The organism is Streptomyces sp. NPDC051020, assembly GCF_040683105.1.
Taxonomy (GTDB): Bacteria; Actinomycetota; Actinomycetes; order Streptomycetales; family Streptomycetaceae; genus Streptomyces.
Genome location: NZ_JBFBCG010000012.1, coordinates 1 through 55,471, shown reverse-complemented (window position 1 = coordinate 55,471; position 55,471 = coordinate 1). Strand labels below are relative to the sequence as shown.

54 protein-coding genes, 3 pseudogenes and 1 riboswitch (1 of these 58 cut by a window edge) are annotated in these 55,471 nt (G+C 70.3%); of the genes and pseudogenes, 23 read left to right on the top strand and 34 right to left on the bottom strand.

The genetic code is table 11. From position 1 onward, the window contains the following. The 3 genes from AB0N06_RS09315 to AB0N06_RS09305 form a co-directional block, all read right to left on the bottom strand. A protein-coding gene (locus AB0N06_RS09315; RefSeq protein WP_366134078.1) for an alpha/beta hydrolase crosses the window boundary here: on the bottom strand, positions 1-805 show its 5' portion. 59 nt of this gene lie to the left of the window's left edge; only the first 805 of its 864 coding nucleotides appear in the window; it begins with the start codon at positions 803-805; its stop codon lies off the left edge, out of view. A 108-nt stretch (positions 806-913) separates the two neighbouring features. After that, on the bottom strand, positions 914-1,738 hold the full coding sequence (locus AB0N06_RS09310; RefSeq protein ID WP_366134149.1) for an AAC(3) family N-acetyltransferase: 825 nt from the start codon (positions 1,736-1,738) through the stop codon (positions 914-916). Positions 1,739-1,817: 79 nt separating this feature from the next. Beyond that, positions 1,818-2,240 carry a CoA-binding protein gene (locus AB0N06_RS09305; RefSeq protein WP_366134077.1) on the bottom strand — a complete coding sequence of 141 codons (423 nt, stop codon included), beginning with the start codon at positions 2,238-2,240 and terminating at the stop codon, positions 1,818-1,820. A gap of 59 nt (positions 2,241-2,299) precedes the next feature. Between AB0N06_RS09305 and AB0N06_RS09300 the strand changes: the two genes are divergently transcribed. From AB0N06_RS09300 to AB0N06_RS09290, 3 genes are all read left to right on the top strand, one after another. Further along, complete coding sequence (locus tag AB0N06_RS09300; protein WP_366134076.1) at positions 2,300-2,926, top strand: YigZ family protein; 627 nt, start codon at positions 2,300-2,302, stop codon at positions 2,924-2,926. 256 nt (positions 2,927-3,182) lie between these two features. After that, a complete protein-coding gene (locus AB0N06_RS09295) occupies positions 3,183-4,349 on the top strand; it encodes an exonuclease SbcCD subunit D (protein WP_366134075.1) in 1,167 nt (388 codons plus the stop codon). Then, entirely contained in the window at positions 4,346-7,432 is a 3,087-nt protein-coding gene (locus AB0N06_RS09290; RefSeq protein WP_366134074.1) for an SMC family ATPase, read from the top strand. Before AB0N06_RS09295 ends, AB0N06_RS09290 begins: the two co-directional genes overlap by 4 nt. Here AB0N06_RS09290 and AB0N06_RS09285 read toward each other — a convergent pair. After that, positions 7,422-7,868 (bottom strand): Lrp/AsnC family transcriptional regulator, encoded by a 447-nt coding sequence (locus AB0N06_RS09285; protein ID WP_366134073.1) that lies wholly within the window; start codon positions 7,866-7,868, stop codon positions 7,422-7,424. The genes AB0N06_RS09290 and AB0N06_RS09285 overlap by 11 nt on opposite strands. A 94-nt stretch (positions 7,869-7,962) precedes the next feature. On the opposite strand from AB0N06_RS09285, the gene AB0N06_RS09280 reads away from it, so the two are divergent. Continuing rightward, a complete protein-coding gene (locus tag AB0N06_RS09280) occupies positions 7,963-8,451 on the top strand; it encodes a rhodanese-like domain-containing protein (RefSeq protein WP_366134072.1) in 489 nt (162 codons plus the stop codon). A 490-nt stretch (positions 8,452-8,941) separates the two neighbouring features. Here AB0N06_RS09280 and AB0N06_RS09275 read toward each other — a convergent pair whose 3' ends face one another. Both AB0N06_RS09275 and AB0N06_RS09270 read right to left on the bottom strand, forming a co-directional pair. Continuing rightward, complete coding sequence (locus tag AB0N06_RS09275) at positions 8,942-10,627, bottom strand: DUF885 domain-containing protein (RefSeq protein WP_366134071.1); 1,686 nt, start codon at positions 10,625-10,627, stop codon at positions 8,942-8,944. A gap of 120 nt (positions 10,628-10,747) precedes the next feature. Further along, positions 10,748-11,254, bottom strand: coding sequence for an Lrp/AsnC family transcriptional regulator (locus tag AB0N06_RS09270; RefSeq protein ID WP_366134070.1), 507 nt, complete (start codon positions 11,252-11,254; stop codon positions 10,748-10,750). A 59-nt stretch (positions 11,255-11,313) separates the two neighbouring features. On the opposite strand from AB0N06_RS09270, the gene AB0N06_RS09265 reads away from it, so the two are divergent. Then, the gene (locus tag AB0N06_RS09265; protein ID WP_366134069.1) at positions 11,314-12,525 is read left to right on the top strand and encodes a PLP-dependent transferase; all 1,212 of its coding nucleotides are present in this window, start codon (positions 11,314-11,316) and stop codon (positions 12,523-12,525) included. On the opposite strand, the gene AB0N06_RS09260 is transcribed toward AB0N06_RS09265, so the two are convergent. The 3 genes and pseudogenes from AB0N06_RS09260 to AB0N06_RS09250 all read right to left on the bottom strand — a co-directional run bounded on the left by AB0N06_RS09260 (position 12,461) and on the right by AB0N06_RS09250 (position 17,634). Next, the gene (locus AB0N06_RS09260; RefSeq protein WP_366134148.1) at positions 12,461-13,894 is read right to left on the bottom strand and encodes a GNAT family N-acetyltransferase; all 1,434 of its coding nucleotides are present in this window, start codon (positions 13,892-13,894) and stop codon (positions 12,461-12,463) included. The two genes, AB0N06_RS09265 and AB0N06_RS09260, sit on opposite strands and share 65 nt — an antisense overlap. Positions 13,895-14,470: 576 nt before the next feature. Then, positions 14,471-16,051 (bottom strand): alkaline phosphatase D family protein, encoded by a 1,581-nt coding sequence (locus AB0N06_RS09255; protein WP_366134068.1) that lies wholly within the window; start codon positions 16,049-16,051, stop codon positions 14,471-14,473. A gap of 90 nt (positions 16,052-16,141) precedes the next feature. Next, positions 16,142-17,634 (bottom strand): annotated as a pseudogene (locus AB0N06_RS09250) (PLP-dependent aminotransferase family protein). Positions 17,635-17,681: 47 nt separating this feature from the next. On the opposite strand from AB0N06_RS09250, the pseudogene AB0N06_RS09245 reads away from it, so the two are divergent. After that, positions 17,682-18,527 (top strand): annotated as a pseudogene (locus AB0N06_RS09245) (DMT family transporter); the annotation flags it as partial. Positions 18,528-18,602: 75 nt separating this feature from the next. Here the strand turns inward: AB0N06_RS09245 and AB0N06_RS09240 are convergent. Then, positions 18,603-19,433 carry an alpha/beta fold hydrolase gene (locus tag AB0N06_RS09240; protein WP_366134067.1) on the bottom strand — a complete coding sequence of 277 codons (831 nt, stop codon included), beginning with the start codon at positions 19,431-19,433 and terminating at the stop codon, positions 18,603-18,605. 167 nt (positions 19,434-19,600) lie between these two features. Between AB0N06_RS09240 and AB0N06_RS09235 the strand changes: the two genes are divergently transcribed. Together AB0N06_RS09235 and AB0N06_RS09230 are read left to right on the top strand one after the other, a co-directional pair. Then, on the top strand, positions 19,601-20,485 hold the full coding sequence (locus tag AB0N06_RS09235) for an RNA polymerase sigma-70 factor (RefSeq protein WP_366134066.1): 885 nt from the start codon (positions 19,601-19,603) through the stop codon (positions 20,483-20,485). A gap of 250 nt (positions 20,486-20,735) precedes the next feature. Next, positions 20,736-21,500 (top strand): GntR family transcriptional regulator, encoded by a 765-nt coding sequence (locus tag AB0N06_RS09230; protein ID WP_366134065.1) that lies wholly within the window; start codon positions 20,736-20,738, stop codon positions 21,498-21,500. 48 nt (positions 21,501-21,548) lie between these two features. Here the strand turns inward: AB0N06_RS09230 and AB0N06_RS09225 are convergent, their stop codons facing one another. The 3 genes from AB0N06_RS09225 to AB0N06_RS09215 all read right to left on the bottom strand — a co-directional run bounded on the left by AB0N06_RS09225 (position 21,549) and on the right by AB0N06_RS09215 (position 24,633). After that, entirely contained in the window at positions 21,549-22,706 is a 1,158-nt protein-coding gene (locus AB0N06_RS09225) for an ROK family transcriptional regulator (RefSeq protein ID WP_366134064.1), read from the bottom strand. A 99-nt stretch (positions 22,707-22,805) separates the two neighbouring features. Then, positions 22,806-23,456 carry a response regulator transcription factor gene (locus AB0N06_RS09220; RefSeq protein ID WP_366134063.1) on the bottom strand — a complete coding sequence of 217 codons (651 nt, stop codon included), beginning with the start codon at positions 23,454-23,456 and terminating at the stop codon, positions 22,806-22,808. A gap of 4 nt (positions 23,457-23,460) precedes the next feature. After that, the gene (locus AB0N06_RS09215; RefSeq protein ID WP_366134062.1) at positions 23,461-24,633 is read right to left on the bottom strand and encodes a histidine kinase; all 1,173 of its coding nucleotides are present in this window, start codon (positions 24,631-24,633) and stop codon (positions 23,461-23,463) included. Positions 24,634-24,741: 108 nt separating this feature from the next. Between AB0N06_RS09215 and AB0N06_RS09210 the strand changes: the two genes are divergently transcribed. Both AB0N06_RS09210 and AB0N06_RS09205 read left to right on the top strand, forming a co-directional pair. Further along, positions 24,742-25,680, top strand: a complete 939-nt coding sequence (locus AB0N06_RS09210) for an ATP-binding cassette domain-containing protein (protein WP_366134061.1) — start codon at positions 24,742-24,744, stop codon at positions 25,678-25,680. Positions 25,681-25,682: 2 nt separating this feature from the next. Further along, positions 25,683-26,417, top strand: a complete 735-nt coding sequence (locus AB0N06_RS09205) for an ABC transporter permease (protein WP_366134060.1) — start codon at positions 25,683-25,685, stop codon at positions 26,415-26,417. A gap of 297 nt (positions 26,418-26,714) precedes the next feature. On the opposite strand, the gene mug is transcribed toward AB0N06_RS09205, so the two are convergent. The 4 genes from mug to AB0N06_RS09185 all read right to left on the bottom strand — a co-directional run bounded on the left by mug (position 26,715) and on the right by AB0N06_RS09185 (position 30,660). Further along, positions 26,715-27,272 (bottom strand): G/U mismatch-specific DNA glycosylase, encoded by a 558-nt coding sequence (gene mug, locus AB0N06_RS09200; RefSeq protein ID WP_366134059.1) that lies wholly within the window; start codon positions 27,270-27,272, stop codon positions 26,715-26,717. Positions 27,273-27,291: 19 nt separating this feature from the next. Beyond that, entirely contained in the window at positions 27,292-28,734 is a 1,443-nt protein-coding gene (gene purB, locus AB0N06_RS09195) for an adenylosuccinate lyase (RefSeq protein ID WP_366134057.1), read from the bottom strand. 132 nt (positions 28,735-28,866) lie between these two features. After that, on the bottom strand, positions 28,867-30,126 hold the full coding sequence (locus tag AB0N06_RS09190) for an APC family permease (protein WP_366134147.1): 1,260 nt from the start codon (positions 30,124-30,126) through the stop codon (positions 28,867-28,869). A gap of 309 nt (positions 30,127-30,435) precedes the next feature. Further along, positions 30,436-30,660 carry a hypothetical protein gene (locus tag AB0N06_RS09185; protein WP_366134056.1) on the bottom strand — a complete coding sequence of 75 codons (225 nt, stop codon included), beginning with the start codon at positions 30,658-30,660 and terminating at the stop codon, positions 30,436-30,438. Between the two features lie 286 nt (positions 30,661-30,946). Between AB0N06_RS09185 and AB0N06_RS09180 the strand changes: the two genes are divergently transcribed. The 3 genes from AB0N06_RS09180 to AB0N06_RS09170 all read left to right on the top strand — a co-directional run bounded on the left by AB0N06_RS09180 (position 30,947) and on the right by AB0N06_RS09170 (position 32,892). Continuing rightward, complete coding sequence (locus tag AB0N06_RS09180) at positions 30,947-31,381, top strand: hypothetical protein (RefSeq protein WP_366134055.1); 435 nt, start codon at positions 30,947-30,949, stop codon at positions 31,379-31,381. 171 nt (positions 31,382-31,552) lie between these two features. Continuing rightward, positions 31,553-32,179: an RNA polymerase sigma factor gene (locus tag AB0N06_RS09175; protein WP_366134054.1), complete on the top strand. Its 627-nt coding sequence runs from the start codon at positions 31,553-31,555 to the stop codon at positions 32,177-32,179. Next, positions 32,176-32,892, top strand: coding sequence for a hypothetical protein (locus AB0N06_RS09170; RefSeq protein ID WP_366134053.1), 717 nt, complete (start codon positions 32,176-32,178; stop codon positions 32,890-32,892). The genes AB0N06_RS09175 and AB0N06_RS09170 overlap by 4 nt, the downstream gene beginning before the upstream one ends. Positions 32,893-33,260: 368 nt before the next feature. Here AB0N06_RS09170 and AB0N06_RS09165 read toward each other — a convergent pair whose 3' ends face one another. The 5 genes from AB0N06_RS09165 to AB0N06_RS09145 all read right to left on the bottom strand — a co-directional run bounded on the left by AB0N06_RS09165 (position 33,261) and on the right by AB0N06_RS09145 (position 38,384). Continuing rightward, positions 33,261-34,103, bottom strand: a complete 843-nt coding sequence (locus tag AB0N06_RS09165) for an SGNH/GDSL hydrolase family protein (protein ID WP_366134052.1) — start codon at positions 34,101-34,103, stop codon at positions 33,261-33,263. A gap of 371 nt (positions 34,104-34,474) precedes the next feature. Further along, positions 34,475-35,494, bottom strand: a complete 1,020-nt coding sequence (locus AB0N06_RS09160; RefSeq protein ID WP_366134051.1) for a hemolysin family protein — start codon at positions 35,492-35,494, stop codon at positions 34,475-34,477. After that, on the bottom strand, positions 35,491-36,828 hold the full coding sequence (locus AB0N06_RS09155; protein WP_366134050.1) for a hemolysin family protein: 1,338 nt from the start codon (positions 36,826-36,828) through the stop codon (positions 35,491-35,493). The genes AB0N06_RS09160 and AB0N06_RS09155 overlap by 4 nt, the downstream gene beginning before the upstream one ends. A 195-nt stretch (positions 36,829-37,023) precedes the next feature. Further along, positions 37,024-37,449 (bottom strand): GNAT family N-acetyltransferase, encoded by a 426-nt coding sequence (locus tag AB0N06_RS09150; protein ID WP_366134049.1) that lies wholly within the window; start codon positions 37,447-37,449, stop codon positions 37,024-37,026. Between the two features lie 53 nt (positions 37,450-37,502). After that, positions 37,503-38,384, bottom strand: coding sequence for an LLM class F420-dependent oxidoreductase (locus AB0N06_RS09145; RefSeq protein ID WP_366134048.1), 882 nt, complete (start codon positions 38,382-38,384; stop codon positions 37,503-37,505). Positions 38,385-38,505: 121 nt separating this feature from the next. Here AB0N06_RS09145 and AB0N06_RS09140 point away from each other — a divergent pair, with 121 nt between their 5' ends. The 3 genes from AB0N06_RS09140 to AB0N06_RS09130 all read left to right on the top strand — a co-directional run bounded on the left by AB0N06_RS09140 (position 38,506) and on the right by AB0N06_RS09130 (position 39,612). After that, entirely contained in the window at positions 38,506-38,733 is a 228-nt protein-coding gene (locus tag AB0N06_RS09140; RefSeq protein ID WP_024493431.1) for a hypothetical protein, read from the top strand. Continuing rightward, on the top strand, positions 38,730-39,101 hold the full coding sequence (locus AB0N06_RS09135) for a fic family toxin-antitoxin system, toxin component (protein ID WP_366134047.1): 372 nt from the start codon (positions 38,730-38,732) through the stop codon (positions 39,099-39,101). The genes AB0N06_RS09140 and AB0N06_RS09135 overlap by 4 nt, the downstream gene beginning before the upstream one ends. Positions 39,102-39,165: 64 nt before the next feature. Next, entirely contained in the window at positions 39,166-39,612 is a 447-nt protein-coding gene (locus tag AB0N06_RS09130) for a hypothetical protein (protein ID WP_366134046.1), read from the top strand. 329 nt (positions 39,613-39,941) lie between these two features. Here the strand turns inward: AB0N06_RS09130 and AB0N06_RS09125 are convergent, their stop codons facing one another. From AB0N06_RS09125 to bioB, 4 genes are all read right to left on the bottom strand, one after another. Continuing rightward, positions 39,942-40,625: a methyltransferase domain-containing protein gene (locus AB0N06_RS09125; RefSeq protein WP_366134045.1), complete on the bottom strand. Its 684-nt coding sequence runs from the start codon at positions 40,623-40,625 to the stop codon at positions 39,942-39,944. Positions 40,626-40,763: 138 nt separating this feature from the next. Continuing rightward, complete coding sequence (bioD, locus tag AB0N06_RS09120) at positions 40,764-41,459, bottom strand: dethiobiotin synthase (protein WP_366134044.1); 696 nt, start codon at positions 41,457-41,459, stop codon at positions 40,764-40,766. A 1-nt stretch (position 41,460) separates the two neighbouring features. Then, positions 41,461-42,765 carry an adenosylmethionine--8-amino-7-oxononanoate transaminase gene (locus AB0N06_RS09115; RefSeq protein WP_366134043.1) on the bottom strand — a complete coding sequence of 435 codons (1,305 nt, stop codon included), beginning with the start codon at positions 42,763-42,765 and terminating at the stop codon, positions 41,461-41,463. After that, on the bottom strand, positions 42,758-43,942 hold the full coding sequence (gene bioB, locus AB0N06_RS09110; RefSeq protein ID WP_366134042.1) for a biotin synthase BioB: 1,185 nt from the start codon (positions 43,940-43,942) through the stop codon (positions 42,758-42,760). The genes AB0N06_RS09115 and bioB overlap by 8 nt, the downstream gene beginning before the upstream one ends. A 144-nt stretch (positions 43,943-44,086) precedes the next feature. Between bioB and AB0N06_RS09105 the strand changes: the two genes are divergently transcribed. Continuing rightward, positions 44,087-45,229 carry an 8-amino-7-oxononanoate synthase gene (locus AB0N06_RS09105; protein ID WP_366134041.1) on the top strand — a complete coding sequence of 381 codons (1,143 nt, stop codon included), beginning with the start codon at positions 44,087-44,089 and terminating at the stop codon, positions 45,227-45,229. Positions 45,230-45,366: 137 nt separating this feature from the next. Continuing rightward, positions 45,367-45,522: pseudogene (locus tag AB0N06_RS09100) on the top strand (LysE family translocator); the annotation flags it as partial. Positions 45,523-45,560: 38 nt separating this feature from the next. Here AB0N06_RS09100 and AB0N06_RS09095 read toward each other — a convergent pair. From AB0N06_RS09095 to AB0N06_RS09080, 4 genes are all read right to left on the bottom strand, one after another. Then, positions 45,561-46,034 carry a C40 family peptidase gene (locus AB0N06_RS09095; protein ID WP_366134040.1) on the bottom strand — a complete coding sequence of 158 codons (474 nt, stop codon included), beginning with the start codon at positions 46,032-46,034 and terminating at the stop codon, positions 45,561-45,563. A gap of 3 nt (positions 46,035-46,037) precedes the next feature. Further along, a riboswitch (cyclic di-AMP (ydaO/yuaA leader) is annotated at positions 46,038-46,224 on the bottom strand. Positions 46,225-46,539: 315 nt separating this feature from the next. Continuing rightward, a complete protein-coding gene (locus AB0N06_RS09090) occupies positions 46,540-46,848 on the bottom strand; it encodes a hypothetical protein (protein ID WP_366134039.1) in 309 nt (102 codons plus the stop codon). A gap of 7 nt (positions 46,849-46,855) precedes the next feature. Then, positions 46,856-47,491 carry an ATP-dependent Clp protease proteolytic subunit gene (locus AB0N06_RS09085; RefSeq protein WP_366134038.1) on the bottom strand — a complete coding sequence of 212 codons (636 nt, stop codon included), beginning with the start codon at positions 47,489-47,491 and terminating at the stop codon, positions 46,856-46,858. A 187-nt stretch (positions 47,492-47,678) separates the two neighbouring features. Beyond that, complete coding sequence (locus AB0N06_RS09080) at positions 47,679-48,038, bottom strand: tyrosine-type recombinase/integrase (protein WP_366134037.1); 360 nt, start codon at positions 48,036-48,038, stop codon at positions 47,679-47,681. A gap of 9 nt (positions 48,039-48,047) precedes the next feature. On the opposite strand from AB0N06_RS09080, the gene AB0N06_RS09075 reads away from it, so the two are divergent. Together AB0N06_RS09075 and AB0N06_RS09070 are read left to right on the top strand one after the other, a co-directional pair. Continuing rightward, positions 48,048-48,740 carry a carotenoid oxygenase family protein gene (locus tag AB0N06_RS09075; RefSeq protein ID WP_366134036.1) on the top strand — a complete coding sequence of 231 codons (693 nt, stop codon included), beginning with the start codon at positions 48,048-48,050 and terminating at the stop codon, positions 48,738-48,740. After that, entirely contained in the window at positions 48,673-49,152 is a 480-nt protein-coding gene (locus AB0N06_RS09070) for an alpha/beta fold hydrolase (protein ID WP_366134146.1), read from the top strand. The genes AB0N06_RS09075 and AB0N06_RS09070 overlap by 68 nt, the downstream gene beginning before the upstream one ends. Positions 49,153-49,547: 395 nt before the next feature. Here AB0N06_RS09070 and AB0N06_RS09065 read toward each other — a convergent pair whose 3' ends face one another. The 4 genes from AB0N06_RS09065 to AB0N06_RS09050 all read right to left on the bottom strand — a co-directional run bounded on the left by AB0N06_RS09065 (position 49,548) and on the right by AB0N06_RS09050 (position 52,736). Next, on the bottom strand, positions 49,548-50,525 hold the full coding sequence (locus AB0N06_RS09065) for a D-cysteine desulfhydrase family protein (RefSeq protein WP_366134035.1): 978 nt from the start codon (positions 50,523-50,525) through the stop codon (positions 49,548-49,550). Positions 50,526-50,922: 397 nt separating this feature from the next. Then, positions 50,923-51,084 (bottom strand): hypothetical protein, encoded by a 162-nt coding sequence (locus AB0N06_RS09060; protein ID WP_366134034.1) that lies wholly within the window; start codon positions 51,082-51,084, stop codon positions 50,923-50,925. Between the two features lie 74 nt (positions 51,085-51,158). Further along, positions 51,159-52,241: a YbfB/YjiJ family MFS transporter gene (locus AB0N06_RS09055; RefSeq protein WP_366134033.1), complete on the bottom strand. Its 1,083-nt coding sequence runs from the start codon at positions 52,239-52,241 to the stop codon at positions 51,159-51,161. Between the two features lie 192 nt (positions 52,242-52,433). Next, positions 52,434-52,736, bottom strand: coding sequence for a muconolactone Delta-isomerase family protein (locus tag AB0N06_RS09050; protein WP_366134032.1), 303 nt, complete (start codon positions 52,734-52,736; stop codon positions 52,434-52,436). A gap of 260 nt (positions 52,737-52,996) precedes the next feature. Here AB0N06_RS09050 and AB0N06_RS09045 point away from each other — a divergent pair, with 260 nt between their 5' ends. Genes AB0N06_RS09045 through AB0N06_RS09035 form a run of 3 tightly spaced genes read left to right on the top strand, consistent with a single transcriptional unit; the run spans position 52,997 to position 55,264 of the window. Continuing rightward, entirely contained in the window at positions 52,997-53,710 is a 714-nt protein-coding gene (locus AB0N06_RS09045) for an SDR family oxidoreductase (RefSeq protein ID WP_366134031.1), read from the top strand. A 35-nt stretch (positions 53,711-53,745) separates the two neighbouring features. Next, positions 53,746-54,585 carry an oxidoreductase gene (locus tag AB0N06_RS09040; RefSeq protein ID WP_366134030.1) on the top strand — a complete coding sequence of 280 codons (840 nt, stop codon included), beginning with the start codon at positions 53,746-53,748 and terminating at the stop codon, positions 54,583-54,585. A 19-nt stretch (positions 54,586-54,604) separates the two neighbouring features. Beyond that, positions 54,605-55,264: a DsbA family protein gene (locus AB0N06_RS09035; RefSeq protein ID WP_366134029.1), complete on the top strand. Its 660-nt coding sequence runs from the start codon at positions 54,605-54,607 to the stop codon at positions 55,262-55,264. Positions 55,265-55,471: the final 207 nt, after the last annotated feature.

Genomic DNA, 55,471 nt, shown 5'->3' with positions numbered 1-55,471 from the left:
CACCGCGCTCCACCACCAGCTCCGCGCCCGGGATACGCTCCGCGAGCCACCGGGTGTGCTGCACCGGGGCGAAGACATCGTCCTCGCCGTGCCAGAGCAGCACGGGTGAAGTGATGTCCTCAGGACGGAACTCCCAGTCCTTACTGAACGACATGACATCGTCGACCCAGCCGTCGGCGGAGTTGCGCAGACCCTCGGCGAAGTTACGGACCAGCATGGCCCTGATCCCGGTGTCCGACACGATCCCGCGGTCCGAATCGGGCAGCCCACGGTGCATGTCGGCGACCGAACCCATCGGGTCCGCCCGGATCGACGCGGACCGGCGCTCCAGGGCGGCCGTCAGCTGGTGGTGGCCCGCTGCGGCATTGATGTATTCACGCACGTTCGATTCGGTCATTCCGTCGAACCAGTCGAGGCCCTGGGCGTCACGCGGCGCCAGCCCCACCAGCGCGGCGGTGCGCCCCGTGCGCTCCGGCAGCAGCGCGGCACAGGCGAGCGCGTGCGGTGCCCCACCGGACCGGCCGACCACCGCGAACCGGCCGATGCCGAGGGCGTCCGCGATTGCGGTGACGTCCGCGGCGACATGGGCCACCGACCGGCGAGGTAATCGGTGTGAGGCACCGTACCCGGGACGGTCGTACGTGATGAGATGGATGCCCAGCCGGTACAGGACGGAGCTGCGTGGGGCCGGACCGAGTCTGCTGCCCGGCGTGCCGTGGAGCAGGAAGACCGGCTTGCCGTGCGGATTGCCGTAGTGCTCCACGGCCAAAGCGCGACCGTCCTCCGTGTGGATCAGCTGCTCCATCCGGTGCCTCCCCGTAAGGCCGATACACGGTAAGTGTGAGCGCAGGCAGACGTCTTGGTATATACACGCACAGGCCTTCTGCCCAGTGGCGGCCGTGCCGACGCGCCGCTACACCCGCTCCTTCCGCAGTGATGGAAGCCGGCGGGTCGCGAAGTCGACCGCGTCGGTGAAGCCGAAGAGGTGGGCGGTTGCCGAGCCCACCGGGCCGGTGCGTACCGCTGCGCCGTTGTCAGTGCGGGCGAACTCCGCCCCGAGCGCGGCGAAGTCGCTGTCGTCCAGTGCCACGTCCTCGTACTCCCACCAGTGGCGCCTGCCCCGGGTGGTCACCACGCAGCGGTAGGTGCGGCGCGGCGGGGCGGGGGCGCGGTACTCGCCGAGGTGGAACGCGGTGCAGGAGTCGAAACCGGTGCCCAGCAGCAGCACCTGAGCCCGTACGTCGTAGAGGCAGCCCAGCGGCGAGTCCTCCCCGAGGTGACAGTCGGGGCGGTGGTGCGCGACCAGCTTGCCGGCGAGGGGACCTAGGGCGGCGAACGAGGTCTGGGGGTGGCTGCTGCGTGCCGCCCCCGGGGCCAGCCGCACGGTCTCCGCGAGACGGCCCATCGACGGTGCGGCCGTGGTGGCGGGGTCGAACGGCGGCATGCTCGCGCGGACCGCCTCCCGGGCGTGGTCGGTGAGGCCGCGGACCCGGTTGCGGTACTGGGGGGAGGTGTCGGAGTTCTCCGGTGTGAACGACGGGACGATCAGGGTGCCGTCCTCGCCGAGCGCGTCCCGCAGCGCACCGATCACGGCACCTGCCCCGCCGCTGACCGCTCCCACCGCCCGCATCGACGCATGCACCAGGAGGACGCTGCTCCGCTCCACGCCGAGCCGGGACAGCTGACCGGCCAGCCGGCTTCGGCGGTGGGCGACGTTCACGGCACTCGGCGCACTGATGACAGTCACAAGGGGGCATTCTCCCAGCGGAGTGTTATGTGTGATACCCCGCACATTCGGCCGAGGGGTGGTATGCCGCTTATCGGTCCAGAAGGGGTATTTCAATCGCCGGGCAGTGGTCCATCACCATGTCGAGTCCGGCCTCCCGGGTGCGTTCGTACGCAGCGTCGTCGATCACGCCGAGCTGGAACCAGACCGCTTTCGCGCCGATCCTGACGGCCTCGTCCGCGACGGCGCCCGCCAGTCCGCCGTTGACGAAGACATCCACGACATCGACCGGGAACGGGATGTCGGACAGCGACGCGTATCCCTTCTCGCCGTGCACCCGTTCCGCCTTGGGGTGCACCGGGACCACGCGCTTGCCGAATTGCTGGAGGACCGCGGCAACGCGGTAGGCCGCGCGCGACTCGTTGTCGGACAGTCCGACCACGGCCCAGGTGTCGCCTGTGTCCAGGAGAATCCTGCGGATCGTCTCTGCGGCCTCTGCTGCGTCTGCGTACATGATCCGGACAACGGACCGGGGCCGTGGGCCATTCCCGCTGCTGCGCATAGGGTGGACGGATGCAGGAGCAGTACCGGACAGTCGCCCGAGCGGGCGTGCACGAGACCGAGATCAACCGATCGCGCTTCATCTGCGCGCTCGCCCCCGCCGCCACCGAGCAGGAGGCGCAGGATTTCGTCGCACGCATCCGCAGGGAACACCCGACCGCCACCCACAACTGCTTCGCGTACGTGATCGGCGCCGACGCCTCCGTACAGAAGGCCAGTGACGACGGGGAGCCCGGCGGCACCGCGGGCGTGCCCATGCTGCAGATGCTGATGCGCCGGGAGATGCGGTACGTCGCCGCCGTCGTCACCCGCTACTACGGCGGGGTGAAGCTGGGCGCCGGAGGGCTCATCCGGGCGTACGGAGGAGCGGTCGGCGAGGCGCTCGACGAGCTCGGCACGATCACCCGGCAGCGGTTCCGGCTCGCCACGGTCACTGTCGGCCACCAGCGGGCAGGCAGGCTCCAGAACGATCTGCGCGCCACGGGACGGGCCGTCCGGGAAGTCCGGTACCAGGAAGCGGTGATCATCGAGGTCGGGCTGCCGGACGCGGATGTCGAGGACTTCCGGCGCTGGCTGGCCGATACGACGGCGGGTGAGGCGCTGCTGGAGCTGGGCGGCGAGGCGTACGGCGACACCTGAACGCGCGCGGCGGGGTGGGACGGCTCGGCATCGGAACGCGGATCGATCTTCTTCGCTGAACACGTCGGAGGCCGTTCGTGGCGATGGGAGACTGCGAGCTGTGAGGAAGCAGGTTCGTGAGGGATCAGCGGCGCAACGGCGTTAGCGTGGTCGGTGCCGACCGTGTGCTCATGCGCCGGTCCGGTGCGGCTCCCGGGCACGGCAGGCGCGGACGCTGGGTGCAAAGGAAGAGAGACATGCAGGTCGGAGCCGGGTCTTGAGGATTCTGCACACATCGGACTGGCACCTGGGGCGGTCGTTCCACCGCGTCTCGCTGCTGGAGGCACAGGCCGCCTGCCTCGATCATCTGGTGGCGACCGTCCAGGAGCGCGAGGTCGATGCCGTCGTCGTCGCGGGTGATGTGTACGACAGGGCCGTACCCCCGCTCTCCGCCGTCGAGCTCTTCGACCGGGCCCTGCACAGGCTCGCCGCCGCGGGCGTACCCACGGTGATGATCTCCGGCAACCACGACTCGGCCCGCAGGCTCGGCGTCGGTGCGGGACTGATCGGACGGGCCGGTATCCATCTGCGTACCGACCCTGCGGAGTGCGCCACCCCCGTCGTCCTGCACGACGAGCACGGCGATGTGGCGTTCTATGGGCTGCCCTACCTCGAACCGGCCCTCGTCAAGGACGTGTTCAAGGCCGAGCGGGCCGGACACGAAGCGGTGCTGACCGCCGCCATGGACCGGGTCCGCGCCGACCTCGCCACCAGGCCGGAATCCACCCGCTCCGTGGTCCTCGCCCACGCCTTCGTCGCGGGCGGCGAACCCAGTGAGAGCGAGCGCGACATCACCGTCGGCGGTGTGGCCGCTGTGCCCGCCGGAGTCTTCGACGGCGTCGACTACACGGCGCTCGGTCACCTGCACGGCTCCCAGACCGTCACCGACCGGGTGCGCTACTCCGGCTCACCCCTCGCGTACTCCTTCTCCGAGGTCGCCCACCGCAAGACCATGTGGCTGATCGACCTCGGAGCCACCGGAACGATCACCGCCGAGCGGATCGACTGCCCGGTGCCCCGCCCACTCGCCCGCCTCCGCGGCCGCCTCGACACCCTGCTCGAAGACCCCGCGCTGGCCCGGCACGAGGAGGCATGGGTGGAGGCGACCCTCACCGACCCGGTCCGTCCGGACGAGCCGATGGCCCGCCTCCTGGACAGGTTTCCGCACACCCTGAGCCTCGTCTTCGAACCCGAGCGGGCCCCCGAGGATCCGCTCGCCTCGTACGCACAGCGCCTCAGGGGGCGCGACGACCAGCAGATCGCGGAGGACTTCGTGGCGCATGTCCGGGGCGGGAACGGGGCGGACGACCAGGAGCGCACGGTGCTGCGCGGCGCCTTCGACCACGTACGGGTGGACGACGGCGTGCGCGAGGTGAACCGTTGAGACTCCACCGGCTCACCCTCACCGCCTTCGGCCCGTTCGGCGCCACCCAGGAAGTCGACTTCGACGCGCTCTCCGCCGCCGGTCTCTTTCTGCTGCACGGACCCACCGGGGCGGGGAAGACCTCCGTCCTCGACGCCGTCTGCTACGGGCTGTACGGCGCGGTGCCCGGAGCCCGCCAGAGCCCCGGCACCTCACTGCGCAGCGATCACGCCCCGGCCGGCCTCCCCACCGAGGTCCGGCTGGAACTGACTGTTGGCGGACGGCACCTGGAGATCATCCGGCGCCCGGCCCAGCCCCGCCCCAAGAAGAAGGGCGAGGGCTTCACCACCGAGAAGGCACAGAGCTGGCTGCGCGAGTACGACCCCGAGCACGGCTGGCGGGCGCTCAGCCGCTCGCACCAGGAGATCGGCGAGGAGATCACCCAGCTCGTCGGGATGAGCCGGGACCAGTTCTGCCAGGTGGTGCTGCTGCCGCAGGGCGACTTCGCACGCTTCCTGCGCGCCGATGCCGAAGCCCGCGGCAAACTGCTCGGCAGACTCTTCGACACCCGCCGATTCGCGGCCGTCGAGGAACGGCTCACCGAACTGCGCCGCACCACCGAGACGCAGGTCAAGGCCGGGGACGAGCAGATCCTCGGGATCGCCCAGCGAATCGCCCAGGCCGCCGGACCGGCTGCCGGTGAACTGCCCCTGCCGGACGCCCGGCCCGGCGATCCGGGACTCACGGACGGCGTACTGGAGTGGGCTGCGGCGGCCCGCAGCAACGCCCGGGAACGGCTCGACATCGCCGAGTCCGTACTCTCCGCCGCCGAGAGCGGGCAGGCCCTCGCCCGCCGCGAACTCGACACCGCACGCGAACTCGCCAGACTCCAGCAGCGATACGAGGAGACGCGTCGCCGCGCCTCCGAGCTCGAAGCCCGCCGCCCCGAGCGCGACCGGCAGCGCGAGCGGCTCGAACGAGCACGCAAGGCAGAACTCGTCGCCCCCGCACTGGAGTTGCGCGACGACGCCGAGCGTGCCTACCGGACTGCCCGCGCGGCCCGTGAGGGCACCCGCGCCCAGCTGCCCGACACCCTTGTCGACGCGGGTGCCGAGCAGTTGGCAACCCTGGAACGCAGGCTCCGGCAGGAGCTCGGCGGTCTCGACGCCGCGCGCCGTGCCGAGCGGCGCAACGCGGAGATCGACACCGAGCGGGCCGAACTGGAACGCCAGGCCAGCGCCGACGAGGAACTGGTCCAGGAAGCGAAAGGCTGGCTGGCGGGCTGGGAGTCCACCCGCCGCGAACTGCAGGAACGCATCGAGACGGCACAGGAGTCCGCGACCCGCACCGAACACCTTGCGGGACGGCTCGAGCCGGCCCGCCGCCGCCTGGACGCGGCCCGTCGCCGCGACGTGCTCGCGGCCGAGGCGACGGATGCGGCCGACCGGCTGGCCGCGGCCCGCGAGCGCGCCCTGGGCGCACACGAGAGGTGGCTTGGGCTGCGCGAACAGCGGCTGCGCGACATCGCCGCCGAGCTCGCGGCGGAACTCGTCGACGGCGAGGCCTGCAAGGTCTGCGGATCGGGCGACCACCCGGATCCCGCGCGCGCGGCGGACGGGCATGTCGACCGGGCAGCCGAGGAGACGGCTCTCGCCGTGTACCGGCGGGCCGAGCAGGCGCGTACGGAGGCGGATCGGGAGCTCGGAGCCGTACGGGAGAAGCACGCGGCGGCGCGTGCCGCGGCGCTCCCCGGGGTGGGGACCGCTGTCGATGATGCCACTGACCCCGGAGCTGCCCAGACGGTCGATGGTGTTCCCCATGCTACTGAACCCGCCGTTGTCGAACTCAAGGCGTTGGTAGCCGAGTTGGCGGACGATCATTCCCGTGCGCACCGTACCGCCGCCGGAATGCACGCCGCGCGCGAGGCACTCGCGGCCGCCGAACGGGAGCAGAGCGAGAGGCTCGAAGCGCGGCAGCAGGCCGAGCGCCGCTCCGCCGCCCGGATTTCGCGGCGGGAAGGGCTCGATCGGGAACAGGCGGGCCTGGAAGCCGAGCTGACGGCCGCTCGCGGCGAATCCGGCAGCGTCGCCGCGCACGCCGCCCTGTTGGAACGCCGGGTGGCTCTGCTCGCCGAAGCCGCCGAGGCGGTGCGCGCCGAGGAGCTGGCGGCGCGGCGCAGCAAGGAGGCCGACGGCCGGCTCGCCGACGCCGCGTTCCGGGCCGGCTTCGACACCCCTGAGGCTGCCGCTGCCACCCTGCTCACGGACGCCGAGCACCGCGACATCCAGCACCGGATCGATGCCTGGCAGGCCGAGGCCGCAGCCGTCGCCGAACGGCTCGCCGAGCCCGAGACCCGCGCCGCCGCCGAGCACCCGGAGGCCGACCCCGACGCCGCACAGGCCGCGTACGACGCAGCCGAGGGACGAGTGCGGAGCGCCGCCGCCACGCTCGCCGCCGCCCGGGAGCGCTGCGCCGAACTCGGCCGGCTGTCCCGCCGCGCGACGGAGGACGTGCGCACGCTCGGACCGCTGCGCGACGAGTACGACCGGGTGGCCCGGCTGGCCGGGCTCACCGCAGGCACCTCCGCGGACAACGAACGGAAGATGCGGCTGGAGTCGTACGTTCTTGCCGCCCGGCTCGAACAGGTCGCCGCCGCCGCCACCGCACGGCTGCAGCGGATGTCGTCGGGCCGCTACACGCTCGTCCACTCCGACGCCCGTACCGGAGGCCGCCGGTCCGGCCTCGGGCTGCATGTCGTCGACGCCTGGACCGGCCGTGAGCGCGACACGGCGACGCTCTCGGGCGGCGAGACGTTCTTCGCCTCCCTGGCCCTGGCGCTCGGTCTCGCCGATGTCGTCACCGACGAGGCGGGAGGGGTCCGGCTGGACACACTCTTCATCGACGAGGGGTTCGGCAGCCTCGACGACCAGACCCTGGACGAGGTCCTCGACGTACTGGACTCGCTGCGTGAGCGGGACCGCAGCGTCGGTATCGTCAGCCACGTCGGCGATCTGCGCCGCCGGATCCCCGCCCAGCTCGAAGTGGTCAAGGAGCGGAACGGGTCGGCGGTGTTCCACCGCGGGGCCGGCGGGGTCAGCGGCTGATCGGCCGCCGGGGGAGGGGCGAGGAGTAGACGACGCTGGTGGTGACGGAACCGAGCGTGCCGATCTTCCCCGCGACCTCCTCCAGGTGGCTCATCGAGCGAGTCGTGACCTTCAGTACGAAGCAGTCGTCGCCGGTGACATGGTGGGCTTCCACGATCTCGGGCGTCGCGTCGAGAAGATCGTGGAACGGCTTGTAGTTGCCGTTCGGATAGCGCAGCCGTACGAGGGCGAGGATCGGCAGTCCGAGCGCCTCCGGGTCCACCACGGCGGCGTAACCACTGATGATTCCCGACTCCTCGAGGCGGCGCACCCGCTCCGTCACCGCGCTCGGGGACATCGCGACGGCGCGGGCCAGTTCGGCGAAGGTCGCCCGTCCCTCGCGCTGCAGGACATCGAGGATGGACCAGTCGGTGGCGTCCGGGGAATAGTCGGTCATATCTCAGAGACAACAGGGGATTCCCCGGCAGATCAAGAGTTGTGCCGGGGATCTCGTCTTCCAGTAAAGGATCACTGATCGTAGATTTTTGGTCATGACTTCACCGCTCACCGCCTCCGCAGCCAACCCGGTCCTCCGCTTTCCGCCGGCCACACCGGCCGCGGCCGCCGCGTACTTCGGCGCCTCGCTCGCCTTCCACGCCGATGTGTCCGATGTCGCCGCCGCTCTCGCGGCCGACGGTGACCCCGGATTCGTCGTCCTCGACTCCCGGTCCACCGCCTCCTGGGACCAGGGGCACATCCTCGGTGCGATTCACCTGCCCACCGCGCTCATCGCCGAGCAGGCCCGGGATCTCCTCGACCCGGCCGTCCCCGTGGTCACGTACTGCTGGGGCCCCGGCTGCAACGGCGCCACCCGCGCCGCGCTGGCACTCGCCGAACTCGGCTACCAGGTCAAGGAGATGCTCGGCGGTTTCGAGTACTGGGCGCGCGAGGGCTTTGAGTTCGAGACCGGGGAGGGACGCGAGCGGCGCCCCGCGGACGCGCTCACTGCGCCGGTCGACTCCGACGACTGCGGCTGCTGAACGGCCGGCGTCGCCGGCCGTCATGCCCGCGAGGGGCGTCGGAAACCCGTCTGGCAGGCCCGGTGGTCACCACAGGAGGACCGACCACCGGGCGGGTCATCGACGTCGAGCGCGGCTTCAGACGCTGCGACCGGGACCGGCCCCGATCAGGGCGGTGAACAGAGGCGCGGCGCCGGCTCCCACGGGCAGGCCGCCGACCTGGCCGTCACCGACCTTCACGGCAGCTCGCAGAACCGTCCGGCGACCGGGGAGGGGTGCGCCCGATCCGTCAACTCCGGTACATCGCAAGCCTCGTGCCGGTCGTGCTTGCGGGACGTGACGACGTCCTTCGCGATCCCGGGCCCCGCGCCGAGTGGTTCCGCCAACGCCGCCAAGGCCACCGACGCCGTGAGCGCCACCGGTGTCTCGTCGCCGGAGGCGCTGGGGGAAGGCGGCCGGGCCCACCGCACCGAATCGGGCCCGACCGTCTTCCTGTCGATGACCGTCCGGGTCAGAGCTTCGACAGCTCGTCGACCAGATCGTCCAGACCCAGCGGCCCCTGCGACAGGGCAGCCATGTGCCAGGCCTTCGCATCGAACGCGTCGCCGTGGGCCTTGCGCGCGTTCTCCCGGCCCAGCAGCCAGGCACGCTCACCCAGCTTGTAACCGATGGCCTGCCCCGGCATGGACAGGTAGCGGGTCAGCTCGCTCTCCACGAAGTCCGCGGGCCGGCCGCTGTGGTTTCCGAAGAACTCCTGCGCCAACTCGGGTGTCCACCGCTCACCGGGGTGGAAGGGGGAGTCCGCGGGGATCTCCATCTCCGCGTGCATGCCGATGTCCACGATCACCCGGCAGGCACGCATCATCTGCGCGTCCAGGTAGCCGAGGCGGCGCTCCGCGTCGGGCAGGAAGCCGAGCTCGTCCATGAGCCGCTCTGCGTACAGCGCCCAGCCCTCGGCATTGGCGCTGACGATGCCGATCGACGCCTGGTAGCGGGAGAGACTGTCGGCGACATGGGCCCACTGGGCGATCTGCAGGTGGTGGCCCGGGACACCCTCGTGGTACCAGGTGGAGACCAGGTCGTACACAGGGAAGCGGGTCTCGCCCATGGTGGGCAGCCAGGTGCGGCCGGGGCGCGAGAAGTCCTCGGACGGACCCGTGTAGTACGGGCCCGCGGCGCCGCCGGGCGGTGCGATCCGGGACTCCACCTTCCGTACCCGCTCGGCGAGTTCGAAGTGTGTGCCGTCGAGGGCTTCGATCGCCTCGTCCATCAGGCCCTGCAGCCAGGCCTGGACCTCGTCGACACCCTCGATGTGCTTGCCATGCACATCGAGATGGGCCAGCGCCTCCCAGGGGCCGGCCCCGGGCAGCACCTTCTCGGCCTCGGTCTTCATCTCGCCGAGCAGCCGGTGATACTCGGACCAGCCGTACGCGTACGCCTCGTCGAGATCCAGATCGGTACCGTTGAAGTAACGCGACCAGCGGGCGTACCGCTCGCGGCCCACCGTGTCGGGCGCACCCTCGACCGCGGGGGCGTACACATCGCGCATCCAGTCACGCAGCGCCTCCGTGGCCTCCGTGGCCTGCCGGGCGGCGTCGTCCAGATCCGCGCGCAGCGAGTCCGGGCCCGCGGCGACGAAGCCCTGGTAGAACCCTGTTCCGTTTTGCCCGACCCACTCGGTCAGCTGGCCGATGAAGGTGGCGGTGGCGCGCGGACCGCCGTACAGCTTCCGTTCCAGTCCGAGCGCGAGCGAGGCGCGGTACCCCTCCAGGGCTCCGGGAACCGCGAGCAGCCGCTCCACGACCGCCGCCCAGTCCTCATCGGTCTCGGTCGGCGTCACCGTCAGCGCCACGCGGACGCTGTGCGCCGGTGAGTGCAGGTTGGAGACGGCCCGCAGGCTTTCATCGGCCTCGTGGACAGCGATCTCCGCGGTCAGCCGTTCGCGCAGCAGGCGGCCACAGCGGCGCTCCGCGTCGCTGTCCGCGCCGGGGAGCTGCTCGGCGGCGTCGAGCTTCACCAGGGTGGCGCGGGCGAGTTCGGCAAGGGCTTCCTGCCCGGCGGGGGAGAAGTCGGGAAGACGGCGGGAGCTTTCCGCCACACCGAGGTAGGTGCCTGAGATCGGGTCGAGTTCGATGAATGCGTCGACGTAGGCGTCGGCGACCTGGCGGGGCAGCGCGCTGTTCGAAGTGTCTGACATGCGGACATCTTCGTACGGTGAGGGGGCCCGCGTCACTATCAATAGGTCTCAGGGACCTGACACAGTTCATTCCGGTTCGCGTGGTGGACGCGGATCACCGACCGCGGTGGCCGGAACCGGTCATTCGGATTCTGTGGTCCTTCCGGGCCCCGTGGCGGCCGGGGGCAACAGCGGTCCGCACTCCCACTGCTGAAAGATCAGCCGCGTCTCCACGCGGGCCACTTCGCGCCGCGAGGTGAACTCGTCGAGCACCAGCCGCTGCAGATCCGCGGTGTCGGCAACGGCCACGTGGACCAGATAGTCGTCGGGGCCGGTCAGATGGAAAAGCGCACGGGACTCCGGCAACGCCCTGATCCGCCCGACGAACGGGCCGATGAGCTCCCTGCGGTGCGGGCGGACCTGCACCGAGAGCAGCGCCTCCAGACCGCGGCCGATCCTGGCCGGGTCGAGACGCAGCCGGTGGCCGAGAATCACGCCTGAGCGGCGCAGCCGGGCCACCCGGTCCAGACAGGTGGACGGTGCGACCCCGACCTCGGCGGCGAGCTCGCGGTACGTGGTCCGGGCATCGTTCTGCAGCAGCCGCAGAATGTGCAGGTCCACCGGGTCCAGAACGACGGAATCGGCCATTCGCCGAACGTAGCACGGTGCTCCGGCCTCACAGCCCGGCACCTGTTCAGAGTGGTGTCATGGACACCGAAGCCTCGATGCAGCCCTTGACGACACCCCGGTCCAGGGCGCTGGCCACCGAAGCCGTGCACGCCGGACGCGACGACCTCGCTGCACTCGGCCTGCACGCCCCGCCGATCGATCTGTCCACCACGTACCCCTCGTACGACTCCAAGGGAGAGGCGGAACGGATCGACACCTTCGCCACCACCGGCGCCCGGCTCGACGGGCCGCCTGTCTATGCACGGCTCGACAACCCGACCACGGCTCGGTTCGAAACGGCTCTGGCCCGGCTCGAAGGGACCGAGAGCGCTGTGTCGTTCGCCAGCGGAATGGCGGCGCTCACCGCGGTTCTGCTGGCCCGCGCGAGCATGGGACTGCGCCATGTGATCGCCGTCCGCCCGCTGTACGGCTGCAGTGACCACCTTCTCGGTGCCGGGCTGTTGGGCACCGAAGTCACCTGGACCGATCCGGCGGGCATCGCGGAGGCGATCCGTCCGGACACCGGCCTGGTCGTGGTCGAGACACCGGCCAATCCGACGCTCGCCGAGGTCGACATCCGGGCAATCGCGCACTCCTGCGGGTCGGTTCCGCTGCTCGTCGACAACACCTTTGCCACCCCGGTCCTCCAGCGGCCCGTCGAGCACGGCGCACGGGTCGTTCTGCACAGCGCCACCAAGTACCTGGGCGGGCACGGCGATGTGATGGGCGGCGTCGTCGCCTGCGACGAGGAGTTCGCGGCCCGACTGCGACAGGTGCGCTTCGCCACCGGCGGGGTACTGCATCCGATGGCCGGATATCTGCTGCTGCGGGGTCTGTCCACCCTGCCGGTACGGGTACGCGCCGCTTCCGCGAGCGCCGCCGAACTGTCCCGTCGGCTGGCCGCCGACCCGCGCATCGCCAGGGTTCACTACCCAGCGGTGGGCGGGGCGATGGTCTCCTTCGAGGTGTACGGGGATCCGCACCGGGTGATCTCCGCCGTACGGCTCATCACTCCCGCGGTGAGTCTCGGCAGTGTGGACACCCTGATCCAGCACCCGGCCTCCATCAGCCACCGGATTGTGGATGAGGGAGACCGGCAGGCTTCCGGGGTCGGGGACCGGCTGCTGCGTATGTCGGTCGGCCTGGAGGACGTCGAGGACCTGTGGGCCGACCTCTGTCAGGCGCTCAGCGACCCGCCTGCTCGTACGGCGGCAGGGAGCGTACCGGAGTCGCGCCCAGCTGGGCGGTGATGACGAGCGTGCCCTCCTCGATCTGGTAGTCGAGGGGGAGTTCGAGGGCTCGCATGGCGGCGACCATGCCGGTGTTGGACGCCTGGGTGACGGCGTAGACGCTGTCGCAGCCGGCCTCGACGGCGAGCGTCACCAGGCGGCCGAGGAGCTCCGAACCGATGCCCCTGCGCTGCCAGTCGTCCTCGACGAGGAGGGCCACCTCGGTCTCGTCACCGTCCCAGAGGAGGTGTCCCAGGGCGACCAGGCGGCCGGAGGCCGTCTGGACGGCCAGGGTGCGGCCGAACCTGGGGCTCAGCAGGTGGTCCAGGTAGCGGTCGGCGTCGCGGACGGGACCGTGGTAGCGCAGCCGCAGCGTCTGCTCGGAGCAGCGGTTGTGCATGGCGCGGGCGGCGGCCAGGTCGCTCCCGTCCGCGCGGCGGACGGTGATCTCGTTGCCCTCGGGGAGCGTGAGCACGTGCTCGCTGCGCGGGACGCGGGGGCCGAGTCGGGCGTCGAGCTCGACCAGGGCGCGGGCCCGGGCGAACTCGGTCGGGGTGAACGGCAGATAGGGCCGCTCGATGGTGATCGCACCGCCGGACGGGTCGCGCAGTCGCATCACTGTCTCATCGAGCATCCCTTCGACCGGCGCGCTCCCGCCGGTCGCAGGGCCGGTGAGCGAGACGGCGGGCAGCGAGTGGATGGCGCAGCGCCCGAGCAACTGGCGCAGGGTGAGCGGGAGTTCAGCGGCGTCCAGGGCGGTGCGGGTGGCCAGTTCCAGGATCCTGGTCGGGGCGTCCACCAGGTCGTGCGCGTCGGCCCGCTCGATCCAGGTGGAGTTGCCGCCCGCGGCGGAGATCGCCCGGCTCAGCTGCCGGACCTGGAGCGAGGCGGGGGCGCGCAGCAGGAACTCGTCGACCGTGCCCTGTGTCAGTGGATGTGTCTGCAGAGTGAGGATGTCGATCCGGTGCCGGGCGAGCGCGATGCAGAGCGCGGCGAGGCTGCCGGGGGTGTCCCGGACCGTGGTGCGCATCCGCCACAGCACCGCTTCCTCGTCGGACGGGGCCGGACCGGCTGCGGTGGGCGTGGTCAGGAGTGCGGCGACAGCGGTGGCCGCTGCGTGGTCGGTGACCGTGTGGTGGGACAGGTCCACGCTGGAGTCGACGGCGGTCGGCGGCGGGGCGTGACTGTGCCGCCGTGCCCACCAGGTGTGGAACGCGGCCGCCGCCACGAGGGCCAGGGCCGAGGCGATCAGCAGATACGGTCCATCCGGCTGGTGCCCGATCATGTTGGCGATCGCGTCGGCCACCGCGACGGCGGTGAACAGGGCGGCCAGCTCGATCAGGTCCCGTCGCCAGTGGTGCGGCCGGCGGGCACTCTTCGCGGAGGTCACATCAGTCATGAGCTCACTGTGACGGAGCGGTGTTGCCTGATCACGAACGCCTTGTGACTGATGGGTTAAGTGTGGATCTAGTCCTTTATCGCCCGTTTTAACTGGTTGCTGTCGTGGATGACTGCGGCCGCTGCGGGGTTTGCGGCGGGCCCGGCCGCTTCGAAGGCGGAGCGACACGGGTCACGGTGGGGCGTGACCCGTCGCTGCGGGTTACGACACGATGTCGTCGGCCGTCGTCTCCGATCCCTTTCCCCAGGCTGCCTGCAGCCGTACCGCATGACCTACCAGCTGCGACGAGCCGCCGCGCACGGACAGAGTCGCCAGCCCGGGTATCGGCTCGGCGGCCACCGCACCGCAGCGTTCCGCGCATCCGCGAGCACGTCGAGGACCAGCGGGTACGGGGAGCGGGTCCAGTCGCGCAGCTCCCGGCCACCGATCCAGGTGTCGGAGCCGGCGGCTCCGGAGTGACAACCCGCTCCGGCGATCAGCACTGTCGCGTTCGCGCCATCCCACCACTGACAATCGGCCCCGGACGGCTGTCCGGGGCCTCGCCCGACATCGGCTACGGGCGTCCGGTCACTGTCCGACGCGCCCCGGCTGCAGCACCGTGGTGAACAGCACCGAACCGCCCTGCGCTCGCAGACGCACCGTCAACTCTCCGCTGTCCCCGTCGATGTCGACCTCGCCGAAGAACTGCGGCGACTCCATCGGCGACACGTTCGCCCGGTCGGGCGCGCGCAGGAAGACCCGGTCGGGGCCGAAGGTGTTGTCGAGTGCGTTGGCGGGGAATCCACCGGCGGCCAGCGGACCCGACACGAACTCCCAGAACGGTGCGAAGTCCTTGAACGCCGCGCGTTCGGGGGCGTAGTGCTGCGCCGATGTGTAGTGCACGTCGGCGGTCAGCCAGACCGTTCCGGTGATCCGGCGGTGCTTGATGAATCGCAGCAGCTCGGCGATCTGCAGCTCACGGCCGAGCGGGGCACCGGGGTCGCCCTGCGCCAATGCCTCGAAGTTCGCTGCACCGTCCGTGACGACCAGTCCCAGCGGCATGTCTGCGGCGATCACCTTCCACACCGCGCGCGACCGCGAGAGCTCGTGCTTGAGCCAGCGGAGCTGCTCGGCGCCGAGGATGCCAGTGGTGTCGTCGGGCTGCCGGCCGGGGGAGTTGGCGTTCCGGAACGACCGCATGTCGAGGACGAACACATCGAGCAGCGGCCCGTGCCGCACCACCCGGTGCACTCGGCCGTCGCCGGACGATTCGTGCAGCGTGGACACCGGGAAGTACTCGCGGAATGCCTGCATCGAACGCGCTGCCAGCACATTCACGTTCTTCTCGGTGTACCGGGCGTCGTCCAGGATCTGCCCGGGATACCAGTTGTTGCGTACCTCGTGGTCGTCCCACTGGATGATCGACGGCACCTGCGCGTTGAACTTCTTCAGGTTGTCGTCAAGGAGGTTGTAGCGGAAGTTCCCGCGGTACTCGGCGAGCGTCTCGGCGACCTTCGCCTTCTCCTCGGTGGTGATGTTCCGCCAGACCCTGCCGTCGGGCAGCGTCACGCTCGGCTCGATCACACCGTCCGCATAGATATTGTCACCGCTGCAGAGGAAGAAGTCCGGGTCGAGGCGGCGCATCTCGTCGTAGACCCGGTATCCGCCGATGTCCGGGTTGATGCCCCAGCCCTGTCCCGCGATATCGCCGGACCACAGGAAGCGCACCCCGTCCCGGCGCCGGGCAGGCGCGGTACGGAACGTTCCGTACACCGGCTCACCGGTCCGGCGCGGATCGTCCGGGTCCGCGAGCGTCACCCGGTAGTGCACCTGCTCACCCGCCGGAAGTCCGTACAGCGGCGTCGTCCCCGTGAAGTCCGCGCCCGGACCGAGAAGCGGTCCGTACCAGGTGCGGGCCCGCCGGAAGGACTCCGTCGCCGACGTCTCCACGAGCATCCGGGCCGGCCGGTCCGCACGCACCCACACCAGGGCGGACGACGCCGTGACATCACCCACCTGAACGCCCCAGCCCGCGCGCGGGCGGCTGGACAGAGCGAAGGCGGGGGCCGCCGCTCCCGCCACGGGAAACGCGAGCGCGGCCGAAGCGGCGAGCGAACCGCGCAGCACCGTGCGGCGGCCGGGCGAAGGGATACGCGGACGGTACGACATCGAGGTGCCTCCGGGGGCAGCGGGACAGAGGTACGGGTGGCCGGGCGACCGGCCCCACCTTTGTGCCCGTCGGCGGCGGGCACACCAACCTCAGATGAACACCGAGCCCCGACTCCCGTCGATGTCCTGCCCGCGTGTGTCCCGTTGGGCCTGTGCCAGCAGCCGTACGCCGCGCGCGATGTCCGGGGGCGCCAGATGCGCGTAACCGAGAACCAGGTTCACCGTACGGCCCTCAGGGCGCGTGGTGCCGCAGTCGCTGAGCGGCCGCAGCGCGATGCCGCGACCGGCAGCGCGCTGAAGGAACACCGGCTCGGGACCGTACCGTTCGGGCAGACGGGCGATGATATGAAGACCGGCGGCGATCCCGCTGACCTCGGTGCCGGGGAAGCGTTCCGCCAGCGCCGCGGTCAGAGCGTCGCGCCGCTCGCGGTAGGCGCGCTGGCAGCGGCGCAGCTGCCGGTCGTACCCGCCCCGGGTGACGAAGTCGGCCAGCGCTGCCTGGTCGATGGCCGGATTGCCCAGATCCATCGTGCGTTTACGGGCGACGATGTCGTCCGTCATCGTCGCCGGTGCGAGCAGCCAGCCCAACCGCAGCCCGGGTGCCAGCGACTTGCTCACCGAGCCGGTGACGCGACATGCTCAGGGTCCAGACCCTGCAGCGCACCGACGGGCGCCCGGTCGTAGCGGAAGTCACCGTCGTAGTCGTCCTCGACGATCAGCCCGTCCGTGGTCCGCGCCCAGTCGAGCAGTGCGCGGCGACGCGTGGCGGAGTAGGCGATTCCGGTGGGGAACTGGTGCGCGGGCGTGGTTACCACGGCGCGCACGCCGGAGTGCGTGAGCGGCGCGAGCGCCAGACCTTCCTCGTCCAGCGGCAGCGGGACGGTCGTCAGCCCCGCCGAAGCGAACAGTGAAGCATGTTCCGGGCTTCCGGGATCCTCGACGCCGACGGTCCGCAAGCCGCGCCCGTGCAGAACAAACCCGAGCAGCGTCGTCGCCTGGGCAACGCCGGAGCACACCACCAGTCGCTCCGGATCAGCGACCACGCCGCGTCGCCTGGCCAGCAGCGCGGCCAAGGCCTCCCGCAGCTCGGGCAGCCCGCGTGGATCGGGGTAGCCGAGCGAGCTGTGCGGCAGCCGGCCCAGCACCGCGCGATGGGCGGTGGCCCAGGCGCTACGCGGAAAAAGCGAAAGATCCGGCGTACCGGGCCGGAAGTCCACCGAGGCACCAGGGGCGCGCGGAGCGAGATCGTGCGCCGCCCGCACAGCGCCGCGGACGGCACTGCTCACCCAGGTGCCCGCGCCCCGACCGCTGCGCACATAGCCCTCCGCGGTGAGCTGCTCGTACGCCTCGGTGACCAGACCGCGGGACACCCGCAGATCCGCGGCCAGTTCTCGGCTGGACGGCAGCCGGGTCCCCGGAACCAGGCGCCCGGAGCGGATTGCCTCGCGCAGCGCCTCCTGCAGCGCACGCCCGCGCCCCCGGGCCGGGGCGGCCGCGGCCGGAAGAAGTAACTCCCAGGCAGCAGATACGGACGCGCTCCGCTGCGCGCCACCCCACGGCGGATTGGTCCCCGAAGACGTCATGAAAGTGGACCTTAATCCGGACCGCCCCGCTGCCTAGCGTCGGTTCCATGAACGTGACTTCCGTACGCGGGGCGCTGCTCGCGGCTTTCGCCTGCGTCCTCGTCGGCGCCTCCTTCACCGCCAACAGTGTCCTCGGTGGCTATCCGTACGCGGGCGGCCAGGCGCTGCGTTACGGACTTGCCGCGCTCTTGCTCCTGCCGCTCCTCCAGAGCGGGGGACGCTCGGGCCTCGCTCCCCTCCGTACACTCACCCGCCGTCTGTGGACCCGGCTCGCGATGCTCGCAGCCGTCGGCATGGTCGGCTTCAACCTGGTGGTGCTGGCCGCCGAACGATCTGCGGAACCCGCTGTTCCGGGGGTATTCGTCGGCTGCGCCCCGATCCTTGTCGCCGTCCTCGTACCGCTGCTGGACGGCCGTCGTCCGACCCGCACCGTCCTGTGCGCGGCCTCCCTGGTCGCCGCTGGGGCCTTCACCGTCCAGGGCTGGGGGCGGACCGACATGTCGGGTTTCCTCTGCTCGGTCGGCGCGCTCGCGGGCGAGGTCGGCTTCGCCGTCCTGGCTGTACCGGTGCTGCGCTCGCTCGGGCCGAAACTGCTGTCGGCCGTTGTCTGCGCCATCGCTGCCGCCGAGTCCGCACTGCTCGGTGTCCTGCTCGACGGAAGCGGATTTCTGCGGATGCCCACACCCGCGGAGACGGTGGCGCTCCTGTGGCAGGCAGCCGTGGTCACGGTCGTCGGGTTCGTCTGCTGGTACATGGGCATGCAGCGCATCGGCGCCGAACGCGCCACGCTCTTCTCCGGGCTGATCCCGGTCTCAGCGGCACTCACCGCGCCGCTCGTCGGAACCGGTTCGTACGGGATCGCGCAGGCCGGCGGAAGCCTGCTGGTGGGTTGCGGCGTGGCGCTCGGTTCAGGTGTCCTGCGGCGCAGCAGGCCGCAGGGTTCCGCCGGTTCCGTGACCGGTACCCGTTCAGCGACTGGTGTCGAGGATGACGCGCGCCACGAGCGCGGGATCGTCGTTCATCGGCACATGACCGCAGGCGGGCAGGCGCACCAGCCTGGCACCGGGAATGGCGTGCTTGGCCCTGACCCCCTGCCGGCGCAGCAGCAGCCGGTCGCGGGTGCCCCAGGCGATGGTCACGGGCAGCCCCGGCACATCGTCGGTGAAGGCGACATTCCGTCCGACCGCGAGAGTCTCGTGGAAACCGGTCGCCTCGCGCAGCGCGACAGTCTCCGAGACGACGGCCTCGGGTGAACGGCGCCCGGGCCTCGCGTAGATGGTGCTCGTCAGCGCCGCACGCCCGGCCGCGCTGCGCGAGAGCCGCTCGATCAACGGCATCGGCAGAGCCAGCGCTCCCTGCCGCATCGCCCGCAAAGTGCCAAAGGCGTAGAGCCGCTCGCTCTCCGTCCAGAAGCCGGCGGGCGACAGCGCCGTCACCGACCGTACGAGCTTCTCGCGTCCCAGCTCCAGGGCCAGCAGTCCACCGAGCGAATTCCCTGCGACATGAGGCCGGTCCAGGCCGAGCGCCTCACAGAAGGAGCCGAGCACCGGGACCACGCTCGCCAGGTCGTACGGAACGCCGTCCGGAAGCGCCGCGGAGACGCCGAAACCGGGCAGATCAATGGCTATGACATCCCGCTCCGGTGCCAGTACCGGCAGCACCGGGTCCCAGGCCTGACGATGGTGGCCGATGCCGTGGAGCAGCAACAGCGGATCCCCGGAACCGGTGCGCTCGTACGCCACGGAGACGGTCCGCGGTCCTCCGGGTGAGTCGACGGTGAACGAGACCGAGGTGGCCATGCGGTTGCTCCCGGGGTGTCCGGCACGAATGCGTCTTGCCTGAAATGGCTCTGCACGAAGGGACTTAGACGTCCCGTAAATAACAATTACCGCTCAGTAGCCAGCAGTTCAAGGGGGCCGGGCGATTCGTGCTGGACACAGCCCGGTGCGTCGGCTGGGATGGGACGGTGACAGCCGACACCGTTACCGACGTCTTCGAAGAACACCGCCCCGTACTGACCGGGGTCGCCTACCGCATGCTCGGCCGGATCGCCGACGCCGAGGACGTGGTGCAGGAGGCGTGGCTGCGCTGGTCGGCCGCGCCACGCGATGACGTACGGGAGCCGCGTGCGTTTCTCGTGCGGACCACCACCCGCCTCGCCATCGACCGGCTGCGACAGCTGCAGACCCGGCGCGAGGCCTACGTCGGACCGTGGCTGCCCGAACCGCTGGTCACCGACTTCGGACCTGCCGTGCCCGACACCGCCGAGCGGGCCGTCCTCGCAGACTCCGTGTCCGTCGCCGTGCTGGTCGTCCTCGAATCGCTCTCCCCGCTGGAGCGCGCCGTCTTCGTCCTGCGCGAGGCCTTCGGCTTCCCGTACGGAGAGATCGCCGCGGCACTCGACAGGACCGAGGCCGCGGTGCGCCAGCTCGCCGGGCGCGCGCGGCGGCACGTGGAGGATCGTAAGCCGCGCTACGACGTCGACCCGGCCCAGCGGCGTGACCTCACCGAACGGTTTCTCGCTGCGGCGGCGGGCGGCGACATCGAGGAGCTGTTGATGCTCCTCGCCCCCGATGTGCGTCTGGTCGGCGACAGCGGCGGAAAGTCCAAGGCGCCACTGCGGATCATCGAGAGCCAGGACAAGGTCGGTCGCTTCCTCTTGGCCGTCACGAAGGATCAGCTTGCCGGCCTCGAGGCCCGGTTCGCGGAGCTCAATGGCGGCCCCGCCCTGGTGGTGCTGTCCGGCGGAAAGCCCGATTGCGTCTTCCAGATCGATGTAAGGGATGGTGTCATCCAGTGCGTATATATCATCCGCAACCCTGACAAGCTTGCCAACCTGGCCGTCGAGTAGCCACCCGTCCCGACACCTGCCTGGCCGAAGCCCCACGGACCCTCCGGACGTGGGGTTTTGTGCTGCGCGCGCCGCACGGCACCACGAACGTCCTGTGAACGCTCTGCGACAGGGCCCCGATTCGCAGCGTGACGGGCCAAGGATTGGTCTTGACCAAGGGGGTGTGCCAGCCTATGGTCTCAACGTTAAGACAGGAACCTTTAATAAATAACGTCGCGGAAAAAGACGCTGGGTGATTGCGGAGGACAGGGTGGGGACCACGCAGCTGGAATCGGTGCAGGAGCCGAAGTACTGGCACCTCAAGACCGTTCTCAGTGAGGCACTCGACTCGGACTTTGCGGTGGGAGAGATCCTGCCCAACGAGCGTGAGCTCGCAGCCAGGTTCGGCGTCGCCCGGGCAACGCTCCGACAGGCTCTGGAGCAGCTCGAACTCGAAGGCAGGCTGCAGCGCCGCCGCGGCGTGGGGACCACTGTCGCCCCGCCGCGCGTGGGCGTCGCCGTCTCGACCGCGCAGCACGACTGGACGGGTGGCGCCGACGAGGCCTGGCAGCCCATTGGCTGCACGAGCGCGACAGCGCCCGCCCCGGTCCTCGCCATGCTCGACGTGGACAGCGACGAGCCGGTGCACATCGTTCGCCGGATCCGGGTCACTCAGGGGCAGCCGGTCGCTGCGGAGTTGCTGTACGTGCCGTCGGCGTCCGTGCCCGAACTGTCCGCGATCGAGACCCCGTCGGGAGCCGCCCGCGCCCGCAGCGTCGTGCGGGAACTGCACCGTCTCGGCCTCGACCGTCAGGACCGCTCCGTGGAGCTCGGCTCCGCGCGAGCGGACGACGCCAAGGAGCTCGACCGGCTCCCCGGCGCACCGGTCCTCGTCGTCACCACCCGTTACCTCGCGGCGGGCGGCACAGCTGCGGTCTCCGTCGCCACCTACCGGGCCGACACGTGCCGACTCACCTTCGGTGACTCCGGCGACCTGGAGATCAGCCACCCCGGCCAGGAGCGCCACGCGTCGTGAGCCCGGCCGGTCCTGCCGGCTTCGAACGCAACGAACGGCCCGTCGCGCTCAGCGGCGGGCCGTCACCGATCCCTCCACGGCGAAGAGCTGCTCCTCGACATGGTCGAGCGCCAGCCTCAGAGCGCCCGTGGCCACGGCCGCCTCGCCCAGCAACGACAGCGCGACCCGCGGTGGCCGGAGACAGTACCGGGCCAGCTCACCGCGGAGCGGATCCAGCACTCCGTCCAGTCCGGCGGCCCAGCCACCGATGACCACCAGCTCCGGGTCGAGCGCCAGCACCAGCGCCGCCACATCGTGCACCAGCCGCTGGATGAACCGCTCCACCGCAGCCTGAGCCCGCACATCGCCGTGCCGGGCCTTCGCGAACACCGCGGCGACCGCCTGCTCGTCCAGCGGATCCAGCGGCGTGTCCGTCGTCGACAGCAGCTTTTCCGGTGTGACCTCGCGGCCGAGCAGATGGAGTGCGCCGATCTCGCCCGCTGCACCGCCGTAACCACGATGTAGCCGTCCGCCGATCAGCGAACCGGCCCCCGGGCTCAGCCCCGCCAGGACGAACACGATGTCGTCCGACTCGGTCGCGGCACCCTTCCAGTGCTCGGCCACCGCCGCGGCGTTGGCGTCGTTCTCCACGAGCACCGGACAGCGGAAGGAGCGCCGCAGCCGCTCACCGAGCGCGAGACCGGTCCAGTCCGGCAGCGCGGTGCCCAGACGTACGGTCCCGTCGGCCTCCACGATCCCCGGACTGCCCACCCCGACCGCACGCAGACTGCTCCGGGCCACCCCGGAGCGCCGCAGCAGATCGGCGACGACGGCCCTTACCCGGTCGAGCCGGTCGTCCGCGGAAGCCGTCTCGGACACCTCGCGCGAACCGGCGCCGATGATCCCGCCGTCCAGCCCCGACAGAAGTGCGGAGACGCGGTGCGGGCCGATCTCGATGCCGAGCAGATGTCCCGCCTCGGCGCGGAACCGGAACCTGCGGGCCGGCCTGCCCTGACGTCGGGCCTCACCCTCGTCGGGCGCCGATTCGACGACCAGACCGGCCTCGATAAGGCCCTCGACGACTCCCTCGACGGTTGGCCGGGACAGACCCGTGATACGAGTCAGGTCCGTGAGCGTGGGGGAGTGGGTGCCCCTGAGGGCATGAAGTACCACCGCGGAATTGATCCGTCGCAACAGCGACGGGTCCCCACCGGTCAACCGGCCCACGGTGTGTCCTCCCAGCTCGCGAGCATGTCAGCGGATCGTACTCGTTGCCCGGAAGGGGAGCGACCGTGACCCGGAACAGGGATCCGGGCGCCGTCCGTATCAGCCCGGAGCCACGAAACCCGACTCGTACGCGGCGATCACCGCCTGCGTTCGATCCCTGGCCCCCAACTTGGCCAGTACGGCGCTGACATGGGTCTTCACCGTCTCGACACCGACCACCAGCTTGGCGGCGATCTCCGCATTGGACAGTCCGCGGGCCATCAATCGGAGCACCGCCTCTTCCCGCTCGGTGAGCGCCGCGCGCTCCATGGCCGCCTTGGCCTTGCTCGTCCCGTACTCGGCGGCGAGCTGCCGGACCGCGGCCGGAAAGAGCAGCGACTCGCCCTCGGCGACCAGACGCACTGCGTGCACGATCTCCGAGGGCCGGGCCCGCTTGAGCAGAAAACCGTCCGCCCCGGCGCGCAGCGCCTCGTACACGTACTCGTCGTTCTCGAACGTCGTCACCACCAGGATTTTCGGTGGATCCGGCACCGTGCGCAGCACCACCCGGGTTGCCTCGATGCCGTCCATCAAGGGCATGCGCACGTCCATCGCCACGACATCGGGGCGCAGTCGGCGCAGCAGCGGGATCACTGCGGCACCGTCGGCGGCCTCGCCCACCACCTCGATATCGGGCTGGGCCTCAAGCACCGCACGCAGTCCCGCGCGCACGAGGGGTTCATCGTCGACCAGAAGAACGGTAACCGGCATCCGGTCAGCGTAGGCCGTCCAGCGGGAGGCTCGCGTGCACTCTCCACTCGCCGTCGTACGGACCGGTCTTGGCCTTTCCGCCCAGGAGCGCGGCCCGCTCACGTATGCCCCGCAGTCCGCTGCCGCGGCCCGGTGTACCTATCGACCCGGTGAGCGGATTGGTCACCTCAAGCTCCAGCCAGCCGTCCGCGACCGTGATCCTCACCCGCACGGGGACGGACCCGGAGTGACGCAGCACATTGGTGAGGGACTCCTGCAGGATCCGGTACCCCTCGCGGGAAACCGGTCCCGGCACCAGTTCCACCGGACCGGAGACTTCGGCGTCGACCTTCGCCCCCGAGCCGCGCGCCGAGTCCAGCAGCCGGTCCGCCTCGGCGAGTGTCGGCCGCTCTCCCACCGGTGCCTCCGATTCCCGCAGGACCCGGAGCACCCGCTCCAGATCGTCCAGTGCTGCCCGGCCCGTCTCCTCGATCGCGGCCAGTGCCCGTTCGGTGAACGCCGGATCGTTCGCCGCCCGCGCCGCACCTGCCTGGACGACCGCCACGGTCAGGGCGTGCCCGATCGAGTCGTGCAGCTCGCGCGCAATGCGATTGCGCTCCAGCAACTGCTCGGTGCGCTCCTCCAGCGCGGTCAACCGTTCCACCGGTGACGGACCGAGCAGCCGCCGCGCAGCCGCCGTGATCACCTCACCGCATATCACGACAACTGCGAGCAGCAGGAGAAGAGGCACGGGTGCAAGCAGCGCGTACCACCAGTGCGGCTCCACGCCGCGGATCAGCCAGTCGTCGCTCGGGCCCGAACCCGACGCGGTGAGGACGAGGTCAACTGCCGTGGCGGACAACCACACCGTCGCGAACCCCGCCACCACCGAGAGCAGCAGCCGCACCTCCAGCCAGACCACGGTCCGCCAGCGGGCCGCCCAGGTCTCCGCCGGAGCCGCGGAGATCGCTGCATCGGGTCTGCCGCGCTCCGACGGCATCAGCAACAGCTGGGCCTGAACCCCCTCGGCGAGCCGCATTCCGGGGACCAGGCCCACCGGCACGGCAAAGATCATGAGGGCCCATGGGGTGTCCATGGAGATGAACAGCCACACACTGCCGACCGCGCACGGAATGAGCATGTGCAGCCAGCGGGTGTAGGTGAACGGCTCGGTCAGCGGACGGAGAAGGCGACGCATGCCGCCATCGTGCCAGCCGTCTCGAACGAGACGGCTCCCCCGAGCGAGGGAGATGATCCCCTCCGGCGGGGGAGGGCGGGGGCGGGGCGCGGCCGCCAAGCTGAGGACATGACCAGCATCGACGTCCATGAGCTCACCAAGGAATACGGCGCGACCCGCGCAGTGGACCGCCTCACGTTCAGTGTGAGACCCGGCCGGGTCACCGGTTTCCTCGGCCCGAACGGCGCCGGCAAGTCCACCACCATGCGTCTCGTCCTCGGCCTGGACCGGCCGACCGGTGGTACGGCCACTGTCGGCGGTCAGACCTACGCCGCACTCGATCATCCGCTGCGCCGGGTCGGCGCGTTGCTCGATGCCCAGGCCGCTCACGGTTCGCGGACCGCGCGGAACCATCTGCTGGCTCTCGCGACGAGCAACGGCCTTGCTGCCAGCAGGGTCGAGGCGGTTCTGGAGGAGGCGGGGCTCGGCCGGGTCGGCGGCCACCGGATCAAGACGTTCTCGCTGGGTATGCGACAGCGCCTCGGCATAGCGGCTGCTCTGCTCGGCGAACCGGACGTCGTCATGCTGGACGAACCGTCGAACGGGCTGGATCCGGAAGGCATCATCTGGATACGGGAGCTGCTGAAACGGCTGGCCCGAGAGGGCCGCACGGTTCTTGTCTCCAGTCACCTGATGAACGAGACGTCGTCGTTCGCCGACCACCTCGTGGTCCTCGGCCGGGGCAGACTCCTTGTCGACCAGCCGATGCAGGAATTCCTCGACTCCCGCAGCCGCCCGCGCGTGCGCGTACGCACGACGGAGTCGGGTCGGCTCCGCGACGCGCTGACCGGCAAGGGACACGAGCTCGTACAGAGCGACGACGGTCGCTGGATCGTTGAGGGCACCAGGGCGGAGGAGGTCGGCGCCATCGCCGCCTTCGAGGGCATCCCCATTCTTGAACTCATCGACGAGCAGGCCACTTTGGAGCAGGCCTATCTCGAACTCACAGCCGAGGCGACGGAATTCTCGTCTGCAGCAGCGTCACCCGCTACCCGTCAGGAGGCTTGACCATGTCGACCACCGACGTGCTCCGTTCCGAGTGGATCAAGATCAGATCGGTACGGTCCGTAGCCGGTTCCTTGACGGCGGTCTTTCTGGTGACACTCGCTGTCACCCTGCTGGCCTTCGCCACCGTTGGTCAGGCCGAGGCGGAGAACTCGGACGATCTGGTCTTCGGCGCCTTCTACGCACTGAACTTCGGCCAGATCGCCGCCATCAGCTTCGGCGCCACAGCGCTCTCCTCCGAGTATCTGAATGGTGCCTTGCGGATATCGCTCGCGGCGGTGCCGCGCCGTGACCTCTTCTACGCGGCGAAGATGACCCTCATCGGCGTGCTCGCCCTGGTGGTCGGGCTCGCCACCAGCTTCACCGCGTTCCTGGTGGGCCAGATGTTCATGGGGAAGTACGCGATCGGTCTGGGCGAACCCGGGGCTCTCCGAGCCGCCTTCGGCGGCGGCATGTACCTCGCGCTCATGGCCCTGTTCGCCGCCGGCCTGACGGTGCTGCTGCGCAGTGCGGTCGCCGTCCTCAGTCTGCTCATCCCGTTCGTCCTGATCGTCTCCTTCGTGGTCGGCGACGTCGCGAGCGGCGTGGCGCTCTATCTGCCGGACCGGGCCGGACAGTTGGTACTGCACCAGAGTCCGGAGGGCAGTCTGGGGCCATGGGCAGGGCTGGCAGTCACGGCCGGCTGGGCAGGCCTCGCGCTGCTCGCCGGCTGGTGGGCGATGAGGCGCAGGGACGCCTGAGGACCGATGTCCGTGGCTTGGTGGATGCACATCGGGAGGTGGTCGCGGAAGGGGCCGGGAACGGCGCCGCCCATGCGAGAGAGGCTGAGCACCTCAAGGCTCATGCCAAAATCTTTCGTCACTGCCGGGCCGTTGACCGGCGGCGCGGCCACCGACCGTCACCTCCGCCGCATCGACGGGGTGCTCATCGAGCCTCGGATGTGAGGACGCGGTACCGCCGGCCCTGCAGCCCCCACCACCTGACCTCAATTCCCCCGAGCCCCCGCAGACCTTTGGTGCTCGCTCCCGCAGTCCGGCTCAGTCCGAATGGTTGGGAGCGGTGAAGTCAGCTGCCACGCGGAGGCGCCCGTACTCCTCGGCCATGCTCTGAGCAGTCCAGTGGGCGTTGAGTCCGCTGGGGTTGGGCAGGGCCCAGACCCGGGCACCGCCGATCGTCCGGTCCTGCGGGCCGATCTGCGCGCGACGCTCGCCGAAGGCGGTGCGGTAGGCGGTGACCCCCACTACCGCCAGCCACTGCGGGCGCAGCTGTTCGACCTTGGCCGTGAGGATCAGTCCGCCCTCGCGGAACTCCTCGGCAGCCAGTTCGTCCGCTCTCGCCGTGGCCCGGGCGACCACATTGGTGATGCCCAGACCGTAGGCCAGCAGCTCATGCTGTTCCGAGGGCTTCAACTGGCGGGGAGTGAAGCCGGACAGGTGGAGCACCGGCCAGAAGCGGTTGCCGGGGCGGGCGAAATGGTAGCCCGTGGCGCCCGTCATCAGGCTCGGGTTGATTCCGCAGAACAGCACGCGCAAGCCGCCTGCGACCACATCGGGAACGATGCGGTCGTAGGCGGCCTGGAGCTCTTCGGGTGTCATCCGGCGACGGTTCCGACTGTCAGAGGATCGAGCCCGGCGTGTATCCCGCGGCCTCGGGGTGCTGCTTGGTGATTTCCTCGATTCGGGCGACGAGCGCGGTGACCTGGTCGCCGGCCGCTCCCGTGAAGGAGAGCTTGTCAGCCATCAGCGCGTCCAGCTGCGCCCGGTCCAGCGGGATGCGGCCGTCGGCGGCGAGCTTGTCGAGCAACTCGTTGCGCTCCGTGCCCTGCTCGCGCATGGCCAGAGCGGCGGAGACGGCGTTCTCCTTGATGGCTTCATGGGCGATCTCGCGGCCGACACCGGCGCGCACCGCGCCCATCAATACCTTGGTCGTGGCGAGGAACGGCAGGTACCGGTCCAGTTCGCGGGCCACGACCGCCGGGAACGCCCCGAACTCGTCGAGCACCGTGAGGAAGGTCTCCAGCAGTCCATCGAACGCGAAGAATGCGTCCGGAAGCGCCACCCGGCGGACCACGGAGCAGGACACGTCGCCCTCGTTCCACTGGTCGCCCGCCAGCTCGCCCGTCATCGAGGCGTAGCCGCGCAGGATCACCATCAGTCCGTTGACGCGTTCGCAGGACCGGGTGTTCATCTTGTGCGGCATCGCGGACGAGCCGACCTGACCCGGCTTGAATCCCTCGGTCACCAGCTCGTGCCCGGCCATCAGCCGGATCGTCTTCGCGACCGACGAGGGCGCGGCGGCCAGCTGCACCAGTGCGGTCACGACGTCGTAGTCGAGCGAGCGGGGGTAGACCTGGCCGACCGAGGTGAAAGCCTGTCCGAAGCCGAGGTGGACGGCGATGCGCTGCTCCAGGTCGGCGAGCTTGCCGGCGTCACCGCCCAGCAGGTCGAGCATGTCCTGCGCCGTGCCGACGGGGCCCTTGATGCCCCGCAGCGGGTAGCGGCCCAGCAGGTCCTCCAGCCGGCCGTACGCCACCAGCAGCTCGTCCGCCGCGGTCGCGAAACGCTTGCCGAGCGTGGTCGCCTGGGCGGCGACATTGTGAGAGCGGCCGGCGATGACCAGCTCGCCGTATTCGCCCGCAAGCCTGCCGAGCCGGGCCAGGACGGCCACGGTGCGGTCGCGCATGAGCTCCAGCGAGAGCCGGATCTGCAGCTGCTCGACGTTCTCGGTGAGGTCCCGGGAGGTCATGCCCTTGTGGACCTGTTCGTGCCCGGCGAGAGCGTTGAACTCTTCGATCCGTGCCTTGACGTCGTGCCGGGTAACCTTCTCGCGTTCTGCGATGGAGGCGAGGTCGACCTGGTCGAGGACACGCTCGTAGTCGGTGAGGGCCGCGTCGGGTACCTCGATCCCGAGGTCCTTCTGAGCGCGCAGCACCGCCAGCCAGAGCTGGCGCTCCAGCTTCACCTTCTGCTCGGGGGACCAGAGGACGGCCAGCTCCGTGGAGGCGTAGCGGCCGGCCAGGACATTGGGGATGCGAGGCTTCGCAGACACAGCAGTCACGTGTCCAGATTCTACTGGTGGTTTCTGCAGGCCAGCGCCGTGGTCCGGTTTGTGGCTTACGACAAACGCGGCTGCTCGTGCGAGAGGGTCCGTCCCGCAGCGGTCTGGTTGAGGGACCGGGGCGGTCGCCATTCAGCGACTCGGACGGTGCGGGCGCCCGCCCTTGCGGATGCCGTAGGCAGCCGCGCCGACCAGCACCACGCACGCGCCCGACAGAACCGAATGCAGGGGAAGCGTGAATGCCAGGACCAGGCAGCCCGCCATGCCGAGGGCCGGCACGGCGCGCAAAGGGCGGCCCTCGGACGGCGTGAGGGTCCAGGCGGCCGCGTTGGCGACGGCGTAATACAGCAGGACGCCGAACGAGGAGAACCCGATCGCGCCCCGCACATCGCCGGTGGCGGCTACGAGGGCCGCGATCGCGCCTACGGCCAGTTCTGCGCGGTGCGGGACGGCGAACCGGGGATGGACGGTGGCCAGGGCGCGCGGCAGGTGGCGGTCGCGGGCCATGGCCAGCGTCGTACGCGAGACGCCGAGGAGGAGGGCGAGCAGGGAACCCAGTGCGGCAAGTGCCGCACCGATGCGGACCACCGGCGCCAGATCGGACGCGCCGGCCGCACGGACCGCGTCCGCCAACGGCGCTGAGGCGTCGGCGAGCCGTGCAGGCCCGAGCACCGACAGTAGCGCGACGGCCACCGCCGTGTACACGATCAAGGTGATACCCAGAGCAAGAGGGATGGCACGGGGGATCGTGCGGGCCGGGTCGCGGACCTCCTCACCCAGCGTGGCGATGCGGGCGTATCCGGCGAAGGCGAAGAACAGCAGCCCAGCCGCCTGCAGCACCCCGCCCGCCGTGGCGTCCGCCCCGGGCGCCAGCCGGGACGGCTCGATCGCGTCGCTGGTCAGACACGTGGTGACGACGGCGGCCAGGACTGCGAGGACCACCGTCACGAGCACTCTGGTCAGCCACGCGGATTTCTGCACGCCCAAGTAGTTCACGGTGGTGAGAGCCACCACGGCGCCGACCGCCACCGCATGGGCCTGGCCCGGCCAGGCGTAGGCGCCGACTGTCAGCGCCATGGCTGCGCACGAGGCGGTTTTGCCGACGACGAAGCTCCAGCCGGCCAGGTAGCCCCAGAAATTTCCCAGCCGCTCACGCCCGTAGACGTACGTCCCGCCAGAGGCCGGATAGCGGGCGGCGAGTCGCGCGGAGGACGTCGCATTGCAGTACGCCACGACCGCGGCCACGCCCAGACCGATCAGGAGCCCCGATCCGGCAGCCCCGGCGGCGGGTGCCGACGCGGCGAAGACACCGGCCCCGATCATCGACCCCAGCCCGATGACCACCGCGTCGAAAACACCCAGTCGCCGTCCGAGTGCACCGCCGTCGGACACGTCACCGCCGCCGGACCCGTCAGCGCCGACCGCACCACCGCCCGGCGCACTCGCCACGCCACTCACCCTTTGCCTCCACTCGCAGCCGCTGTCCGTAGGGGCGCACCGTACAGACCGAAAGTGACGAGGCGGTGGCCTCGCCCATGCACAGCGGGAGCCTCTCGGGTGAGGCCAAGCGGCTCCGGGGTTCGTGTGCGGGAAAGGACGGGAGTCACGGGGCCGGGTTCAGCCCGATCCGGGTCCCCGTGGACGAACCGAGTGCCGACGCTCCGTAAGAGGAGGCCGGTGTCGATGCCCGAGGCGCTGGTGTTACCGATCTGCGGGATCGTGCGCCCTCGGCGGCGAGGTCGTTGTGCAGGCCATGGGCCAGGAACGCAGCCCGGCTAGGGCGATGCCGGAGTTGCTCATGCCCGGGATGGGCAAAAGTGCGGTGGTGCCAGTGGTGAACAGCAGGGCGCCGTCGTGGGCCTCACGCATGGCAGGCAGGACCTCGTTGGCCGCGGTGAGAGCGCCGCTGACGAGCATCTCGAACATGGGACGCACGGATTCGGGGAAAGCCTGCGCACCACGGTCTACGCCCTGGCCCGATAGGTCACCGAACACAACAGTGAGACGCGCTTCGGTGCCGCGCGCCACCGTGGACGGCATCATGGCGTGGATCAAGTCTCCGCCCATCCGCGTATCGCCATTGGCTGATGCGGCGTGGACGGCCCACGTGTGAGAGGGGTGGTGGGTTGTATGGCTGGCTGGAACTCGCCGTATGAGAACAGACACGTCCGATACCTGTGATGCTTTCCGGCCGTCCGGCGCTTGGGCAGGCATGGAGATTGATCTTGAGAAGCTTCCTCCGGCGTCGGAAATGCGGGCCTATGTCACGTGCTTCGTCGCGCAGTTGACCGAGCGGAACCGGCTGCCGCTCAACTACTCCGTGGTCAGCCTGCGGCTCGTCGACCTGATCGTCGACGGGCTGCGGCACAGCCGGCCGGAGCGGGGGCAGGTCGAGCCGTTTCTGCGGGGGCTGGGCGCGTACACCGGTGAGGTCATGGTGCGCCGGGCAGGCGGCCGGTGGGTGGACCTCGACGACGGCCAGCGGGAGTTGTTCGGACAGCCGGCGGGCGTTCGCATGCCCGACGGGCGGGTCTGGAACCCGATCGGGAAGGTGGCGAACCGATTTGAGTCGGCGTCGGAGGAGTCGCTCCAGCGCTTCTACCTCTTGCTGCACGGGCGCGCCCGCCGCCCCATCGCCGCCCTGTGACCTGGGCGTATCCGGACTTGCGCAGCGGATCGCCCCCGCATCGCGAACTCCCTGGCTGTGACAATTCTGTGTGCCGTCACGCAGAGGTAGTCGAGGGGTGTACGGGCCGAGGGCCCGGTGAGCCGTGCTGGGGCGGTATACATCGGACGAAGTCGGTACGAAGAGGAAAGTGTGGCCAAGGGCGGAGAACAGCGCCGCGGGGAGACGGACGACGCCGAGCTCGGCGTCGCGGTGGAGCGCGCTCAGCAAGGTGACGAGGAAGCCTTTGCCGCGGCGTACCGGCTCGTCCATCCCGGGCTGCTCGGCTACGTACGGGGACTGGTCGGCGAGGACGGCGAGGACGTGGCCTCCGACGCCTGGCTGGAGATATCCCGTGACCTCGGACGATTCCGTGGGGATGGGGCGGGGTTTCGTGGCTGGACCGCGACGATCGCCCGGCACCGGGCGCTGGACCACTTGCGCAAGCAGCGACGGCGGCCGCGCACCGCACTTCTGGAGCAGGACATCCTCGAACTGCCGGACAGTCAGGACACCGCCGGTTCCGCCCTGGAGGCGCTCTCCACCCAGCAGGCGCTCGCACTCATCCGCGGATTGCCGAGGGAGCAGGCGGAAGCTGTTCTGCTGCGTGTCGTCGTCGGCCTCGACGGTCCCGCGACGGCGCGGGTGCTCGGCAAGCGTGTGGGCGCGGTACGCACCTCCGCCCACCGTGGACTGAAGAGACTGGCCGAGCATCTGGGCTCAACAGGGTTGGGCAGTGTGACGTCTGCATCACACCGCACGCTGAGAGATGAGACATGAGAGATGAATCGCCACGGGCGACCGATGCGCCGGTATCCCGCGAAGTGGCCGCTCTGCTGGCAGCCGTGCAACGTTCCGGTGAGACCGGCCCCGTAGCCGAAGAGCGGGCGCTCGATGCCTTCCGGGCGGCGCGCGACGAGGGGGCACTCGCACCCGTGTCGCCGCTGCGGCGCCGCAGGCGCGACGACTGGCGACCGGTCGAGCGGCTGCGCTTCGTGCGCTCGGCGCGGGCGATGATCGCCGGCTTCGCGGCCGCCGCGACTCTCGGCGGGGTCGCGGTGGCCGCAGGTTCGGGTGCGATGCCGACGCCGTTCGATGACGATGGGCGCGACCGGACGCGTCCCGCACGCCCCGCGAGGAGTGCCTCCACCGCACCCGACGCGCCCGGTAGCCCCCAGTCAGGTGCGCCGACTCCCGCCGCAGACCGTACACAACAGGGGCCGACCGATCCGCCGGGTGCCGGTCGCTCCGCCGGCCACCCGGACCAGGCACAGGACGACGAGGCGCACTGTCGTGCCTACCGCGTGGCTCAGGGCAGGGGAAAGGCCGCGGACGCTACGGCCTTCGACCGCCTGGAGGCCGCGGCCGGTGGTGCATCGGCGGTGCCGGGCTACTGCGACGGGCTTCTCGGTCCCAAGACATCGAAGGAGAAGGGCCGGACCGACAAGGGCAAGCCGGAGGCACCAGACCTGGGCAGACCTCGGAATCGGTGAAGGGCGCCCGGAACGGCGCCCGGAGCGACTCCACCGGACGCTGAAAGAGGCCCTGGACGGGAAGTTCACCCCCGGTGAGGCACAACCACACTGTCATGGCTGGGGTTTGGTCAGGAACGCTTCAGACTGGACAGCCCTTGGTGACCTGGCGAAGGGGCCCGCACCTCTCGGCCGACAGCTGCAGCAGCTGCCACGCCTGACGCATCGCCCATTCGAGCACGCGGCAGCCCTCGACGCCCGGTTGTCAGAGCCGGGCGGTTGACCGTCTTTCATGAACCGACAGGAACTGTTCTCGGTGGTCCGGGCTCTCGCTTGGCCGGACACCAGACACCGGACACCGTGACCGGCAAACACTGCCGGTCACGGCCCTAGCCGGCGCCGTCCACACGGCGCCACGTCGCGACCGGGCCCGGGGCGAGGACGTCCTGAGGGGTGACCCAGAATGCCTTCCCCAGCTCGGCGCTGAACTGGGCGCCGGTCCGTCCGTCCCCGGACGACCGGCCGGTCAGACGCCGCCCTATCCACGGCGCCAGATGCTGCCGCGCGAAGCGGAGGTCGTCGACGCGCCGTATCGCCCACCGCGGGGGCACCGCGGCGGGGAGCGGCGTCTGCCAGTCGTGCTCCGGCGGCAGTCCGAGCCTCTGCCAGACTGCCTCGGCCACCCTTCGGTGTCCCTCGGCCGTCAGATGCAGCCGGTCGACGTCCCACAACTGGGGATCGCCGAGTGCCGGTGCCCCGTACAGATCGACGACCAGCGCACCGTGGCGGTCCGCCAACTCGCCGACCAGGGAGAACAGCTCCTCCATGCGGGGGCGGAAGCGCTCCATGACCGGTCCGTTGCGGCCGGGGCTGCGCATCAGCACGAGCTTCTTGCACGACGGCGCGAGGCGCTCCACGGCTTCTTCCAGCTGACCGCGCACCATGCCCATGTCGCACTTGGGCCGCAGGGTGTCGTTGAGACCGCCGACCAGCGTGACGACGTCCGCCTGCATGGCGGCGGCCGCATCGACCTGCTCGGCCACGATCTGGCGGATCAGCTTGCCGCGCACGGCGAGATTCGCGTACCGGAACCCCGGGGAGAGGACGGCGAGCCGGCCCGCGAGGACATCGGCCCAGCCGCGGTACGAGCCGTCGGGCAGCAGGTCCGACATGCCCTCGGTGAATGAGTCGCCGACCGCGACAAGACTGGTGTACGAGGCATTCATTTCCATGGCCTTGCGATCGTATCGCGGTGAGGTCCGGCCCCTTCCGGGCGGCGACGCCCCCGCGTCCGGTGGCGGGGGCAGTCGCTGAAAGCCGGCCGCACAGGACCTGCGCGAAGGCGATCAGCAGGGCCGACCGGACGAGGCCGTCGCGGTCTGCAGCCCGGTCGGCAACAGGCCGGGAGTTCGCGTGAGGAGCCCTACGGCCAGGGCGAATGATCAGAGTGCGGTGGAGACTGCCGCGGTCCGTCAGCCTGTCCCGGCCTTCCGGCCGGCCACGTGGAGCCCCCCGCCACGTGGCCTCGCCGCTCGCGCCCCCGTCGCGCGCCACGCCGGTGAGCGCTGTCGTGTACCCCCGCCGCGTACCCCAGGTCCGTCCGTCAGCGTGCCTGCGGCCGTCCGACCAGCTCGCGCAGCACATCCTCCATCGTGACCATGCCGGCGAGCCTGTCGTCCTCGTCGAGCACTGCCGCCAGATGCGTACGGCTCCGGCGCATCGCGGTCAGTACGTCGTCGAGGGGCGTCGCCGCCCGCACCCGGGCGATCGGCCGCATCGCCGTGACCGGGAACGGATCATCACGCGGCGCGGCGTCGAGGGCATCCTTCACATGGAGGTACCCCAGGATCCGCTGCTCGCTGTCCAGCACCGGGAAGCGCGAGAATCCGGTCTCGGCCGAGAGCCGTTCCAGCTCCTCGGGCGTCGTCCCGACCCGGGCGTAGACCACCTCCTCCACCGGCAGCACGACATCCCGTACCGGGCGACGGCCCAGCTCAAGTGCGTGGTGCAGCCGCTCGGCGGCGCGGTCGTCGACCAGGCCGGCGTCACCGGCGTCCTGTACCAGCCGCGCCAGCTCGTCGTCGGAGAACGTCGAGGACACCTCGTCCTTCGTCTCCACCCGCAGCAGCTTCAGCAGGGTGTTGGCGAAGGTGTTGACCGTGAAGATCACCGGGCGCAGTGCCCTGGCGAGGGTGACCAGCGGTGGACCGAGCAACAGCACGGTCCGTACCGGCTCGGCCAGTGCGACGTTCTTCGGGACCATCTCGCCGAGCAGCATGTGCAGATACGTCGCCAAGGACAGTGCGATCACGAACGAGATCGGATGGACCAGTCCGTGCGGCACGCCAACGACGTCGAAGACCGGCTCCAGCAGATGCGCGATGGCCGGTTCGGCGACGATACCGAGGACCAGCGTGCAGAGAGTGATGCCGAGCTGCGCCGCCGCGAGGAGCGCCGACACATGTTCCAGACCCCAGATGACGCTTCGCGCACGCCGGTTCCCGGCCTCCGCCTGGGGCTCGATCTGGCTGCGGCGCACGGAGATCAGCGCGAACTCCGCGCCGACGAAGAACGCGTTGACGACCAGGGTCAACAGACCGATGAAGAGCTGGACGGTAGTCATCGTCCGTCCTCCGTCTCGTCGTCGGAGCCGGGCAGCGGAGCGTGCAGCAGCGCCCGTGCGGCGCGGCGCCCGGAGGCGTCCACGACGTCGAGCCGCCAGCCGGCCAGCTCGATGCAGTCACCGACGACAGGGATCCGGCCCACTTCCGTGGCGATCAGTCCGGCGAGCGTCTCGTACGGTCCGTCCGGCACCCGCAGTCCGATCGCCCGCAACTGGTCCATGCGGGCGGCGCCGTCGGCCGACCACAGGGTGCGCCCGTCGGCGTCCTCGCCGGCCGGTGCGAGGTCCGGCGTCTCGTGCGGGTCGTGTTCGTCGCGCACCTCGCCGACGACCTCCTCGACGATGTCCTCCAGCGTCACGACACCGGCCGTGCCGCCGTACTCGTCAATGACGACGGCCATCGGGAACTTGCTGGACAACCTGTCGAGCAGCCGGTCCACCGTGAGGCTCTCCGGTACGAGCAGGGGCTCGCGCAAAATCTCCGACACGCGCTTGCGGTGCCTCTCCTCGGCCGGGATCGCCAGGACGTCCTTGATGTGCGCGACACCGACGACGGTGTCGAGGCTGCCCCGGTAGACGGGGAATCGGGAAAGTCCGGTCGCCCGGGTGGCATTGGCGACGTCCTCCGCGGTCGCCTGCACCTCCAGCGCGGTGACCTGCACCCGCGGGGTCATCACGTTCTCCGCGGTCAGTTCGGCCAGATTGAGGGTGCGGACGAAAAGCTCCGCGGTGTCCGCCTCCAGCGCGCCCGCCTTGGCCGAGTGGCGGGCGAGCGCCACGAGCTCCTGCGGGCTGCGGGCGGAGGCCAGCTCTTCGGCCGGTTCGAGACCGAAGCGGCGCACGATCCGGTTGGCCGTGTTGTTGAGGTGGCTGATGAAGGGCCGGAAGATCGCGGTGAAGGCACGCTGGGGGGTGGCCACGGCCTTCGCCATGGCGAGCGGCGAGGAGATCGCCCAGTTCTTCGGGACGAGTTCACCGACGACCATCAGGAAGACCGTGGACAGTGCCGTCCCGAGTACCAGCGCCAGCGAGGACGAGACGCTCGGGGACAGGCCGATGGCCTCCACCGGACCGCGGATCAGCTTCGCGATCGACGGTTCGGAGAGCATGCCGACGACCAGATTGGTGACGGTGATGCCGAGCTGTGCGCCGGAGAGCTGGAAGGTGAGACTGCGCACCGCCTTCATGGCGCTCGCCGCGCCCCGTTCACCCCGCTCCACGGCCCGTTCGAGCTGGCCGCGCTCGACCGTGGTCAGAGAGAACTCGGCGGCGACGAAGGCACCGCAGGCGAGCGAGAGCAGGACCGCCACGAGCAGCAGAAGCACTTCGGTCATCGGTTCACCTCCGTCCCATGATCGGGCAGGGGCAGGAGGCTCGCCTGGTGTCGGCGATGTCGGCTACTGGGAGGCTCGCCCATGGGCGGACGCTCACACCTTTCGGAAGGGGGTGGTGCTATGAACACCCATGTTAAAGGACGGGCAAAGTTGCGCCGCGTGTAGGTGATCTCCGTGAGTGCCCGAGCCCCGGTCTCAGTCCTTGAGATGCTTCACCCAGCGGCTCCACTGCGGCTCGGGCGCATACCCCGCCGCGTGCCAGGCGTGGTGCGCGGACTCGTTGCGGTTCAGCACCATGGCATCGCCCCGCCGTCCGCCCAGCTGTACGAATCGTTCCTCCGCCGCCGCCAGCAGTGTCCGGCCGACGCCCTGCCGCCGCTGGTCCGGATGGACCGCGAGCCGATAGAGGTGACACCGCCAGCCGTCGAAGCCTGCGATCACGGTTCCGGCCAGCTCGCCGGAACGTTCCGCCAGGATGAGGGCTCCCGGGTCGCGGGCGACCAGCCGTTCGACGCCGTGCCGGTCGTCGCTGATGCTGATGCCTTCCGCCGCCACTTTCCAGAAGGCGAGGACGGCGTCGAGGTCGGCCGATGCTGCTGCGCGGATTGCGAGGTCATTCATGTCCGTACCCCATCACCGGGCCCGCTGCCCGTCGAACGAATTCCGCCATGCGGTCAGCTCCCCGCGAGTTCCTGGAGGACCGGGGCGAACGCCTCCATGTTCGGCTCCAGCACCGTCAGGTAGGAGAAGCCGTAGCGCTCCCGCTGTTCTCTGAGCTGTTCGGCCATCTGCCGGACCGTGCCCACCGTGACCAGCGGCAGGGCCAGTACCTGGTCCTCGTCGAGGTGAGGTGTCTTCGGCAGCACTTCGCGCGCGGCCGCACGACGGTCGTGGGTGGCCTGGACGTGCTGGATCAGCAGATTCAGTTCGGCTGGGCTCTCCCGTCCTGCGGCGAATCGCCGGTAGGCGGCGACGCGCCCGTCGAGCTGCTCGGCGGTGAGGGGCGTGAGCGTGCCGTTCCGGTCGCCGACGGCCCCTGTGAACGCGACGATCTCAGCAAACTGTGCCGCCAGCCGCAGGACCCGGTCCCCGTTCCCGCCGATCAGCAAGGGCGGCCGGGGCTTCTGCGCGGAGCTCGGCGGCCAGGTGTCGTCGCGCAGCAGGCGGTCCAACTCCTCGACCGTATGCCGCAGATGATCCACCCGGCCGCCCGGGGAGAGGAACTCGATGCCCGCCCGGTCGTGCTCCTCGCGGACGTATCCGGTCCCGATCCCCAGTTCCAGGCGTCCCTCGGTCAGCGCATCCGTACTGGCCGCCTCGCGGGCCAGCAGCGTCGGATTCCAGAAGGCGGCATTCAGTACGAAGGTGCCGACACGGGGCCGCTCCGTGGCCTCCGCGGCGGCCACCAGTGCGGGGAAAGGAGCCGGCATGCCCAGATGGTCGGGGACCAGGATGACGTCGTAGCCGAGTTCCTCCGCGCGGCGGCATCGGGCGCGCCACTCGTGCCCACCGGTCGGCGTCAGCATGTTTACTCCGAATCGAAACGGCCTTGCCATGAACTCTCCTTGCGTCGGGACATTCGATGGACGGCCCATCTACTCTGCCAAGGGCGAGCCGCATCTGTACGCCGAATCGCTCCCCTTGCCGGTGCTAGCAATCCCGCGCTAGCTTGGTGGAGTGCCCAAGACTCAGCTGAACGTACGAGTGGACGAGGCCACCGCCGAGGCCGCGCGGCAGCGCGCGCTGCAGAGGGGGATGAGCGTGAACCGCTACATAGAGGAGCTCGTCAAACAGGATGCGGGCGAAGTCGGACACACCTTTGTCGAAGCGGCTGCCGACTTCATGAAGCAGTACGAGTCGGTGTTCGCCGAGGAGTTCGGCCCGGAGCGCAAAGGTAACCGTTGAACCTCAGGATCGACCTTTCCTGGCTGCTCATGGTCGCCGAGCACAAGACGCCCGGTGACCCGCAGGTCGTCGACTGGGGTGCGCTCGTCGCCGCGGTCGCCCGTCATGAGGCGGAGATCTTCGGCAGCCCCGTCTACAGCGATCCGTACTCCAGGGCTGCCGCGCTCCTGCAGTTGCTCCTCCATGTCCCCGCGCTCGAACACTCCAACGCGATGTTCGGCTCAGCCGTCGCGTACGGCTACCTCGTCGCCTCCGGGCTGAAGGTCATCACCTCGCCCGAGCAGGTGCGCGACCTGGCCCGGCTGGTCAAGGAGGGCAAGGCCGATGTCCGGGCCATCGCCGACGAACTGCGTCAGTGGAGTCTATGAATCCTTTTGTGTGAGATCCCTGGACTAGGATCTTCCGTCGTGAATCATCGTTAACGTCCGTCTCATGACACACATAAGGAACATGCGTGCGAGACGGTTGACGGTCGTGGGCGCGGCGGCGGCCCTGGTGCTCGGAGTCGGCGGAGCGATCGCCGTCGCTGCGCCGGACGACGGCTCTGCCGGTCCGACCCCTGTCCCCACCGCGCCGTCCGAGCCCGACCCCAGCACGGACGGCGGCGGCACGGACGGCGGCGGCTCCGCTGGCGGCAGCGTGAGCGGTTCAGGCGGCGGCGGCCCCAGCTCGAGCGATGCGCCGAGCCCGACCGGAGCCCCGGACCCCACAGTCGGTCCGGATCCCACCGGCAGCCCCGCACCCAGCGAACCGGCGAGCCTCGACGACCTGGAGAGGCGGATCGACGAGCTCGACAAGAAGATCGACGAGCTGCCTACGAAGAAGGACCTCGCCGACGCGCTGCGGGCGCTCGCGGACCGGCTGGAGCAGGACGACTAGGGCGTGTTTCGAACGTAGCGTCGTCCGTCCGTAGGGCGGGCCGGGCGTGTCTGGTGCGTGCGATCGTAAGGCGGAGGGTCGCCCCGATACTGGGTGTATCGGGGCGAGCCCGACAACGCAGCGAGCGTGCGGGCCAGGCGTCGCCTGGCAGGCGGGACTTTCGAAACACGCCCTAGCCGGGACCGGCAGTGTTCGCCCCGTGACGCCGCCCCCCATTGCCGGCCGGTCTTATGGCCAACGCGGCGAGTGGACGTGCTGGGCGGCGCGACGGGGCAAGGCTTGCAGGGAGGGGCGCTGGGGGCCTGATCCGAAGGACAGGCCCGCACGCCTCAGGAGGCGTCCACCACGGTAGTCCGGCGGGCCACGCCCAGCACGCACGCTGAGGTGGGGAGCCGGATCCCCGAGTCCGGCATCTTCACCTTGCGGTACGTCTCCACCACGAACCCGGCCTCCTCGATCGCGGTGAGCGTGTCCCGCGCCGTATGGCACCCGCCGCCCAGCAGCGGCCACACCGTGCGGTCCAGTGCCTGCTGCACCGTCGCCATGGCGCGGTCATCGGCCCGCACATGCTCGAAGAAGCGCAGCTCCCCGCCGGGACGCAGCACCCGCTCGATCTCCGCGAGCGACCGCTCGACATTCCGTACGGTGCACAGCACCAGTGACGCGACGGCCCCGTCGAACGCCTCGCTCTTCACCGGCAGCGCCTCCGCGGTACCCGGCACGACATCCACCGGAATACCGGCACGCAGCGCGGACCGTACCGCCAACTGCCGCAGGCTGTGCTCGGGTTCGATCGCCACCACTTCGGAGACGGCGGGCGGATAGTGGGCGAAGTTCAGGCCGTTTCCCACACCGATCTCGATGATGCGTCCGGACAGGCCGGCGAGCAGTTCCGAGCGAATGGCGGCCATCCCGGCCCTGGTCTCCGCCGCCACACTCATGCGGGCGTAGAACCGGGCGAAGACCGGGTGGTGCACCGCGTCCTTCGGGATCTTCGTGCTCCGCAGATGCATACGGACCTCCTCGACAGGGCCGGCTGCACCGGACGGCTCGGTCGGGCCGGGCCGCCCGACCGGAGCTGCCCGACGTGAGAAATCCGGCCGGTAAAGTACGGCTCCTTTGATTCTGCCCCGTCCAGGGCCACTCAGCCGCTAGTCGGCGGTCCGGTTCCCGCCCAACTCCGTGGTCAGCCAACTCGCCGCCCTGGCACGGAATTCGGCGGGTGTGAGGGTGCCCGCGCCCGCCGGTACGGTGCCCAGCAGTGGCGCGCCCGCCGCCACCGGCAGATCGACGAGATTGCAGCGCGCGGCCAGATCCGGTTCGGTGGGCATGCTGCCCACGACCACGCCCAGGCACTCCAGCCCGCGAGCCCGCAGTGCCTCCGAGGTCAGCGCGGTGGAATTGAGCGTGCCGAGCCCGGCGGGTGCCACGACCAGGACCGGAGCGCCGAGCAGCCGCGCCGCGTCCGCGAGCGTGGCGCCTTCGTCGTCGAACCGTACGAGCAGCCCTCCCGCGCCCTCGACCAGCACCAGATCGTGCTCGGTGGCCAGTTTCTCGGCTGCCTCCGCGACCTGTTCCGGGCGCACGGGCGCCAGGCCCGCCCGCCGCGCGGCCGTGTCCGGCGCCAACGGCTCGGGGAACCGGGCCAGTTCGAGGCCGGTCACCGCCTCGCCGGCAAGCCTGCGCACCTCGAAGACATCGCCCGGCTCGTCCGGCGCAACGCCCGTCTGGGCAGGCTTGAGCACGGCCACCGAGCGCCCGGCGGCGACCGCCACTGCGGCCACGGCCGCCGTGACGACCGTCTTACCGATCTCCGTACCCGTACCGCTCACCATCAGTACCGACATCTCAGCCCTCCCGCGCCGCCGCGCACACCGCACGGCAGATGCGTGCCAGATCGTCGCCGTCCGTCACATACGGCGGCATCGTGTAGATGAGGTCCCGGAACGGGCGCAGCCACACGCCCTCACGGACCGCGGCCTCGGTGGCCGCTGCCATGTTCACGTCGTGATCGAGCTGTACGACGCCGATGGCGCCCAGAACGCGTACATCCCGTACACCTGCGATCGCACGAGCCTCGGCCAGGCCTCCCAGCAACCCCGCTTCCAGGCGCTTGACCTCCTGCTGCCAGTCCTGGCCGAGCAGCAGATCGATCGAGGCGAGGGCCACCGATGCGGCCAGCGGATTGCCCATGAAGGTCGGCCCGTGCGCGAGCACCGGGACCTTGCCGCGCGAGATACCGTCCGCCACCCGCGAGGTGCAGAGGGTTGCCGCCATCGTCAGATAGCCGCCGGTCAGCGCCTTGCCGACGCACATCACGTCGGGGGAGACCCCGGCATGCCCGGCGGCGAACAGTTCCCCAGTACGCCCGAAACCGGTCGCGATCTCGTCGAACACCAACAGCACGTCATGGGCGTCGCACGCCTCGCGCAGCACCCGCAGATAGCCGGGGGAGTGGAACCGCATCCCGCCCGCACCCTGCACCACCGGCTCCACGATCACCGCGGCCAGCTCGTCGGCATGCTGCGCGATCAGCTCCCGCAGATGCTGTACGTACGTCTCATCCGGTTCCTCGTCGAAACCGCCCGGCGGCTCGTCGGCGAAGACCTGTCGCGGCAGCACCCCCGACCACAGCTCATGCATTCCGCCCTCGGGGTCGCAGACCGACATCGGCTGCCAGGTGTCCCCGTGGTAGCCGCCGCGCCAGGTCAGCAGCCGCTGTTTGGCGGGCTTTCCGGTCGAGTTCCAGTACTGCAGACACATCTTCACCGCGACCTCGACCGACACCGAACCCGAGTCGGCGAGGAAGACATGGCGCAGCGGCTCCGGTGTGATCTCGACCAGCCTGGCGGCCAGCCGCACGGCGGGCTCATGGGTGAGCCCGCCGAACATCACATGGCTCATCCGGTCCAGCTGGCCACGCGCCGCCTCATTGAGCACCGGGTGGTTGTAGCCGTGCACCGCAGACCACCAGGACGACATACCGTCGACCAACTCGCTCTGCCCATAGGCCGGTTCGGCGAGCCGGAGACGTACCCCGGACGCGGACTCCACCACCAGCGGCTCCTGCCGGCCCGGCATCGGGCCGTACGGATGCCAGACGTGGTCCCGGTCCAGGGTCCGCAGCTCGGCCGGGGAGAGGGGTTCAGGCATTGGGTGCGAGATCCGTTCCCGCGCCACGACGGCGGACCGCCACCAGATCCGTTCGCGCGCCCGGCACTTCGGCCTCGGCATGCCCCGGTTCGTCGGCCACGTCACCGCAGGGCGCACAGCCCCCCGCGTGCGAGCCGCAGCCGCCACCGGTCTCCGCCTCGGCCGCAGCGTCCGTACGGTGCCGGGGCAGCGTCGTCGTACCCGCGCCCTCCACCTCGAAACCGGCGTCCGCGATCATGTCCAGATCCGCCTGTCCCGCTTGGCCCTCACTGGTCAGATAGTCGCCCAGGAAGATCGAGTTGACCAGGTGCAGGGCGAGCGGCTGCATCGAGCGCAGATGCACTTCGCGGCCGCCCGCGAGCCGGACCTCGACATCCGGGCAGACGAACCGGACCATCGCCAGAATGCGCAGACAGCGCTGCGGGGTGAGGTTCCACTCCTTGGCGAGCGGGGTCCCCTCGAACGGGATCAGGAAGTTCACCGGAACCGAGTCCGGGTCCAGCTCGCGCAGCGAGAAGACGACGTCGACCAGATCCGCGTCGCTCTCACCCATCCCGGCGATCAGCCCGGAGCACGCCGAGAGCCCCGCGGCCTGCGCCTGCTGGACGGTCTCCACCCGGTCCGCATAGGTGTGGGTGGTGGTGATGTCCCCGTACGTCCCCTCGGACGTGTTGAGGTTGTGGTTGTACGCGTCGGCGCCCGCAGAACGCAGCCGGTCCGCCTGCCCGGCGGAGAGCAGACCGAGGCAGGCGCACACCTCGACGCCCTCGTTCTGTTCCTTGATGGCCTCGATCGTCTGCGACACCCGGTCGACGTCACGGTCCGTCGGACCGCGGCCGCTCGCCACCAGACAGACACGCTTCGCGCCGCCCGCCACCCCGGCGGCGGCGGCCTTCGACGCCTCGTCCGGTTTCAGCCAGGTGTACTTGAGGATCTCGGCCTTCGAGCCGAGCCGCTGCGAGCAGTACGAGCAGTCCTCGGGGCAGAGCCCGGACTTGAGATTGACCAGATAGTTCAGCTTCACCCGTCGGCCGAACCACTGACGGCGCACCTTCCCGGCCGCGGCCACCACTTCGAGCAGGTCGTCGTCCGAGGTCGCCAGCACGGCGAGCGCTTCTTCGCGGGTCGGCAGCTCACGCCGCAGCCCCTTGTCCACCAACGTGTTCAGGAGGTCCATGGTCACGATCCTGGCTTACGGCACCCCCCGCAGCCAAGGAGGAACCGGACAATAGAGCCCACAGAGCGTGTGTGTATTGCCACACCATGACTGGCCGAGCCCCCGGTTAAGGTCTGTGGGCTGCCTACAAAAGGGACCGCCGCCATGTCCTTCGCCCCGTTCGACTGGATCGATGACGAGGCGCGCCGCCGTGCGGACGCCGGGCTCGTCCGTACCCTGCGCCCCCGGCCTGCCGAGCCGGAACTGCTGGACCTCGCGAGCAACGACTACCTGGGCCTCACCCGGCACCCCGAGGTGACCGCGGCCGCCGCCGAGGCCGCGTACCGGTGGGGTGCGGGCGCCACCGGCTCCCGGCTGGTCACCGGTTCCACCGCGCTGCACGCCGACCTCGAACGCGAACTGGCCGAATTCTGCGGTTTCGAAGCGGCCCTGGTCCTCTCCTCCGGCTACGCGGCCAATCTTGCCGCGCTCACCGCCCTCACCGGTCGTGGCTCCCTGATCGTCTCCGACGCGGGCAATCACGCCTCCATCGTGGACGGTTGCCGCCTCTCCCGGGCGGACACCGCCGTCGTACCCCACGCCGATCCCGAAGCCGTCGCCAGGGAGCTGCACGTGCATTGCGGCCGCGCCCTGACCGTCACCGACTCGGTCTTCTCCGTCGACGGAGACGCCGCGCCGTTGCGGGAACTGGCCGATGTCTGCCGTACGGAGGGCGCCGCGCTGCTCGTCGACGACGCGCATGGCCTGGGCGTGCTCGGGGAGGGCGGGCGCGGGGCCCTCGCCGCCGCCGGTCTCGCGGGTGGTGACGGGATCGTCACCACCGTGACCCTCTCCAAGTCCCTGGGCAGTCAGGGCGGAGCGGTCCTCGGGCCGGCCCGGGTGATCGACCATCTGGTCAACGCGGCCCGCACCTTCATCTTCGACACCGGGCTCGCACCGGCCGCGACGGGCGCGGCTCTCGCGAGCCTGCGCCTCCTGCGCCGCGAGCCGGCACGCGCGGGCAGGGCCCGTACGGTCGCCACCGCACTGTACGAACGGCTGACCGCGGAAGGGCTGACCGCCGTACGCCCCGACGCCGCAGTCGTCTCGGTTCGGGCACCTTCGCCGGACGCGGCGGCGCGCTGGGCGGCCGACTGCCGCGCGGCCGGGATCGCGGTGGGCTGCTTCCGCCCACCGTCGGTCCCGGACGGCATCTCGCGGCTGCGGCTCACCGCACGGGCCGACCTGACGGAGGCACAGATCGCAACCGCGGTGGCGACCATCCTGCGGACCGCGCCACTGACCTGATCCGACCTGACCGGCAAGCCGATCGGACCGTCATGCGGACCTTAGGAGTTCTTCGAGCGGCGCGTGTACACCCTCGCCACAGCGGCGGCAGGGCGTCGGCCCGAGCGTGGGGGCACGGCGAGCGGGCCCGCGTGCGGCTCGCGCTGATCTGGTTTCCGTCCGTGGTACTCCTGGTGGACCGCCTGGGCCGGTGGCTGCGCCGGCCGCGTACCGCCCGCGCCATCGAGGGCGGCAGCGACGCGGCACTCACCGCGCTGGGACTGGTTCTGGTGACCGGACCCCTGGTGCACTGAAGTACGTGGTGAATGGGGGTGGAGGAGAATCGGAGGGATCAGCGAACTCGTCCGTACCAGACGCTCCTCGTCCAGATCTTCTCCAGCCGCACGACGGAACCGGTTTTCGGGGAGTGCCAGATCTTCCCTCTGCCGGCGTAGATGCCCACGTGGTAGACGCTGCGCCCCCAGTGGAAGAAGACCAGATCGCCGCGTTTCCGTTTCGACGCCGAGACGTGGCGGGTCTTGTTGTACTGCTGCTGGGCCGTGCGTGGGAGCTTCTTGCCCACCTTCTTGAACGCGTACTGCGTCAGCCCGGAACAGTCGAAACGGTGGGGGCCGGTGGCCCCGTACCGGTACGGCGATCCTTTCTTCGACGCGGCGACCTTGAGTGCCTTCGTTGACCCCGTCGCGGCCTGGGCGTCGGCCACGGCGCCGGGGACGATCACGGAGCCGCCGACTGCGGCAAGCGTCAGAACCGTGGCCGTACCGGCCCGGGTGATCAGAAACGGGACATGAACCTGCGCAGTCATGCGCAACCCTTCGTCAGCCGCCTGTGAAGGATGACCTGTCGGGTTCGGGCTGGCGAAGTTGCCCGGCCGCGCGATACGGCTTCACCCCGAGGGTCGACCGGATGCCCGGTCGACCCGTTGCGCTCGGGTCCTCCACTCCTGCCGATCCACTTCTGTCGACCAGTCATCCGGGCGGCGGCAGGACTCGGCGTCCGCCCGGACCGCCTCGCCGTGGTGGCGGGGGCTTGTCGTCCCACGGATCTTGACTCACTGGCTGCCGGATTTTCGGAGCAAAACAGCGATATGCGCGATTTGGCGCCAATGGTCTGTTTGGGTGGCTTGAGGGTGATTTGTGTACCCGTCAGGTATCCTCCACCGGTCCCGTACCAGCAGTGGAACGGCATATTTCGCTCACCGTCCACGCCGGCGGCGCAAGTCGAGTCGTCCCTCTCGCGGGGTATTCCTTGCGCCGGACGAGCGAGAAAATTCGATCAACGTGCCGGGCGTGTCGCCTGCGGAGAGATGATCAACTCATCGGGACCGGGGGCACGGTGACCCGTCCGGCCCGCCGTTCCCCGTCCAACACGCGCAGTGCCCGTGCCAGCGTGGCAGCGTGGATCTGTGCTTCACCCCGCTCGTGCATCACTGTGAGCGCGTCCCGCAGGGCGCCCGCCCGCGAGGCGAGTGCCTGGGCAGCGCGCAGCGCACCGTAGGTGTCGCTGCCGCGGGCGGGGTTGATCCGGCCCAGCTGGTCGAGCACTTCCAGGTAGCAGTCGATGAACTCGGCCTCGGCGCGCGTCAGTGCGGGCAGCGGTGGGAGGTGGGGTGGCTGCATCAGTGGTTCACCTCGCGTTGTTCGGCGGGAGCGACGTCCTGCGGTTCTCCAGGACGTGGTCCACCAGTCCGTACGCCTTGGCTCCGGCGGCGTCGAGGATGAGGTCGCGCTCGAAGTCGGCGGCGATCCGCTCGCTGCTGCGGCCGGTGTGACGAGCCAGCATGCCGGTGAGCAGCTCGCGGACGCGGACCAGTTCCCGCGCCTCGATCTCCAGATCGGACGGCTGGCCCTGCACCGGCTCCGGGAGCTCGGGCTGCTGGACGACGACCCTGGCCCCGGGCAGGGCGTGCCGCCGGCCGGGAGCGCCCGCGGCGAGCAGGACCGCCGCGCTGGAACCGGCCTGGCCGAGGCAGAACGTCTCCACCTCGCAGGTGAGGTAGTCCATCGTGTCGTAGATGGCGGACATGGCGCCGAACGAGCCGCCGGGGGAGTTGATGTAGAGGGAGATCGGCCGGTCGGGCGCGGCGTGCTCCAGATACATGAACTGCGCGATCAGGTCGTTGGCGGCGGTGTCGTCGACCGGGGTGCCGAGGAAGACGATGCGCTCGGCGAGCAGCTTGGAGTACGGGTCGAGGGTGCGGGTCCCGTCGGTCGTGCGCTCGGTGAACTCGGGCAGGACGTAACGGGCGGCAGGGCGGAACATGGTGAGGCCTCTCCTCCGGTGTCTGTACGGGGCCTGCGGAGGCACCTGTAAAAAATGTACAGGACGTACAGAAGGTTATGATGGGGAGCACGCATCCTAGTGATCCACTAAAAGGCCGAGGTCAGAGGCTGTTTTTGCTGTTCGCCGAGCGTAGATATCTCACAAATCTGTCACGACGTCTTGATCATCAGGCTGCTTCGCCCTCACTGAAACCGAGTAGAGAAGTGAGGTGGTCCGAGGCGACGCGGAGGTCCTCGGGGCTCGGGTGGACGTACACCCGCTTGGTGAAGTTGGCGTTGGCATGCCCGGCCCACGCGGCGAGGATGACGTCCGGCACGCCGTTGACGGCAAGAAACGTGAGGCACGAGTGGCGCGCGTCGTGGAGCCGGACCTTCCGCAGCTCCAGCTTCCGCTGCAGGGAGTACGCGGCCTCACGCAGGTGGCGAGTCGTGAGCGGCTGGCCGAGGTGTTGGGCCGTCGAGGGGCGAAGTCCTGTGCCGGCTTGGCCGCCGCGCCTGCGGGCGCTGACAAGTAGCCAGGCGACCATGGACTCGACGTGTTCCTCCGTCAGTTCCTCCAGGTCCTCGGCCGCGGCGAGGTCTCCGGGCGCTGGTTCACCGGCCCCGGCATGCTGCACGGCATCCGGCTGCGCGGCGGACGCGCCGAGTGGTACCGCAACCGATGGGTGCACACCCGGGAGCTGGCGGGGCACCCCTTCATTCGCGAGGACCTCACCATCGACCTGGCGGCGACACCCGCCAACACGCACGTCATCCGGCACGCAGGCATGGTCCTGGCCCTGTGCGAGGCGGGCCTGCCCTACTGGGTCACCGACACGCTGGAGACCGTAGGGCCGTACGACTTCGGCGGGCGTCTGAGGACGGCGATGACCGCGCATTCCAAGGAGGACCCGGGCACGGGCGAACTGCACCTGTTCGGCACCGGGTTCGCCCCGCCGTATCTCACCTACCACCGGGTCACCGCAGAGGGGCTGCTGCTCGACCGCCGGCCGGTCGAGGTGCCGGGGCCCACGATGATGCACGACTTCGCCATCACCGAGCACCACATCGTGTGGATGGACCTCCCCGTCGTCCTCGCCCCCGCCCTGGCCGGACGCGGCGGCATGCCCTACCGGTGGGACGAGGGGTACGGCGCCCGGCTCCGGCGAGGGCTACCGGGTCATCGTCCCCTGTCTGCGGGGGCACGACAGCACGCGGTTCCCGTCCAGCACCACGGTCAGGAACGCTGAGCAGGCGGCCATCGCCCTCGACATCATCGCCCTGATGGACGCCCTGAAGATCAAGCAAGCTGTCCTGGCCGGATTCGACTGGGGAGCCCGCACAGCCGACATCATCGCCGCGCTGTGGCCGCACCGCTGCAAGGCCCTGGTCTCCACGACCGGTTACCCCATCACCAACCGCGAAGCCCAGAAGCTGCCGCTTCCCCCCAAGGCCGAATGGGCCTGGTGGTACCAGCACTACTTCGCCACCGAACGCGGCGTCCTCGGCCTGACAGAAACCGGCACGACTTCACGAAGCTCATCTGGAAGGACGTGTCGCCGACGTGGAACTTCGACGACGCCACGTTCGACCGGACCGCCGCGGCCTTCACCAACCCGGACTACGTCAGCATCGTCATCCACAACTACCGCTGGCGCCTGAGACTCGCGCCCGGCGAGAAGAAGTACGCAGGCCTTGAGAAGAGTTCGCCACCGGACAGGCCATCAAGATCCCCACCATCACCATCGACGGCGCGTACGATCCCTTCACCCCTCCCGGGGACGGCGCGGCCTACCGCAGCAAGTTCACCGGCAGGTACGCCCACCGGGCCTTCAACGTCGGTTACAACGTGCCGCAGGAAGCACCCCAGGACTTCGCCCAGGCCGTCCTCGACGCCGACCACTTTTGATCGGCCCGAGACACCACGGACAACCTGGTGCGGTATCAGGTGCTCCCGCCCACCGCGCCTTCCAGCCCGACCGCCGTCCGCGCACGGCCCGCACCACCCCAGGGACACCACGGTTCCGGGCCGGCGCGGGGCCCGGCGTCGCGTCGGCCTACGCCTCGAACGCGGTCAGGGCGTTGTCGTAGCGGTCGATTGTCTCGGCATGGCCGAACAGGCCGGGCAGCCCGCCGGTGTGCCAGAACACGGTCGTCTGCCCGGCCGTGATGGTGCCGTCCTCGACGGCCGCGACGAGTCCGGCCATGGCCCGTCCGGTGTAGACGGGGTCGAGGACGATGCCCTCGGTGCGGGCCGCGAGTTCGAGGGCGGCCGCGGTGGAGTCGGTAAGTCGGCCGTAGCCGGAGCCGATCTGGTCGGTGCGGATCCGGAGCCGGTCGGCGCCGACGGGGGTGGCGAGCGCTCCGGCCATGGTGGCCACGGCGGCCGCGGGATGGTTCATGGCCCCGGTGTGGATGCCCAGCACTCGCCCGGCGCCCAAGGCGGCGACCAGGCCGGCCATGGTGCCCCCAGATCCGAGGGCGACGACGGCTGTGTCCAGTGCGGGGAGCTGGGACAGCAGCTCCCGGCCGGCCTGTTGGTAGCCCCGGGCACCGACGGTGTTGGATCCCCCGAACGGGATCAGCGCCGCACGCGCGCCGCGATGCGACAGCCGGTCGGCGATCCCCTGAGCGGTTTCCTCGAGCTGGGGAAGATCGGCGTCCCCGGCGAAGTGGACCTGGGCGCCGAACAGGGCGTCCAGGGTCAGGTTCCCGGATCGGGACGTACCCGGCTTTCCGGGGAACACGAGCACCACGTCGAGGCCGAGCCGTGCCCCGGCCGAGGCGGTGAGCCGGGCATGGTTGGACTGCGGGGCGCCGACGGTGACAAGGGTGTCGGCGCCTGAGGCCATCGCGGCGCCGACGGTGTACTCGAGCTTGCGGACCTTGTTCCCACCGCCGCCCAGCCCGGTCAGGTCGTCCCGCTTGATCCACAGGTCGCCTTCGCGCAGGCCGAGCGTGGCGGCCAGACGCGGCGCGGGCTCCAACGGCGTCGGCCAGCTTCCCAGCGATGTGCGCGGCGCGGGCTCGGTCACGAGGACTCCTCGGTGGTGCGGTTGTGGAGTTGCTCCAGCGTCTGCGACGTGATCCCCGTTGTCCAGTGCCGCCGGCCAGACCAGGGACCCCGACGCCCAAGGCCTCTCTCCGGTCAGCGAAGTCTTGCCGACGGCGCAGAAGCCTGCGCTGCTGAGCGGGCCGGCTGCGGCAGCAACGCCCGACCCCACCGGCTGGCCCGTCGCTCCCGGGTCGCGGCCCGCAGCAGCACGGCCGGTGGGTGGCCGTGGAGCCGGAACGGGGGTGGCCGCGAGTGGGTGGAGGAGCTGCCAGACCGAGTACCCGGGATCACAATCACCGCCGAGCGCGGGCAACCGCGCTGGTTGCCGCAGCTTGGGACACATCTGGACGTGTCGGCGCGTCACCGGCTGCCGGGCATCACGCAAAGAGCGCGCGGACCTGCGGCCGAAGCGGGGGCTCGACGTTGTGGATGGCGACGTGCTCGCCCACGGTGGCGGTGAAGCGGGCGACGGACATGTCGTCGCCGAACTCCTCGCGGTACGCGTGGAGCGCGTTGGGCGATCCGTCCAGGACTCGCACGGCGCTGCTTTTGGACTGTCGGCGTACAAGTGAACGTTTCAGGAGTACGCCGACACCGTGCCCCGCAGAGGTGGTCATAGTGCCTCCGGACGCACGACGACGGGCTCGGGCGGGGGTGTGGGCCAGCCGGCGCGCAGCACCATGGCGGCGACGGCGGCCGCCATCACCACGGCGGCGCCCAGGAGCAGGGCCGGCCGGTAGCCGTGGTGCAGGACAGGGGTGACCACGATCGGCCCGAGGATCTGCCCGACCGAGTACCCGGTGGTCAGCACCGCGACCGAACGGGGAGAGCCTAGCTGGTTGCCGGCTGCGAGCGAGAGCTGGCTGACGCTGACGAACGTCGCGCCGAACAGCACCGCCGACGCCAGTCCGGCGGCCACCGCGTGGGCGGCGATCGCGGGCAGCGCGATGCCGACCGCCTGCAGCAGCAGGGCCGCGGCGAGCAGGTCGGGGCGGCCGAACCGGTGGCCCAGCCTCGCCCACAGCGCGGCGGAGGGCGCCGCCGCCAATCCCGCCAGCACCCAGGCGCCGGTGCCGACCCATCCCGGGGAGGACTGGTCGATTGCGGCGACCAGGAACGTGCCGGCGATGATGTAGCCGACCCCTTCCAGGCTGTAACTGGCCAGCAGCCACCCCTGCAGCCGTCGAACCGGCCTCGCCCCACCCGGCCTTGACGGCACACCAGAGGGTGCCGCGGCGGGCCCTGGGGCCAGGGTCCAAGCGAGGGCGCCGAGGACGACGGCAAGGCCGGCCGCAACGAACCAGGCGCTGCGCCAGTCACCGACCAGGCGCACCACAAGCACGGCCGCCCCGGAGATGGCGATCCCGGCGCCGACCCCGCCGAAGCCCCATCCGGCGAGTGAGGCGCTCTTGCGGCTGGGCCCGTTCAACAGGGTGTGGACCGCGATGACGAACACGACCGCGCTGGCCGCACCGGCCAACAGCCGAAGCGCCCACCACCACGCTCCCGCGGTGCTGACCGGCATCAGCGCCAGCGTCGCCACCAGGACCAGCAGTGAGCCGCGCAGCGCAGCCCGTGACCGCGCGAGTGCGGGGGCGGCGATGCATATCAGGGCGCCGGCGAGGTAGCCGGCATAGTTCGCGGTCGCCAGCCTGACTCCGGCCGCCGCGCTCAGTCCGGTTTGGGTGTGCATCATCGGCAGGATCGGCGTGGAGACGAAACGGCCGACCCCCATCGCCGCGCGGCCAGCGCGGCACCGGCCTGCACCGTGTGCGCGACCGGCGACACCAGCTGAGCGCTTTCGGCCCGGGACCGGGCCGGCACAGATCGGGCGCTCACCACCGGCGCCTCCGCGTGCCGGTGGTGAGCAGCTTGCCGGGCGTGCGGTTCAGGACGCACCGCCGGTCTTGCCCGGGTCGTTGGCGTGGGACACCAGCGGCGTGACCGTCAGGTTCATCCACGAGCGCAGCGGTAGCGTCCGCAGCACCTTGTCGTGCAGGTCCTGCTCGTCCTCGGCCCGCCAGATGCCGATGCTGCGCAGCTCGCCCTCCGGGCGCCACAGCCGAAACAGGTTGCCGGTGCTCGCCAGCTCCCGCGCGCGTACGGCCTCGGCGGCGCGCCGCCGGTCGACCTCCGCCGGATCGGTGCCCTCCGGGATCGTGGTCGTGATCTCCACCAGGAACTCTCGCATGGCTCTCCCTTGAAACAGCGCCCTCCGAAACGGGCGCTGATAGGGCCACCTTGCTCCCCGCGAACGGGTCCCGGCGACAACCTGTTTCCTCCCTCGTGCAAGGCCCAGGCTCCCACCGCAGGTGAGCGCGCTGCGCCCGGTGCGGGGTCACGGGAACCTCGATGGCATTTGGTTGACCGGTCGTCTACCTTGAGGTGTGGGGGCCGTGATCTGCGGTGTTTACCCCATCCATCACCCGTGTTCGCCTGGGGAGTTGAACCATGAGCTTGAGCAGTCAGAAGGTCGCTGTCATCACCGGTGCCTCGCAGGGCATCGGCGCCGGACTGGTCGAGGGGTACCGCAAGCTGGGCTACGCGGTCGTTGCGACCTCGCGCTCGATCGTGCCCTCGCGGGACGAGGATCTGTTGACGGTGCAGGGCGACATCGCCGACCCGACCACCGCCGAGCGGGTCATCGGCGCCGCGGTGGACGCGTTCGGCCGCGTCGACACCCTGGTGAACAACGCGGGCGTGTTCGTGGCCAAGCCGTTCACCGAGTACACCGAGCAGGACTACGACTTCGTGACCGGGGTCAACCTGACCGGCTTCTTCCACCTCACCCAGCTCGCCATCGAGCAGATGCTCGCCCAGGGCGGCGGACACGTCGTCCAGATCACCACCAGCCTGGTCGAGCACGCCGACTCGAAGGTGACCTCGGTGCTGGCCTCGCTGACCAAGGGCGGTCTGCAGGCCGCGTCCAAGGCGCTGGCCATCGAGTATGCCTCCCGCGGGATCCGCAGCAACGCCGTCGCACTTGGGACCATCCGGACCCCGATGCACGCGCCCGAATACCACGATGCCCTCGCCGCGATGCACCCGCTCGGGCGCATGGGCGAGATCAGCGACGTGGTCGAGGGCGTGCTCTACCTGGAGCGGGCCCCGTTCGTGACCGGCGAGGTCCTGGCCGTCGACGGCGGCCAGAGCGCCGGTCACTGACCATGGGTCACGAGAGGCTAGAGGGGCGTGTGAACGTGAGCAAGACATTCCTGATCACCGGAGTCTCCAGTGGCCTGGGGCGGGCGTTCGCCACCGCGGCCCTGGACGCCGGGCACCACGTCGTCGGCACGGTGCGCGACGCCGCCCAGATCGACGCGTTCGAGGAGCTGGCGCCGGGCCGCGCCACCGGACTGCTGCTGGAGGTCACCGACAACGACGCGGTCCTGGACACCGTCAACTACGTCGAGGAGCAGATCGGCCCGGTCGACGTGCTGATCAGCAACGCCGGCTACGGCGTCGAGGGGACCGTCGAGGAGTCCTCGATGGACGACCTGCGGGACCAGCTCGACGTCAACGTCTACGGCACCGTCGCCGTGGTCAAGGCCGTACTGCCGCACATGCGGCGCCGCCGCGCCGGCCACATCGTCACCGTCTCGTCCATGGCTGGGCGGACCGGCCTGCCCGGCGTCGCGTTCTACAGCGCCAGCAAGTTTGCCGTCGAGGGATTCTCCGACTCCCTCGCCCAGGAAGTCGCCGACTTCGGCATCCACGTCACCTGCCTGGCGCTCGGCGGGTTCCGCACCGACTGGGCCGGGCGGTCCATGGTCCGCGTCGAGCGGACCATCCCTGACTACGACGCGCTGTTCGCCCCGATCCGCGCCGCCCGAAAGGCCAAGGACGGCAACCAGATCGGCGACCCGGCCCTGGCCGCCCAGGCCTTGCTGAAGGTCCTCGACAGCGACAGCCCCCCGGTGCACCTGGCGCTTGGCCGCGACGCCCTACTCCTGATCGAGCAGGGCCGCGTCCGGCTCCAGGCCGATCTGGACGAGTGGGCGTTCCTGTCCACCTCCACCGACTACCCCGACACGAACTGACAAGGACTGGATGGCGATCATGACCGACACCGCGACCCCGACCCGCGCGACCCCGACCCGCGTCGACCTGTGGGCCGACCCGGTCTGCCCGTGGACCTGGCTGACATCCCGCTGGCTGCTCGAGGTCCGCCGGCAACGGCCCATCGAGATCACCTGGCACGTCATGAGTCTCGCGGTGCTCAACGAGCAGCGCCTGGACGAACTCGCGCCGCACATCCGCGAACTGATGGGGCAGGCCTGGGCGCCGGTCCGCGTGATGATCGCTGCCGAGAAGATGTTCGGCCAGCAGGCGCTCGAACCGCTCTACGAGGCGCTCGCCACCCGCTACCACCCCGGCCAGGCGCCCAAGGGCAGGGCCACCATCCAGGCAGCGTTGCGCGATGCCAGTCTGCCGGAGAACCTGGCCGACGCCGGCGACACCGACGCCCACGACGAGGACCTGCGCACCTCTCACGCGGCCGGCATCGACCTGGTCGGATCCGAGGTCGGCAGCCCCGTCATCGCCGTTCCCGGCCCAGGTGGCACGACGGCGAAGACCGCGTTTTTCGGCCCCGTCGTCACGCCTGCCCCCAAGGGCGCCGACGCGGTACAGCTGTGGGACGGCGCCCTGGCCGTCGCCGCCACACCCGGCTTCTACGAGATCAAGCGGGGCCGCAACGTCGGACCCATCTTCGACTGACCCACCACCCTCGTGCCGACACCTCGACCGGCACCCAGCGGCCGCTCGGCGCCAGGAGCCTCTCCTGGCGCCGAGCCCACAACCGCTGGTCCCTGGGCGTTCCCCCTCCCAGGGACCAGCACGCCTTCCGGTTTGCGACGAAGCACGCGCACCCGCGGGTGGGCGGGGGTGGGGGGGGTGGGTAGTGGCCACGGCGGAACTCGAGTC

Coding starts and splice junctions, on each gene's coding strand:
- AB0N06_RS09205 (WP_366134060.1), top strand. CDS start 25,683: ATGTCGACCACCGACGTGCTCCGTTCCGAGTGGATCAAGATCAGATCG.
- AB0N06_RS09220 (WP_366134063.1), bottom strand. CDS start 23,456: ATGCCGGTTACCGTTCTTCTGGTCGACGATGAACCCCTCGTGCGCGCG.
- AB0N06_RS09045 (WP_366134031.1), top strand. CDS start 52,997: ATGAGCTTGAGCAGTCAGAAGGTCGCTGTCATCACCGGTGCCTCGCAG.
- AB0N06_RS09080 (WP_366134037.1), bottom strand. CDS start 48,038: ATGGTCGCCTGGCTACTTGTCAGCGCCCGCAGGCGCGGCGGCCAAGCC.
- AB0N06_RS09215 (WP_366134062.1), bottom strand. CDS start 24,633: ATGCGTCGCCTTCTCCGTCCGCTGACCGAGCCGTTCACCTACACCCGC.
- AB0N06_RS09300 (WP_366134076.1), top strand. CDS start 2,300: ATGCAGGAGCAGTACCGGACAGTCGCCCGAGCGGGCGTGCACGAGACC.
- AB0N06_RS09090 (WP_366134039.1), bottom strand. CDS start 46,848: ATGCAGCCACCCCACCTCCCACCGCTGCCCGCACTGACGCGCGCCGAG.
- AB0N06_RS09305 (WP_366134077.1), bottom strand. CDS start 2,240: ATGTACGCAGACGCAGCAGAGGCCGCAGAGACGATCCGCAGGATTCTC.
- AB0N06_RS09265 (WP_366134069.1), top strand. CDS start 11,314: ATGGACACCGAAGCCTCGATGCAGCCCTTGACGACACCCCGGTCCAGG.
- AB0N06_RS09180 (WP_366134055.1), top strand. CDS start 30,947: ATGGAGATTGATCTTGAGAAGCTTCCTCCGGCGTCGGAAATGCGGGCC.
- AB0N06_RS09115 (WP_366134043.1), bottom strand. CDS start 42,765: ATGCCTGAACCCCTCTCCCCGGCCGAGCTGCGGACCCTGGACCGGGAC.
- AB0N06_RS09095 (WP_366134040.1), bottom strand. CDS start 46,034: ATGACTGCGCAGGTTCATGTCCCGTTTCTGATCACCCGGGCCGGTACG.
- AB0N06_RS09275 (WP_366134071.1), bottom strand. CDS start 10,627: ATGTCAGACACTTCGAACAGCGCGCTGCCCCGCCAGGTCGCCGACGCC.
- bioB (WP_366134042.1), bottom strand. CDS start 43,942: ATGGACCTCCTGAACACGTTGGTGGACAAGGGGCTGCGGCGTGAGCTG.
- AB0N06_RS09085 (WP_366134038.1), bottom strand. CDS start 47,491: ATGTTCCGCCCTGCCGCCCGTTACGTCCTGCCCGAGTTCACCGAGCGC.
- AB0N06_RS09185 (WP_366134056.1), bottom strand. CDS start 30,660: ATGTTCGAGATGCTCGTCAGCGGCGCTCTCACCGCGGCCAACGAGGTC.
- AB0N06_RS09035 (WP_366134029.1), top strand. CDS start 54,605: ATGACCGACACCGCGACCCCGACCCGCGCGACCCCGACCCGCGTCGAC.
- AB0N06_RS09170 (WP_366134053.1), top strand. CDS start 32,176: ATGAGAGATGAATCGCCACGGGCGACCGATGCGCCGGTATCCCGCGAA.
- mug (WP_366134059.1), bottom strand. CDS start 27,272: ATGACACCCGAAGAGCTCCAGGCCGCCTACGACCGCATCGTTCCCGAT.
- AB0N06_RS09165 (WP_366134052.1), bottom strand. CDS start 34,103: ATGGAAATGAATGCCTCGTACACCAGTCTTGTCGCGGTCGGCGACTCA.
- AB0N06_RS09145 (WP_366134048.1), bottom strand. CDS start 38,384: ATGGCAAGGCCGTTTCGATTCGGAGTAAACATGCTGACGCCGACCGGT.
- AB0N06_RS09240 (WP_366134067.1), bottom strand. CDS start 19,433: ATGGCCACCTCGGTCTCGTTCACCGTCGACTCACCCGGAGGACCGCGG.
- AB0N06_RS09050 (WP_366134032.1), bottom strand. CDS start 52,736: ATGCGAGAGTTCCTGGTGGAGATCACGACCACGATCCCGGAGGGCACC.
- bioD (WP_366134044.1), bottom strand. CDS start 41,459: ATGTCGGTACTGATGGTGAGCGGTACGGGTACGGAGATCGGTAAGACG.
- AB0N06_RS09055 (WP_366134033.1), bottom strand. CDS start 52,241: ATGATGCACACCCAAACCGGACTGAGCGCGGCGGCCGGAGTCAGGCTG.
- AB0N06_RS09150 (WP_366134049.1), bottom strand. CDS start 37,449: ATGAATGACCTCGCAATCCGCGCAGCAGCATCGGCCGACCTCGACGCC.
- AB0N06_RS09130 (WP_366134046.1), top strand. CDS start 39,166: ATGACACACATAAGGAACATGCGTGCGAGACGGTTGACGGTCGTGGGC.
- AB0N06_RS09160 (WP_366134051.1), bottom strand. CDS start 35,494: ATGACTACCGTCCAGCTCTTCATCGGTCTGTTGACCCTGGTCGTCAAC.
- AB0N06_RS09270 (WP_366134070.1), bottom strand. CDS start 11,254: ATGGCCGATTCCGTCGTTCTGGACCCGGTGGACCTGCACATTCTGCGG.
- AB0N06_RS09125 (WP_366134045.1), bottom strand. CDS start 40,625: ATGCATCTGCGGAGCACGAAGATCCCGAAGGACGCGGTGCACCACCCG.
- AB0N06_RS09105 (WP_366134041.1), top strand. CDS start 44,087: ATGTCCTTCGCCCCGTTCGACTGGATCGATGACGAGGCGCGCCGCCGT.
- AB0N06_RS09280 (WP_366134072.1), top strand. CDS start 7,963: ATGACTTCACCGCTCACCGCCTCCGCAGCCAACCCGGTCCTCCGCTTT.
- AB0N06_RS09155 (WP_366134050.1), bottom strand. CDS start 36,828: ATGACCGAAGTGCTTCTGCTGCTCGTGGCGGTCCTGCTCTCGCTCGCC.
- AB0N06_RS09255 (WP_366134068.1), bottom strand. CDS start 16,051: ATGTCGTACCGTCCGCGTATCCCTTCGCCCGGCCGCCGCACGGTGCTG.
- AB0N06_RS09285 (WP_366134073.1), bottom strand. CDS start 7,868: ATGACCGACTATTCCCCGGACGCCACCGACTGGTCCATCCTCGATGTC.
- AB0N06_RS09210 (WP_366134061.1), top strand. CDS start 24,742: ATGACCAGCATCGACGTCCATGAGCTCACCAAGGAATACGGCGCGACC.